At 74.5% G+C, this 52,494-nt stretch carries 54 protein-coding genes, 1 tRNA gene, 1 pseudogene and 1 riboswitch; of the genes and pseudogenes, 31 read left to right on the forward strand and 25 right to left on the reverse strand.

The window, feature by feature from the left end; all coding sequences use genetic code 11:
* Nucleotides 1-639: pseudogene (locus AB0G08_RS23220) on the reverse strand (ATP-dependent helicase); the annotation flags it as partial.
* 157 nt (nt 640-796) lie between these two features.
* On the opposite strand from AB0G08_RS23220, the gene AB0G08_RS23225 reads away from it, so the two are divergent.
* Entirely contained in the window at nt 797-1,669 is an 873-nt protein-coding gene (locus AB0G08_RS23225; protein WP_358091399.1) for a PfkB family carbohydrate kinase, read from the forward strand.
* A 70-nt stretch (nt 1,670-1,739) separates the two neighbouring features.
* Here the strand turns inward: AB0G08_RS23225 and AB0G08_RS23230 are convergent, their stop codons facing one another.
* Nucleotides 1,740-2,261: a DinB family protein gene (locus tag AB0G08_RS23230; protein WP_358091401.1), complete on the reverse strand. Its 522-nt coding sequence runs from the start codon at nt 2,259-2,261 to the stop codon at nt 1,740-1,742.
* Nucleotides 2,262-2,345: 84 nt separating this feature from the next.
* Between AB0G08_RS23230 and AB0G08_RS23235 the strand changes: the two genes are divergently transcribed.
* Nucleotides 2,346-2,552 carry a hypothetical protein gene (locus tag AB0G08_RS23235; RefSeq protein WP_358091403.1) on the forward strand — a complete coding sequence of 69 codons (207 nt, stop codon included), beginning with the start codon at nt 2,346-2,348 and terminating at the stop codon, nt 2,550-2,552.
* 9 nt (nt 2,553-2,561) lie between these two features.
* On the opposite strand, the gene AB0G08_RS23240 is transcribed toward AB0G08_RS23235, so the two are convergent.
* The 3 genes from AB0G08_RS23240 to AB0G08_RS23250 form a co-directional block, all read right to left on the reverse strand.
* Nucleotides 2,562-3,707 carry a polysaccharide pyruvyl transferase family protein gene (locus tag AB0G08_RS23240; protein ID WP_358091405.1) on the reverse strand — a complete coding sequence of 382 codons (1,146 nt, stop codon included), beginning with the start codon at nt 3,705-3,707 and terminating at the stop codon, nt 2,562-2,564.
* A gap of 69 nt (nt 3,708-3,776) precedes the next feature.
* A complete protein-coding gene (locus AB0G08_RS23245) occupies nt 3,777-4,253 on the reverse strand; it encodes a GNAT family N-acetyltransferase (RefSeq protein WP_358091407.1) in 477 nt (158 codons plus the stop codon).
* A 19-nt stretch (nt 4,254-4,272) separates the two neighbouring features.
* The gene (locus AB0G08_RS23250; protein WP_358091409.1) at nt 4,273-4,614 is read right to left on the reverse strand and encodes a hypothetical protein; all 342 of its coding nucleotides are present in this window, start codon (nt 4,612-4,614) and stop codon (nt 4,273-4,275) included.
* On the opposite strand from AB0G08_RS23250, the gene AB0G08_RS23255 reads away from it, so the two are divergent.
* Nucleotides 4,613-5,353: a 3-oxoacyl-ACP reductase family protein gene (locus AB0G08_RS23255; protein ID WP_358091411.1), complete on the forward strand. Its 741-nt coding sequence runs from the start codon at nt 4,613-4,615 to the stop codon at nt 5,351-5,353. The genes AB0G08_RS23250 and AB0G08_RS23255 overlap by 2 nt on opposite strands.
* 129 nt (nt 5,354-5,482) lie before the next feature.
* On the opposite strand, the gene AB0G08_RS23260 is transcribed toward AB0G08_RS23255, so the two are convergent.
* From AB0G08_RS23260 to AB0G08_RS23270, 3 genes are all read right to left on the reverse strand, one after another.
* Entirely contained in the window at nt 5,483-6,280 is a 798-nt protein-coding gene (locus AB0G08_RS23260) for an alpha/beta fold hydrolase (RefSeq protein WP_358091413.1), read from the reverse strand.
* Nucleotides 6,281-6,393: 113 nt separating this feature from the next.
* Nucleotides 6,394-6,861 carry a GNAT family N-acetyltransferase gene (locus AB0G08_RS23265; protein WP_358091415.1) on the reverse strand — a complete coding sequence of 156 codons (468 nt, stop codon included), beginning with the start codon at nt 6,859-6,861 and terminating at the stop codon, nt 6,394-6,396.
* 108 nt (nt 6,862-6,969) lie between these two features.
* Nucleotides 6,970-8,790, reverse strand: a complete 1,821-nt coding sequence (locus AB0G08_RS23270) for a sigma-70 family RNA polymerase sigma factor (RefSeq protein WP_358091417.1) — start codon at nt 8,788-8,790, stop codon at nt 6,970-6,972.
* Between the two features lie 139 nt (nt 8,791-8,929).
* On the opposite strand from AB0G08_RS23270, the gene AB0G08_RS23275 reads away from it, so the two are divergent.
* The 5 genes from AB0G08_RS23275 to AB0G08_RS23295 all read left to right on the forward strand — a co-directional run bounded on the left by AB0G08_RS23275 (nt 8,930) and on the right by AB0G08_RS23295 (nt 12,429).
* On the forward strand, nt 8,930-9,802 hold the full coding sequence (locus AB0G08_RS23275) for a hypothetical protein (RefSeq protein ID WP_358091419.1): 873 nt from the start codon (nt 8,930-8,932) through the stop codon (nt 9,800-9,802).
* A 172-nt stretch (nt 9,803-9,974) separates the two neighbouring features.
* Nucleotides 9,975-10,877 carry an aminoglycoside phosphotransferase family protein gene (locus AB0G08_RS23280; RefSeq protein ID WP_358091421.1) on the forward strand — a complete coding sequence of 301 codons (903 nt, stop codon included), beginning with the start codon at nt 9,975-9,977 and terminating at the stop codon, nt 10,875-10,877.
* Nucleotides 10,874-11,773, forward strand: a complete 900-nt coding sequence (locus AB0G08_RS23285; RefSeq protein ID WP_358091423.1) for an ATP-grasp domain-containing protein — start codon at nt 10,874-10,876, stop codon at nt 11,771-11,773. Before AB0G08_RS23280 ends, AB0G08_RS23285 begins: the two co-directional genes overlap by 4 nt.
* Nucleotides 11,774-11,879: 106 nt before the next feature.
* Nucleotides 11,880-12,215, forward strand: coding sequence for a hypothetical protein (locus AB0G08_RS23290; RefSeq protein ID WP_358091425.1), 336 nt, complete (start codon nt 11,880-11,882; stop codon nt 12,213-12,215).
* A gap of 76 nt (nt 12,216-12,291) precedes the next feature.
* The gene (locus tag AB0G08_RS23295) at nt 12,292-12,429 is read left to right on the forward strand and encodes a hypothetical protein (RefSeq protein ID WP_358091427.1); all 138 of its coding nucleotides are present in this window, start codon (nt 12,292-12,294) and stop codon (nt 12,427-12,429) included.
* A gap of 67 nt (nt 12,430-12,496) precedes the next feature.
* On the opposite strand, the gene AB0G08_RS23300 is transcribed toward AB0G08_RS23295, so the two are convergent.
* The 5 genes from AB0G08_RS23300 to AB0G08_RS23320 form a co-directional block, all read right to left on the reverse strand.
* A tRNA-Val gene (locus AB0G08_RS23300) sits at nt 12,497-12,568 on the reverse strand.
* Between the two features lie 79 nt (nt 12,569-12,647).
* The gene (locus tag AB0G08_RS23305; protein WP_358091429.1) at nt 12,648-13,115 is read right to left on the reverse strand and encodes a peroxiredoxin; all 468 of its coding nucleotides are present in this window, start codon (nt 13,113-13,115) and stop codon (nt 12,648-12,650) included.
* Nucleotides 13,116-13,198: 83 nt separating this feature from the next.
* Nucleotides 13,199-13,636 (reverse strand): DUF3052 domain-containing protein, encoded by a 438-nt coding sequence (locus AB0G08_RS23310; protein ID WP_121400356.1) that lies wholly within the window; start codon nt 13,634-13,636, stop codon nt 13,199-13,201.
* A gap of 112 nt (nt 13,637-13,748) precedes the next feature.
* Nucleotides 13,749-16,241 (reverse strand): thiamine pyrophosphate-dependent enzyme, encoded by a 2,493-nt coding sequence (locus AB0G08_RS23315; protein WP_358091431.1) that lies wholly within the window; start codon nt 16,239-16,241, stop codon nt 13,749-13,751.
* A gap of 51 nt (nt 16,242-16,292) precedes the next feature.
* Complete coding sequence (locus tag AB0G08_RS23320; RefSeq protein ID WP_358091433.1) at nt 16,293-16,775, reverse strand: MarR family winged helix-turn-helix transcriptional regulator; 483 nt, start codon at nt 16,773-16,775, stop codon at nt 16,293-16,295.
* 91 nt (nt 16,776-16,866) lie between these two features.
* Here AB0G08_RS23320 and AB0G08_RS23325 point away from each other — a divergent pair, with 91 nt between their 5' ends.
* The gene (locus AB0G08_RS23325) at nt 16,867-17,454 is read left to right on the forward strand and encodes an NADPH-dependent FMN reductase (protein WP_358091435.1); all 588 of its coding nucleotides are present in this window, start codon (nt 16,867-16,869) and stop codon (nt 17,452-17,454) included.
* Nucleotides 17,455-17,548: 94 nt separating this feature from the next.
* Here the strand turns inward: AB0G08_RS23325 and AB0G08_RS23330 are convergent, their stop codons facing one another.
* Together AB0G08_RS23330 and AB0G08_RS23335 are read right to left on the reverse strand one after the other, a co-directional pair.
* Complete coding sequence (locus AB0G08_RS23330; protein ID WP_358091437.1) at nt 17,549-18,988, reverse strand: sugar porter family MFS transporter; 1,440 nt, start codon at nt 18,986-18,988, stop codon at nt 17,549-17,551.
* 72 nt (nt 18,989-19,060) lie between these two features.
* A complete protein-coding gene (locus AB0G08_RS23335; protein ID WP_358091439.1) occupies nt 19,061-19,465 on the reverse strand; it encodes a YjbQ family protein in 405 nt (134 codons plus the stop codon).
* Between the two features lie 277 nt (nt 19,466-19,742).
* Between AB0G08_RS23335 and aceE the strand changes: the two genes are divergently transcribed.
* A complete protein-coding gene (aceE, locus tag AB0G08_RS23340) occupies nt 19,743-22,487 on the forward strand; it encodes a pyruvate dehydrogenase (acetyl-transferring), homodimeric type (RefSeq protein ID WP_358091441.1) in 2,745 nt (914 codons plus the stop codon).
* 138 nt (nt 22,488-22,625) lie between these two features.
* Here aceE and AB0G08_RS23345 read toward each other — a convergent pair whose 3' ends face one another.
* Entirely contained in the window at nt 22,626-23,072 is a 447-nt protein-coding gene (locus tag AB0G08_RS23345) for an SRPBCC family protein (protein ID WP_250795157.1), read from the reverse strand.
* Between the two features lie 186 nt (nt 23,073-23,258).
* Here AB0G08_RS23345 and AB0G08_RS23350 point away from each other — a divergent pair, with 186 nt between their 5' ends.
* The 3 genes from AB0G08_RS23350 to gltX are packed head-to-tail and all read left to right on the forward strand — an operon-like array spanning nt 23,259 to nt 27,322.
* The gene (locus AB0G08_RS23350; protein WP_358091443.1) at nt 23,259-24,590 is read left to right on the forward strand and encodes a GH1 family beta-glucosidase; all 1,332 of its coding nucleotides are present in this window, start codon (nt 23,259-23,261) and stop codon (nt 24,588-24,590) included.
* Nucleotides 24,587-25,864 carry an MFS transporter gene (locus AB0G08_RS23355; protein WP_358091445.1) on the forward strand — a complete coding sequence of 426 codons (1,278 nt, stop codon included), beginning with the start codon at nt 24,587-24,589 and terminating at the stop codon, nt 25,862-25,864. The genes AB0G08_RS23350 and AB0G08_RS23355 overlap by 4 nt, the downstream gene beginning before the upstream one ends.
* Nucleotides 25,865-25,912: 48 nt before the next feature.
* Entirely contained in the window at nt 25,913-27,322 is a 1,410-nt protein-coding gene (gene gltX, locus AB0G08_RS23360) for a glutamate--tRNA ligase (protein WP_358091447.1), read from the forward strand.
* Between the two features lie 102 nt (nt 27,323-27,424).
* Here gltX and AB0G08_RS23365 read toward each other — a convergent pair whose 3' ends face one another.
* A complete protein-coding gene (locus AB0G08_RS23365) occupies nt 27,425-28,093 on the reverse strand; it encodes a copper resistance protein CopC (protein WP_358091449.1) in 669 nt (222 codons plus the stop codon).
* 225 nt (nt 28,094-28,318) lie between these two features.
* Between AB0G08_RS23365 and AB0G08_RS23370 the strand changes: the two genes are divergently transcribed.
* Nucleotides 28,319-28,969 carry a hypothetical protein gene (locus AB0G08_RS23370; RefSeq protein ID WP_358091451.1) on the forward strand — a complete coding sequence of 217 codons (651 nt, stop codon included), beginning with the start codon at nt 28,319-28,321 and terminating at the stop codon, nt 28,967-28,969.
* 97 nt (nt 28,970-29,066) lie between these two features.
* Here AB0G08_RS23370 and AB0G08_RS23375 read toward each other — a convergent pair whose 3' ends face one another.
* Nucleotides 29,067-29,993 (reverse strand): NADP-dependent oxidoreductase, encoded by a 927-nt coding sequence (locus AB0G08_RS23375; RefSeq protein ID WP_358091453.1) that lies wholly within the window; start codon nt 29,991-29,993, stop codon nt 29,067-29,069.
* 36 nt (nt 29,994-30,029) lie between these two features.
* Complete coding sequence (locus AB0G08_RS23380) at nt 30,030-30,368, reverse strand: hypothetical protein (RefSeq protein ID WP_358091455.1); 339 nt, start codon at nt 30,366-30,368, stop codon at nt 30,030-30,032.
* A 194-nt stretch (nt 30,369-30,562) separates the two neighbouring features.
* Between AB0G08_RS23380 and AB0G08_RS23385 the strand changes: the two genes are divergently transcribed.
* The 6 genes from AB0G08_RS23385 (at nt 30,563) to AB0G08_RS23410 (ending at nt 37,064) form a co-directional block, all read left to right on the forward strand.
* A complete protein-coding gene (locus AB0G08_RS23385) occupies nt 30,563-31,810 on the forward strand; it encodes a helix-turn-helix domain-containing protein (protein WP_358091457.1) in 1,248 nt (415 codons plus the stop codon).
* A gap of 78 nt (nt 31,811-31,888) precedes the next feature.
* A complete protein-coding gene (locus AB0G08_RS23390) occupies nt 31,889-33,058 on the forward strand; it encodes an acyltransferase domain-containing protein (protein WP_358091459.1) in 1,170 nt (389 codons plus the stop codon).
* A gap of 58 nt (nt 33,059-33,116) precedes the next feature.
* Entirely contained in the window at nt 33,117-34,061 is a 945-nt protein-coding gene (locus AB0G08_RS23395; protein WP_358091461.1) for a beta-ketoacyl-ACP synthase III, read from the forward strand.
* Nucleotides 34,062-34,145: 84 nt separating this feature from the next.
* Nucleotides 34,146-34,385 (forward strand): acyl carrier protein, encoded by a 240-nt coding sequence (locus tag AB0G08_RS23400; protein ID WP_089013151.1) that lies wholly within the window; start codon nt 34,146-34,148, stop codon nt 34,383-34,385.
* 2 nt (nt 34,386-34,387) lie between these two features.
* Nucleotides 34,388-35,614: a beta-ketoacyl-ACP synthase II gene (gene fabF / locus AB0G08_RS23405; protein WP_358091463.1), complete on the forward strand. Its 1,227-nt coding sequence runs from the start codon at nt 34,388-34,390 to the stop codon at nt 35,612-35,614.
* A 10-nt stretch (nt 35,615-35,624) separates the two neighbouring features.
* Nucleotides 35,625-37,064, forward strand: coding sequence for a carboxyl transferase domain-containing protein (locus AB0G08_RS23410; RefSeq protein ID WP_358091465.1), 1,440 nt, complete (start codon nt 35,625-35,627; stop codon nt 37,062-37,064).
* A gap of 133 nt (nt 37,065-37,197) precedes the next feature.
* Here AB0G08_RS23410 and AB0G08_RS23415 read toward each other — a convergent pair whose 3' ends face one another.
* Nucleotides 37,198-37,416: a hypothetical protein gene (locus tag AB0G08_RS23415; RefSeq protein WP_358091467.1), complete on the reverse strand. Its 219-nt coding sequence runs from the start codon at nt 37,414-37,416 to the stop codon at nt 37,198-37,200.
* A gap of 88 nt (nt 37,417-37,504) precedes the next feature.
* Between AB0G08_RS23415 and AB0G08_RS23420 the strand changes: the two genes are divergently transcribed.
* A complete protein-coding gene (locus AB0G08_RS23420) occupies nt 37,505-38,407 on the forward strand; it encodes a MerR family transcriptional regulator (protein ID WP_358091469.1) in 903 nt (300 codons plus the stop codon).
* A 72-nt stretch (nt 38,408-38,479) separates the two neighbouring features.
* The gene (locus AB0G08_RS23425; RefSeq protein WP_358091471.1) at nt 38,480-39,130 is read left to right on the forward strand and encodes a lipoprotein; all 651 of its coding nucleotides are present in this window, start codon (nt 38,480-38,482) and stop codon (nt 39,128-39,130) included.
* 6 nt (nt 39,131-39,136) lie between these two features.
* Here AB0G08_RS23425 and AB0G08_RS23430 read toward each other — a convergent pair whose 3' ends face one another.
* Both AB0G08_RS23430 and AB0G08_RS23435 read right to left on the reverse strand, forming a co-directional pair.
* Nucleotides 39,137-40,876, reverse strand: coding sequence for a glycoside hydrolase family 3 N-terminal domain-containing protein (locus tag AB0G08_RS23430; RefSeq protein ID WP_358091473.1), 1,740 nt, complete (start codon nt 40,874-40,876; stop codon nt 39,137-39,139).
* Between the two features lie 77 nt (nt 40,877-40,953).
* A complete protein-coding gene (locus tag AB0G08_RS23435) occupies nt 40,954-41,445 on the reverse strand; it encodes a DUF3145 domain-containing protein (RefSeq protein WP_357878380.1) in 492 nt (163 codons plus the stop codon).
* Nucleotides 41,446-41,752: 307 nt separating this feature from the next.
* Between AB0G08_RS23435 and AB0G08_RS23440 the strand changes: the two genes are divergently transcribed.
* Complete coding sequence (locus AB0G08_RS23440) at nt 41,753-42,082, forward strand: hypothetical protein (protein WP_121655853.1); 330 nt, start codon at nt 41,753-41,755, stop codon at nt 42,080-42,082.
* An 85-nt stretch (nt 42,083-42,167) separates the two neighbouring features.
* On the opposite strand, the gene AB0G08_RS23445 is transcribed toward AB0G08_RS23440, so the two are convergent.
* Nucleotides 42,168-42,758 carry a carbonic anhydrase gene (locus tag AB0G08_RS23445; protein ID WP_358091475.1) on the reverse strand — a complete coding sequence of 197 codons (591 nt, stop codon included), beginning with the start codon at nt 42,756-42,758 and terminating at the stop codon, nt 42,168-42,170.
* A 146-nt stretch (nt 42,759-42,904) separates the two neighbouring features.
* Between AB0G08_RS23445 and AB0G08_RS23450 the strand changes: the two genes are divergently transcribed.
* The 4 genes from AB0G08_RS23450 (at nt 42,905) to AB0G08_RS23465 (ending at nt 48,495) form a co-directional block, all read left to right on the forward strand.
* The gene (locus AB0G08_RS23450) at nt 42,905-43,840 is read left to right on the forward strand and encodes an alpha/beta hydrolase (protein WP_358091477.1); all 936 of its coding nucleotides are present in this window, start codon (nt 42,905-42,907) and stop codon (nt 43,838-43,840) included.
* A gap of 165 nt (nt 43,841-44,005) precedes the next feature.
* Nucleotides 44,006-46,123 (forward strand): AAA family ATPase, encoded by a 2,118-nt coding sequence (locus AB0G08_RS23455; protein WP_358091479.1) that lies wholly within the window; start codon nt 44,006-44,008, stop codon nt 46,121-46,123.
* 76 nt (nt 46,124-46,199) lie between these two features.
* Complete coding sequence (locus AB0G08_RS23460; protein WP_358091481.1) at nt 46,200-47,117, forward strand: cation diffusion facilitator family transporter; 918 nt, start codon at nt 46,200-46,202, stop codon at nt 47,115-47,117.
* 153 nt (nt 47,118-47,270) lie between these two features.
* Nucleotides 47,271-47,402, forward strand: a riboswitch (cyclic di-AMP (ydaO/yuaA leader).
* 13 nt (nt 47,403-47,415) lie between these two features.
* On the forward strand, nt 47,416-48,495 hold the full coding sequence (locus AB0G08_RS23465; RefSeq protein ID WP_358091483.1) for a hypothetical protein: 1,080 nt from the start codon (nt 47,416-47,418) through the stop codon (nt 48,493-48,495).
* A gap of 82 nt (nt 48,496-48,577) precedes the next feature.
* Here the strand turns inward: AB0G08_RS23465 and AB0G08_RS23470 are convergent, their stop codons facing one another.
* A complete protein-coding gene (locus AB0G08_RS23470) occupies nt 48,578-49,045 on the reverse strand; it encodes an SRPBCC family protein (RefSeq protein WP_358091485.1) in 468 nt (155 codons plus the stop codon).
* A 178-nt stretch (nt 49,046-49,223) separates the two neighbouring features.
* On the opposite strand from AB0G08_RS23470, the gene AB0G08_RS23475 reads away from it, so the two are divergent.
* A complete protein-coding gene (locus AB0G08_RS23475) occupies nt 49,224-50,201 on the forward strand; it encodes a PfkB family carbohydrate kinase (RefSeq protein WP_358091487.1) in 978 nt (325 codons plus the stop codon).
* On the forward strand, nt 50,198-51,022 hold the full coding sequence (locus tag AB0G08_RS23480) for a 5'/3'-nucleotidase SurE (RefSeq protein ID WP_358091489.1): 825 nt from the start codon (nt 50,198-50,200) through the stop codon (nt 51,020-51,022). The genes AB0G08_RS23475 and AB0G08_RS23480 overlap by 4 nt, the downstream gene beginning before the upstream one ends.
* A gap of 50 nt (nt 51,023-51,072) precedes the next feature.
* Here the strand turns inward: AB0G08_RS23480 and AB0G08_RS23485 are convergent, their stop codons facing one another.
* A complete protein-coding gene (locus AB0G08_RS23485) occupies nt 51,073-51,435 on the reverse strand; it encodes an STAS domain-containing protein (protein WP_088998998.1) in 363 nt (120 codons plus the stop codon).
* A 329-nt stretch (nt 51,436-51,764) separates the two neighbouring features.
* Between AB0G08_RS23485 and AB0G08_RS23490 the strand changes: the two genes are divergently transcribed.
* Nucleotides 51,765-51,911, forward strand: coding sequence for a hypothetical protein (locus tag AB0G08_RS23490; RefSeq protein ID WP_358091491.1), 147 nt, complete (start codon nt 51,765-51,767; stop codon nt 51,909-51,911).
* A gap of 170 nt (nt 51,912-52,081) precedes the next feature.
* Nucleotides 52,082-52,417, forward strand: coding sequence for a hypothetical protein (locus AB0G08_RS23495; RefSeq protein ID WP_358091493.1), 336 nt, complete (start codon nt 52,082-52,084; stop codon nt 52,415-52,417).
* Nucleotides 52,418-52,494 lie beyond the last annotated feature (77 nt).

A 52,494-nucleotide genomic window follows, 5' to 3' on the forward strand; every position in this document is an offset into this window, starting at 1 on the left:
GCCGCGTCCGGCCCGGACGGGGTGCCCGGTTCCGCGCCGGGCGGCCGGGGGCAGGGCCAGCGCCAGCGCCCGGGCCCAGGCGGCGTCCGTGCCGGTCAGCAGCGGCTGCCACACCGCCCGGGCGACGGCCTCCGCCCGTTCCCCGCCCGCCCGGGAACGGGCCGTCGGGGGCGGCTCGGCGAGGCCGGGCAGGACCCGGCCCCGGGCCGCCAGGTCGGCCGCGAAGTCGGCCAGCTCGGCGAGGTGGCGCAGGGTCGCGCCCGGCACGGCGGCCACCGCGTCGAGGCCGCGCAGCAGGGGCAGGGCGGCGTCGGGGGCGTACCGGAGGACGGGGACCCGCCACCCGGCGAGGGTGACCGGCCCGCGGACCGTCCCGGCGACGTCGGGGCGGACGAGTTCCGGGGAGTCCAGCGGCGTGCCGGCCCGGGTGGGGAGGGCGAGCAGGGCCGTGCCGAGCTCGGTCGGCTCGGCCGTTCCGGCGAGCGCGGCGGCGAGCATGGCGTGGTCGGCGGCGAACGGGTGCGGCCGTTCCCGGGGCGCCCGCCCCGGGCGGCGCGGCGCGTGGGCCGGCAGCGTGCTGTCCTCGGCCCAGACGGCGAGCCCGACGCCCGACCGCCAGACCCCGTGGACGACCAGCACGCGTCCCCCTCCTCGCGACGACCCCGGCGAGGATATCGGGCCGGGCCCGGCGGCCCCGACCAGCACACCGTCGGCCGTCCGGACGGGCGCCCGGCGGGCGGCCGGGTCGGGGGCCGCGATGCCCGGCCGGGCGCTCGGCGGGGCTAGGGTCGGGCGCGTGTACGACCTCCTCGTGATCGGCGGCCTCGGTGTCGACGTGCGGGTGCGGGTGCCCGCGATCCCGCTGCCGGCCGCCGACTCCCTCGCCGTCGACCCGATCGACCTGCGGATCGGCAACACCGGTGCCGGGGTGGCGCTGGCCGGGCACGCGCTCGGGCTCCGGGTGGCGGTGGTCGACGTCGTCGGCGCCGACCCGGCCGGCGACGTGGTCCGGGCCGCGCTGGCCCGCACCGGCGTGCACGCCGTGCTGGGCGACGCGCCGGCCGGCACCCGGCGGTCGGTGAACCTGGTCGACCCGGCCGGCCGGCGGATGTCGCTCTACGACCCGCGCCCCTGGCACGGGCCGGCCCCGTTCCCGGCGGCCGAGGTGGCCGCGCTGGTCGGGCAGGCCACGCACGTGCACCTCTCGATCATGGACTGGACGCTTCCCCTGCTGCCCGCCCTGCGCGCGGGGCTGGCCGACGGTGCCGCCCTCTCCACCGACCTGCACGACTGGGACGGCGGGAACCCCTACCACCGGCCCTTCGCCGAGGTGGCCGACCTGGTCTTCGTCAGCGGCGTCCGGCTGGGCACGAGGGCCGGCGCGCTCGCCGCCGCGCTGGCGCCCCGCACGGTGCTGGTGACCCGGGGAGCGGACGGCGCCGAGCTGCACACCGGTGGGAACGCCCCGACGCCGGTGCCCGCCGCCGCGCCGCCCGGACCGGTCGTCGACACCAACGGCGCGGGGGACGCCTTCGCGGCGGGCCTGATCGCCGGCCGGCTGCGCGGCGCGTCGCTGACCGACGCGGCGGCGTACGCGGCCCGGGTCGCCGCGGCGGCCTGCACCCACGACGGCATGGAGTATCCGTCCGACCTGCTGCCGCGCCGCTGACGCCGGTGCTCGCCGGCTCGTCGCCCGGGTCGGGTCGGGTCGCCGCGCAGGTCCCGCCCGGCCGAGGCGGTCAGACCGCGCCGGTGGCGCCGTCGGTCAGCTCGCGGAGGATGTCGGCGTGCCCGGCGTGCCGGGCGGTCTCCTCGATCATGTGCACCAGGATCCAGCGCAGCGAGACCTCGCCGAGCTGGGGGTGCGGCACGACGTGGTCGAGGTCGAACCGGCCGGCGACCTCCCGCGACCGGGCGCAGGCCCGCTCGTAGGCGGCGGCGAGCCGTTCGACGGTGTCGCCGTCGGTGAGCGTGAAGCTGGCCACCGCGTCCTCCTCGGAGGTGAGGTAGACGTCGCCGGGGCCGGGGGCCAGCAGGCACGGGAACCAGTTCCGTTCCACCAGCGTCAGGTGTTTGACGAGGCCGGCGACGGTGGTGGCCGAGGGCACCAGCCGGCGGGCCGCGTCGGCGTCGGAGAGCCCGCGCAGCTTGCGCAGCAGCACGCCCCGGTGGAAGTCCAGGAACGACTCGAGCACGGCCCGCTCGTCGCCCGTACGCGCCAGCACCGGGCCGAGGGTGGTATCGATCTCCATCTCCGCCATCCACCGACCCTAGTGCCGGGGCGCCCGGGCCCGCTGCCCCGCTATCCCCTGCGCCGCTGGGCCGGGCCGGGCAGGATGGGGCGCATGGCATCAACGGCAGAAATCCCCCTGGTGGGTGGCGTCGCCGACGGCGAGACCGTCACCGTGGAGCTGGACCCGAACGGCCGGCCGCCGCTGACCCACCACCACCTCGGTGCGAAGGGGCTGGCCGAGGCGGAGATCTACGAGCTGGAGTCCGTGGCCGCCGAGGCCGCCCGGTGGTGCTACCGCTGGCGCGGACCGGCGGTCTGAGCCGGCGGGTCAGGCCGCCGGGGCCAGGCTGCGGGCGCGCAGGCTGTCCAGCACGGCGCGGGTGACCTGGGAGGTTCCCCGGGCCTCGTCGCACACCTCGGCCACCCGCCGGGCGGTGGCCTCGGCCCGCTGCTCCCGCTCGTCCCAGAGCCGGTCGACCTCGGCCAGGAGCGGGCCCTCGACCTCCCGCTCCACGCCGCGCAGCGCCGGCACCCCGAGCCGCTGGGCCAGGTCGAAGACCTTGCCGGCGTACGGCAGCGGCAGGAACGGCGTGCCCGCCATCGCGGCGAAGATCAGGAAGTGCAGCCGCATGCCCACGGCCAGGTCGAAGTGGCGCATCAGCCCGAGCACCTGCTGGGGCGAATAGGTGCCGTGCAGGATCCGGCCCCGCTCGGCGGCGACCATGTGCGACAGCACGCCGTGCGAGTGCCGGATGTCGTCGCGCTCCATCGGGACGAAGAGCACGTAGGCGTCGATCCGGTGCACCAGGAAGTCGCCGATCTGGGCGAGCAGGCGGTGGTAGCCGTCGACGTCGAGCCGCTCGGCGGCCCGGCCCGGCTCCCGTACGCTCATCCCGACCAGCCGCTTGCCGGCCGGCACGCCCTCCTCGCGGAGCAGCTCCGCCGGGAAGTCCTCGGGTTCGATCAGGAACGCCGGGTCGGCGGTCACGGTGATCGGGTTGAGCAGCCCCGCCTCCTCCAGCACCATCCGGGACTCCTGGTCCCGCACGGTCACCTGGGTGGCGCTGGCCAGGGTCTCCCGCACCATGCCCGTGTCCACGCCCTCGCTGAGCGGCCCGACCCCCACCGCGTACGTCAGCAGCGGCAGGCCCCGCTCCTGGGCGACCCGGACCACCCGCAGGTAGCGGCGGGCCTCCCGGTCGTAGAGGATGCCGCCGCCGCCGAGGATCAGCACGTCGAGCTGGGCCAGGACCAGCGCCGAGTCGGTCCGGCTGATCCCCTCCCAGGGCACCGCCTCCACGTCGGGATGGGCGATGCGGGTGTGCTCCGGGTTCCGGGAGAAGACGATGATCCGCCCGTTCGGCTCCTGCTCCCGCAGATCGGCCAGCAGACCGCTCAGGATCGCCTCGTCACCGAGGTTGCGACCGCCGTACGAGCCGAGCACACCGATGGTCAGTCCGCCACCATGCCTCATCCGTCGCTCCTCCCCAGGTGCGTCCGGGGCGGGGGTTTCCCGCTGCGCGGGGGAACACTCCTGACGGGCTCAGCCGGCCGGGGAGATCCGCTTCGTCATCTGCTGGGCGGCCACCCGGTAGCCGAGGCTGTGGTAGAGGTGGATGGCCCCGGTGTTGGAGCCGAAGACGTTCAGCCCCAGCTCGGGCACCCCGAGGGTGGCGAGTTCCGCCTCGACGAGCTGGATCATCCGCCGCCCGTAGCCCTGTCTCCGATGTCCGGGATGCACCTCGACGTTGTTGAGCCATGCGGTGTGGGCCCCGGCGGGGCCGCCGGGGAGCGCGACCCAGATCCACCCCACCTCGGCGTCGCCCACCCGGGCCGTGCGGAGCAGGGCGCCGGCGCTGTCGACGCCGTCGGGGAGCTGTTCGCGCAGCTGGGTGGTGGCCCGGTCCAGGGCCGCGGCCGGGGCCAGGCCGCGATCGACGACCATCGCCTCGGCGTACGAGCGCACGAGCGGCTCCCGCCGCCGCGCGAACTCCTCGGCCGTCATGGGCGTCAGCTCCACCACGCCTCCCCTTCGCGGGTCATTGGTCGGCGGCGCCGACCAGCCGGGACACGAACGCCACGACCACGTCGTCGGGGTCGAATCCCGCCTCGACGGACGTGCCGAGCAGGTCGAGCAGCAGCCCGTCCATGGCGTAGTGCAGCAGAGCGACCTCGAACGCGCCACCCGGTATCCCGGAGGCGGGGTGGAACGCGACGTCGTCGCGGTAGCCCCGGCGCAGCGTGTCGCCGAGGATCCGGGCCAGGTCGGGGCGGCGGGCCGCCTCCAGCCGCAGCTCGATCAGCGCCCGCGACTCCCCCGGCGACGAGGCGTCCGATCGCCGCCAGACCGGGAGCCATCCGACGATCAAGCTCGTTGGCATGACGACATTGAACGGAAGAGTTGCCCTGGTCACCGGCGGCGCCCGGGGCATCGGCGCCGCCATCGCCCTGCGCCTGGCGCAGGACGGTGCCGACGTGGCGATCACGTACGAGAACTCGGCCGACCGGGCGGCGGCGGTGGCGAAGCAGATCGAGGCGCTCGGCCGGCGGGCGCTGGCGATCCGGGCCGACAGCGCCGACCCCGCCGCCGTCCGCGACGCGGTCGACCGGGCGGCCACGGGGCTGGGCCGCCTCGACATCCTGGTCAACAACGCCGGGGTGTTCCTGGTCGGCCAGGTGACGGAACTCGGCGACGACGAGGTGGAGCGGACGCTCGCGGTGAACGTCCGTGCGCCGTTCCTCGCCGCGCAGGCCGCCGTGCGGCACCTGACCGACGGCGGCCGGATCATCAGCGTCGGCAGCAACGTCGGGGAACGGACGGTCTTCCCCGGCCTGTCTCTCTATTCGATGAGCAAGACCGCGCTGGTCGGCCTGACCCGGGGCCTCGCCCGGGAACTCGGCCCGCGCGGGATCACGGCCAACCTGGTCAACCCGGGGCCGACGGACACCGACGCCAACCCGGCGGACGGCCCGAACGCCGCCACCATCGCCGGCTTCACCGCGCTCGGCCGCTTCGCCACGCCGGCCGACATCGCCGCGACCGTCGCGCACCTCGCCGGCCCCGAGGCCGGGTACGTCACCGGCGCGGTGGTCAACGTGGACGGCGGCTTCACCAGCTGACCGACGCTCGGGCGCGACGGGAACCGGCTTTCGTCGCGCCCGGGTCCCGCCTCGGATCGGGCCGGACCGGCGGTGGACCCGGCGCCACCGGCCGGGTCACGGCTGCGCCGAGTCCGGCGCCGGGCGGCGTCAGCCGGGCGGCGACACCGGGTGGGTGAGGAACGGCAGGACGGCGGCGGGCAGCGCCGACGAGACGACGATGTCGTGGTGGGTGAGCCCCGGCAGCACGGCGAGCCGGGAGGCCGGGCGGTCGGTGCCGTCCGGGCCGGCATCCCGGTGGCCGCCGCCGAGCAGCCCGAAGAACTCCACCATGTGCGCGGTACGGACCGAGTCGGCGTCGGCGAAGACCAGCAGGGTGGGCACGGCGAGGGCGGCCACCTCCGCCGACCAGTCGTAGTCGCGGCGCAGCAGTTCGCCGGTCTTCGCCCAGAGCCGCAGCCAGTCCCCCGGTCGGGGCGCGACGCGGGTGTAGAGCTCGTGCGGCGGAGTGCCGCGCATCCGCTCGCCCGCCTCCTCGTCGGGCTCGGGCATGCCCGCCAGCACCTCCGGATACCAGCCCTGCCGCCGGCACGGCGCGGAGACGACGACCAGCCGGCGTACCAGCGCCGGGTGCTGGATCGCGGTCCGCAACGCCACGCCGCCGCCGAGCGAGTAGCCCATCACGTCGGCCCCGGTCAGGCCGAGGTGGTCGATCAGCGCCGCGACGTCGTCGGCCATCGACTCGTGGCGCAGCGGACGGTCGACGTCGGCGGTGCGTCCGTGGCCCTGAAGGTCGACCGCGACCACCCGCCGCCGCGCGGCCAGCGCCGGCAGGAGCGGCGCGAACGTCTCCACCGATCCGAAGCCGCCGTGCAGCAACAGCAGCGGGCGGCCCGCACCGCGCTCCTCGTGCCACAGGCGCAGTCCGTCGACCTCCGCGTAGCTCACCGCCCCATCCAACCCCGGCCGTACGCGGCACGTGGGCCATCGGCCGTACGCGGCACGTGGGCGTCGTCCGCGGTTCCGGCGCGACGGGCGCCCCGTCCCGCCGCCCTCGTGAGCTACAGCCGCTTGCGCATCTGGATGGCGGTCGCCTCGAAGCCCATCTGCTCGTAGAGCGCCCGCGCGGGGAGGTTGAAGCCGAAGACGCTCAGGCCGATCGAGACGACTCCCCACTCCCGGCACCGCTTCTCGACGGCCTGGATCATGGCCCGCCCGTAGCCCTTGCGCCGCAGGTCCTGCCGCACCTCGAAGTCGTAGCCGAAGGCGTGCGGACCGTCCGACTTCTGTTCGACGTGCAGCCACAGCATGCCGACCTCGTCGGCACCGTCGTAGGCCGTCCAGAGATGGTGACCCGGCGTCGTCAGGCCGTCGGGCAGGAGCTTCGCGTACTCCTCCTGCGCCTTCTGCTGTGCCTCCGGCACCGGCATCGCGCCGGACTCGGCGATGTGCCGCGCGTAGCTCAATTCCGCCCGCTGCCGGTACCGGAGGTACTGCTCGTCGGTCATCGGCTCCAGTCTCAGCGTCACCCCGACACGGTATTTCAGCCGCTCGGGCCGGGGCGCCCGGAGAGGAGAAAACGGACATTGCGCGCCGTGGGGTCACCGCTGACCGTCAGGCGTGGCGAGCCGTCCCGGCTATCCCGGCCGGACGCACGGGTCCGTGACCGGGTAGGTCGGGCTCTGCGCCGTACGGCCATCCGTCGTGGTCGCCCGCACCGACCAGGTCAGCGCCGCCGCGCGCAACTGCCCGACGGTCGCCTGCGCCGCCGATCCGTCCACCGTCAGGGCCCGTGCCGACGTCCTGCCCCCGGCGGGTGTCCAGCGAACCTCGGCGGCGACGAGCGTGGCACTGCCGGCGGCCCGCACCACGAGGCTGTACGTCTCCGAGCCGCACCGCACGTGAGCGGTGGCGGAGACCGTGAACGGCGCGGCGACCTGCGGTGCGCCGGTCGGCCGGGGCGCGGTCGGAGACCTGGTCGGTGCCGGCGACCCGGTCGGCGCCGGAGGCCTGGTCGGTGCCGGTGCGCCGCCACCGGGTACGACCTCGGGCGCCTCGGTCCGGGCGGCCCCGTCGCCGTCCGCCGGCACGACCGCGGTCCCGGACGTCGCGGCGGCGGCGCCGGCCGGCGGCGGCTCGGCAGCCCGCGGGTCACCTCCCGTGGCCGCGACGGACGGCGGCACGGAGGCGGGTGCCACCGGGCCACCGGCCGGTGAGCCGAGGGTCTCGGACATCGGTTGGCCGGAGGCGTTCCGCGCGGTCGGGCGCCCGGGTGCCAGTGCCCAGGTGCCGAGCGCGGCGAGGAGGACCAGCAGAGCCGCGGTCGCGGCCAGCCGCCGCCGGCGCCGGTCGCGGTTCGCCCGCGAGGTCGTCCGCACGGCGTGCGCCGCACCGCCCGCCACCGCCGCACCGTCGCGGACCACCGCCGCACCATCCAGATCGACGGCCGCGCCCTCCGGGACCACCGCCGCACCGTCCGGGACCACCGCCGCGCCGTCCGGGACCACCGCCCCGTCGGCCGTGGGTGCGGGTCCCTCGACCGGTCCGTCCGCCGGTCCGGCGGGCTCCGACGCGGCTGGTTCGCCGGCCGCCGGCGGCTCGTCGGTGGCGGGGGCGGCCGTGTCCGCACCCGCCGGATCGACTCCCGCGCCGGCCGCCGAGTCGGCCAGGACGTCGGCCGCGCAGGTCTCGGCCAGTCGCGGCCACACCGTGTCGGCGACGACCAGGAAGGCCGGCGCCGTGTACGCCGACAGCAGCGCGGCCGGGCTGAGCTGTTCCCGCCGGAGCAGCCCGCAGACCGCACAGCCCTCGATGTGCCGCGAGACCCGCTTGCGCAGGGTCGGGGTGAGTCGGCCCTGCCAGCCGTCGAGCAGGCCGGCGAGGGTCGGGCAGTCCCGGGCTCCGGTGCGGGCCACCAGCAGCGCCCCCAGCGCCCGTTCGAGCTGCGAGCGGGCGCGCGACAGGCGGGCGTGCGCGTGGTTCGCGGGCACCCCGAGGGCCGCGCCGATGTCGGCGGACGACAGGTCGTGGCGGATGGCCAGGTGGACCACCTCACGGTCGCCCGGGTTCAGCGCGGCGACCGCGGTGTGCACCAGGTCGCGTACCTGATCGGCGTTGACGCCCGTGCCCGGGTCAGCGATGTCGGCCACCGGCTCGCCGGCCTCCTCCAGCGGCAGGGAGCGGGACCGCTCCCGCAGCTGCCGGAGGCACTCGTTGCGCACGATCGCGTACAGCCAGGAGCGCAGCCGGTCGGGCTCGCGGAGCTGGCCGATGCGCTGGCTGGCGGTGAGGAACGCGTCGTGGACCGCGTCCGCGGCGGCCTCCGGCTCGCGCAGCATGGTCCGGGCGTACGTGTAGAGCCGATCGGCGTACCGCCGGTACATGCCCTCCAGCCCGGCCCGCTCGCCGCGGCGCACCGCCTCGACCAGTGCGGTGTCGTCCCGTGCCGCCGTGTCCATCCGTCTCCCTCGCTGCTCGTCGACGGGTCCAGTAGAACCGCGGGTTTTTTTCTTCGGGTCTTTCTGTTGGCATCCCGACCCGACCGCGCTCCTACCGGTGTCAGCAATACCGAACAGCCCCGAGAAAGGTAGAGACATCATGCGAGAGGGATCGAACCGCACCCGGTGGACGCGTCGGACGGCCGCCGTGGGGGGAGCCACGCTGAGCGCGCTCGTACTCGGCCAGCTGGCCCTCGCCGGGCCGGTGGCGGCGGTGCCCGGGCTGAGCGTCAAGACGACGACCGGCCCCAGCAACAGCAGCGCGAAGACGCAGAACACGGCCTGCCCGGCCGGCACCAAGGTCATCGGCGGCGGTGGCGCGATCACCGGCTCCGGCCTCGGGCAGGTCGGCATGGACATCATGCGTCCGCTGATCGGCGGGGACGCGTACTCGGTGACCGGCCGGGAGGACGAGAACGGCGTCGGCGGCAACTGGGCGGTCACGGCGAACGCGATCTGCGCCACGCCGCCCCCGGGCCTGGTGATGGTGTCCGGCAGTTCGGCGCCCAGCTTCGGCACGTCGAACTGGTTCGAGAAGTCCTGCCCGGTCGGGAAGCGCGCCATCGGGGTCGGTGGCGCGGTCGTCGGGGCGGCGAACAGCGAGGTCGTCCTGGAGGACCTGCGCATCCACCAGAACAGCGTCGTGGTGGCGGGTGCCGAGGACGGCACCGGCTTCGCCGGCAGCTGGTGGCTGGACGCGGTCGCGATCTGCGCCGACCCGCTGCCCGGCGAGCAGCGCGTGATCGACGACAGCGTCTACAGCTCCGCCGCCACCCAGTCGATCACGGCCACCTGCCCGGCCGGCACGCGGGTGCACGGGGTGGGCGGCGAGATCCTCGGTGGCGACGGGCAGGTGCGCCTGACCCAGATGCGGGCCACCACCTCGACCGTCGTCACCGTCGCCGCCGCCGAGGACGAGAACGGCTTCAGCGGCAACTGGAAGGTGCGCGCGTACGCCGTCTGCGCGAACTGACCCGCGGCGTCCCTGGGTCCCGCGCCGGACGTCCGGCGCGGGCCCAGGGACACGACGATCCCGACGCAGCGGGCCGCCGGTCATCCGGCGGCCCGTCAGCGGGCGCAGGCAAGGTGCGGCGCCCGACTAATCGGTTGGCACCGCGCCGCCGCACCGCACTACCGTGCCGGTCGTGCCCATCCACGTTGACGAGGTCCGCGCCACCGTCGGTCAGGTGCGCCGCCTGGTGGCGGCCCAGTGCCCGCCGTGGGCCGACCTTCCCGTGACACCCCTGGCCGACGAGTTGGAGGGCACCGACCACGTGCTGTTCCGGATCGGCACCGACCTCGTCGCCCGGATGCCCAAGATCGCCTGGGCGGTCGACCAGGCCGATTCCGATGCTCGCTGGCTGCCCCTGCTGGCGCCCCACCTGCCGGTGCGGATCCCCGTTCCGCTGCACGTCGGCGAGCCGGGAGAGGGCTACCCGTGGCGATGGACGGTGGTGCCGTGGGTCCCGGGCGGGACACCGCCCCGGCTCGGCTGCGACGACGTGCCCCTGGCCCGCGACGTGGCGGCCTTCGTCCACGCCCTGCACCGGGTGGATCCCGCCGGAGGCCCGGTCAAGCCACCGGGTTCGCGCGGGTCCGCCCTGCGCCACGTCGACGCGGCCGTCCGCCGTGTGCTGCCGCGCCTCGCCGAGCATGACGACGGCTTCGACGTGGCCGCGGCCGAGGCCGCCTGGGACACCTGCCTCGCCGCTCCCGACTGGGACCGGGACCCCGTGTGGATCCACGGCGACCTCCAGCCGGGCAACCTGATCACCGACGCCGGCCGGCTGGCCGCGGTCGTCGACTTCGGGGCACTCGGCGTCGGCGACCCGGCACCGGACGTGGCACCGGCGCTGTGGACCTTCACCGGCGCGGCCCGGGACGCGTACCGGGAGTCGATCGGGTACGACGACGCCACCTGGCACCGCGCCTGCGGCTGGGCCCTCGCACCGTCGCTGACCGGCATCGACTACTACCGGCACACCTTGCCCCGGATGGCCGAGCACGGCCGCCGGATGGTCCGCGCAGTGATCGCCGAACTGGCGTGAGCGCCACCGCCGGCCGGGTGCCTCCGCGCTCGGCGGACCCGCCGGTCGCAGCGCGGCACGCGACGAACCCTGATGTTCAGGTCGGGGCAGGGTCATCGGCCGTGACCCTGGTCCTGCCGCCGCGCCTCACCGCCTCGGCGGAAAGCCTGCGCGACGCCGCTCAGCGACGCGGACTACGCACCATCCAGCTCCGCACCTTCGAGGTACCCGCCGGGATGCACGCCGATCACCTCCTTGCGGGCCCGAGCTTCGCCGACGTCGTCGCACCGCTGCTCGGGATCGCCCTCCTGGAGGCCGCGCCCAGCTGGCTGGCTCGGCTGCCCCGTGACCTCACCCGCCGGGAGATCGACCTGGTCGCCATCGGCGAGGCCTACGAACTCCGTCGACCAGTGTTCATCAAGTCACCCAACGACAAGAACATCCCGGCGATGATCTACACCGACGGCTCCCGCCTTCCCGGCCCGGATGCCGTCGACCGGCGGACTCCGGTGCTCGTCAGCGACATCGTCGACTTCACCGCCGAGTACCGGCTGCACCTGCTCGACGGGGTCGTCCACGCGGGCAGCCAGTACGCTGAGCACGGCCGGTCACGCCTCGGCCCCGCGTCGGCCGACGCGCTGGCCTTCGGCACCGACCTGCTCGCCGGATACGGGCACACGCTGCCCTCCGCCATCGTCGTGGACGTGGGACTGATTGACGGCCGCTGGGCCGTCATCGAGGCGAATGCCGCGTGGGCCAGCGGCGCCTACGCAGCAGACCCGGATCTGGTCCTCGACGTCGTCCTCCGCGCGGCCGGCCCGACGGCCTCTGTCAGCGCGCGCGACCGACGGTTCATCCGGCGGCCGCAGCGACCCGAACCGGCCCCTCGGCCCGCTGCGGACAGCGGTACCCGATGACCGCGCCGTCGGCTGCCGTCCAACCGGAGGAGCCTGACCCCTTCGTCACGAAGGGATACAGCATAAACGAGTGTGGTTGGCACTGCGCCCACGGCATCCTCGTGCGATGAGCGAGCGGCAATCCCGAGAAGAACGGGCGGCAGCGTTACGCGCCTTACTGCAGAAGGTTCAGGTCGCGGAGTGCTGGCAGCCGCTCGACCCGTCGTCCTACATTGACGTGGCGGTACGCCGGTGGACCAGCTCGGGCCGGCGCATCAAGCCTTCCAAACGCACGCCCGAGAACCAGATTCGAGATCTGCTACGGGGGTTCCGGGAGGCGCAGAGCGAAGAAGACCTCATCTACGGGGAGCCGGGGTGGCTGGAACACCTGGCGGAACGCTTCGGCGCTGCACTGCTCGCAGCCGACCAAGCCGACGAGACTGCTGCGCCGCCCTCTCGGTGACCACCTCGCCATCCCGTCTGCGGTGGCCCCGGGTTCCCCGCTCTCCGCGCCAGCCGCCGGGCGTCAGGCGTGAGGCGTGAGGCCGTCCCGCCGCACGTTCGTGCAGGCCATCGCCCGACATGCCGACGTGAAAATCACCCTGAAGGCCTACTCACACGCGAACCCTGAGGCCATGCGGCAGGCGCTCGGCAAGCTCGACGGGCGGCTTTCATGACCCGGTTGCTGTCACCGTTGCTGTCATCGGCCCGATCTCTGATCTTCGGACCGATGGCGGTGATGGGTGGGCGCGGCAGGTTTCGAACCTGCGACCCCTCGCTTGTAAGGCGAGTGCTCTCCCGCTGAGCTACGCGCCCGGAACGCCCGTACGGCGGGCCGGAGGGTGGCAAGCTTACCCTGCCCTCCACCGGCCCGGTCGTACGGCGTGCCCGGTTGTCAGGCCGCGGTGGCGTCGGCGAGGGCCTTGCGCCAGCCCTGCTGGTCGCGCGCCTCACCCGGCATGTTCATCTCGGCGAAGCGGACCACGCCCGCCTTGTCGATCACGAAGGTGCCCCGGTTGGCGATGCCGGCGACGTCGTTGAAGACGCCGTACGACTGGGCGACCGCGCCGTGCGGCCAGAAGTCGGCCAGCAGCGGGAACTGGTAGCCCTCCTTGTCGGCCCAGATCTTGTGGGCGTAGACCGAGTCGACGCTGACGGTCAGCACCTGGACGTCGTCGTTGACGTAGTCGTTGAGGTTGTCCCGCACCTCGCACAGCTCACCCTGGCAGATCCCGGTGAAGGCGAGCGGGTAGAAGACCAGCAGCACGGTGCGCTTGCCACGGAAGTCCGAGAGCCGGACCTCCTGGTTGTTCTGGTCCTTGAGCACGAAGTCCGGCGCCTCGGCGCCAACCTCGATCGGCATGCGAGCTCCTCAGGATGGGGTCGGATGGGCAACAGCCTGCCACACCCGGCAGCGGGCGCCGCCGGGTGATCGCCTACGACGGCCTACTTCTTGCCCTTGGCCCCGCGGCGCAGGACGAGGCGGGCGCCGCTCCAGTCCCGGCCGGCGTTGACGGTGGAGGTCTGCTGGAGGCCGGCGGTGGGCGCGGACTCGGCGACCTCGCTCGGCTCGACGTGCCCCTCGCGCCCCGCCTTGGGCGTGAGCAGCCACACGACACCGTTGTCGGCCAGCGGACCGAGGGCGTCGACGAGGAGCTCGAAGAGATCACCGTCGCCGTCCCGGTACCAGACCAGCACCGCGTCGACCACCTCGTCGGTGTCCTCGTCGACCAGCTCTCCACAGCGGTCGGTCAGGGCGTCCCGGAGATCCTGGTCGACGTCGTCGTCGTACCCCATCTCCATGACGACCATCCCCGGTTCGATCCCGAACCGGTCCGCCAGGCTGCGTACCCCGTCGGCGGCCTGACCAGCGGTCGCGCTCACTGTCGCGTGCCTCCTCATCTCATCCCTGCCCGCGGCGTCGCGTCGACGCCGTCAGGCAAAGTCCACACAGTTGTGGCTCCCCGCGCAAGTGGCGCACCGGGTGGAACGGAATTTACCGTGCCAGAAGCGTGCGGGCACCCTGGGTAATTGCTTCCTCGGAGACCAGAACGTGACGGGCCGCCGGGCCTAATGGTACAAACGAGTCAACTCCGGCCACTCGCCGCGCCGCTCCGACATATCCGGCATCCACGAGGGCCGCGATGACCCCCTCGCCGACCCCGCCGGAGCGGCGGGTCTCGTCCACGACCAGCACCCGGCCGGTCGCCGCCGCCTCGCGGATGACGTCGGCCACCGGCAGCGGGGACAGCCAGCGCAGGTCCACCACCCGGGTGCCGATCCCCTCGTCGGCGAGGGTCGCCGCCGCGCGCAGCGACATCGGCACCCCGTTACCGAAGGTGATGATCGTGACGTCCTCGGCGGAGCCGACGCCGTAGACGCGGGCCCGCCCGATCGGCACGTGCCCGCCGGTCCACGCGCCGGGCTCCGCGTAGTGGGCCAGCCACTCGCCGTCGCCGTCGGCGTACAGGTCGCGGGTGTGGTAGAGCGCGATCGGCTCCAGGAAGACGCAGACACTGCCGTCCACCGCCGCGCTGGCCAGGCAGGTGCGCAGCATCGGCGCGGCGTCGTCCGGCCGCGCCGGGACCGCGATCACCAGGCCCGGCACGTCCCGGAGTACGGCCACCGAGTTGTCGTTGTGGAAGTGCCCGCCGAAGCCCTCCTGGTACGCCAGGCCGGCCACCCGCACCACCATCGGGTTGCGGAAGGCACCCTGCGAGAAGAACTGCATCGTGGCGGCCTCGCCACGCACCTGGTCCTCGGCGTTGTGCAGGTACGCCAGGTACTGGATCTCGGGCACGGGCAGCATCCCGGCCAGCCCGGCGCCGAGCCCCAGCCCGAGGATCGAGGTCTCGTCGAGCAGCGTGTCGAAGACCCGGGCCGCGCCGAAGCGGTCCCGCAGCCCCTTGGTCACTCCGTAGACGCCGCCCTTGACGCCGACGTCCTCGCCGAACACGGCCATCTGGGGGTGGTCGAGCATCCCGTCGGCGAGCGCGGCGTTGATGCTCTGCGCCAGCGTCAGCGGGCCGGTCAGCTCGGGCGGCCGGCCACCGAACGCCTCCGTCCGGGCGGCGGCGCCGGGGCCCGCCGCGCGGGCCGCCGCGTCGGCCACCGCCCGGGAGACCCGCACCGGCCGGCGGGGGGCCAGCGGGGCCACCACCTCCGCGGGCGCGCTCAGCTTCGGCTCGTCCAGCACCTCCTCGGCGATCCGGCGCACCTGCCAGCCGATCTCGTCGTAGCGGGCCAGCAGCTCCTCGCCGGTGGCGACCCCGGCCCCGACCAGCAGCCGCGCGGTGCCGGCGAGCGGGTCACGGTCCAGGTCGGCGGCGATCTCCCCGGCGCTGCGGTAGGCGGTCTCGGCGTCCGCGCCGGCGTGCCCCATCAGCCGTACGGTCGACAGGTGGAGCACGGCGGGGCGCCGGTGCCGGCGCACCCAGGCCGCCGCCTCGGTCGCGACCTCGTACGCCCGCACCAGGTCGTCGCCGTCCGCCGCGAAGTAGCGGACCCCCGGCTTGGACCGCAGCGTGGTCTCCACCCACCCCCTCGGGGAGCGGACGCTGATGCCGAGCCCGTTGTCCTCGCAGACGAAGAGCACCGGGATGCGCAGGCCGGTGTGGTCGTACCAGCCGGCGGTGTTGAACGCGGCGGTGGCGCTGGCGTGGTTGACCGAGGCGTCGCCGAACGAGCAGACCACGATGGCGTCCGGCGGCCAGGACGCCTGCGCGGCGCCCCCACCGCTGCCGACCCGCACCCCGTCGCGCCGGCCGGAGGTCTCCAGCCGGCGGAGCCGCTCCACCGCCAGCCCCATCCCGACGGCGCGGGGCAGGTGCGAGGCGATGGTGGAGGTGGTCGGGACGACGGCCAGGTCGGCCCGGCCGAAGACCTTGTGCCGCCCGCCGGCGACCGGCTCGAGGCTGGAGGCCACCATGCCGCGCAGCACGTCGCGGGCCGCCTCGGCGTACGCCGGAGCGAGCGGCCGGGCCGCGACGGACCCGGCGCCGCCGGTGGGCTCGTCCGGGTCGGCGGCGTCCGGCCGGGAATCGTCGCCGGTCCCGGCCGGGTCGGCCTCGACGGGCCCGTCGGCCGCGGCCGGCTGCTCGGCCTCGGGGCGCTCGGCCTCGGGGCGCTCAGGCGGCGCCGGCCGGTCGGCCTGGGCGGCGCGGACGCAGTAGAAGGCGCCCGAGCGGTAGTGCAGCAGCGCCGGGTCGGTCGCACGCAGCGCGGCGGCGACCGCGGCGTTCCCCTCGTGGCCGGCGGAACCGATCGTGTAGAAGCCCTCGCCGAAGCTGCGCAGCCACCGGCCGGCCAGGTCGAGCTGGCGGCTGGTGGCCTGGGCGTCGAAGAGGTCCAGCGCCCGCGCGCCGGTCAACGTCGTGTCGTCGGTGACCGGCCGTGCCGGGTCACGCCGCTGCGGCGGGGTGGCCAGCGCGGCCAGCGTCTCCCGGAACCGGTCGTCGAGATCTTGCGGGGTGGTCACGTCGGACAGCATTACCGACAAGCGGCCTGCGCGCCCACTCGGACACGTTCGACGCGGCGTGGGTCAGTCGTCGCCGCACTGTTCGGGGCAGCCGCCGTCGGAGACCTTCCAGACCAGCTCGCGCAGGGTCGCCAGCTCCCGCACGGTGAGCCCGGCGAGCAGCCGGGAGTCCGACATGACCCGGTGCACCCGGGCCCGCACCTGCCGCCCCGGCCCGGTCACCACCAGCGTCTTCTGCCGCCGGTCGGCGGGGTCGGTGCGCCGCTCGACCAGCCCGGCCCGCTCCAGCTTGTCGACCAGGGCGGTCACGTTGGAGCGGTCGCAGCCCAGCCCCTCGGCGAGGTCGCGGGCCGGCAGCGGCCGGTCCGGGTCCAGCTCGTGCAGCGCCCGGGCGGTCGCGGGGGTCAGCCCCAGCTCGGCGATCTCCACGTCCTGGTGGTGGCGCAGCGCGGCGGCGAGGTGCGTGATGCGGCGCACCACGTCGCCGGCCAGCGCCGCGCGGTCGGCGGGATCCGGCGGGGTGGAGGGGACGGTGTGCTGCGCCATGCCTCACATCCTACTTGCGGTCAATAGTTGAACACCTCTACCGTTTAGCAGCTCACGCAAATCGCGTCGAGCGTGGAACGGAGGAACCACCATGTCCGACTTCTCGGTCCTCGCCATCTCCGGCAGCCTGCGCGACGCGTCGTACAACACCGCGCTGATCCGGGCCGCGCAGCGCCTCGCCCCCGAGCGGCTGAGCATCGAGCGGTACGAGGGCCTCGGCGCCATCCCGCCCTTCAACGAGGACGTCGAGGCCGAGCCGCCGGCGTCCGCGGTCGACCTGCGGCAGCGGATCGCGGCGGCCGACGCGCTGCTCATCGCCACTCCGGAGTACAACTACGGGGTGCCCGGGGTGCTGAAGAACGCCCTCGACTGGGCGTCGCGGCCGAGCTTCCCGGTCACCTCCTGGGTGTCACCGCTGGCGCACAAGCCGGTGGCCATCATGGGCGCGGCGCCGACCGGGATGGGCACCGTCCGGGCCCAGCTCCAGCTCCGGCAGCTGTTCCTGTGGACCGACTCCGCCGTGCTCAGCAAGCCGGAGATCATCGTGACCAACGCGCACGAGAAGATCGCGCCGGACGGCACCGTCAGGGACGAGACCACGCAGGTGCTGCTGCGCGGCCTGCTCGACGCCCTCACCACCAGGATCCGCGTGGCCCGGCTCGCCCTCGCCACCGCCTGACCCCGAGCGGCCGGCTCGATCGTGGGGTCGGCGGCGCGACGCTCCGCCGGGGCGCCAGCGCGACCGACGCCGCCACCCCACGATCGTCGAAGGCTCACATCGTCTCCAACTCGCGGCCCTTGGTCTCCGGAACGGCGCGCGCCACGAAGACGAGGGCCAGCACCGCGAAGGCGGTGTAGACGCCGTACGCGAGCGTGAGCCCGACCTCGGCGATGGCGGGGAAGCTGACGGTCACCAACCAGTTCGCGGTCCACTGGACGGTTCCGGCGACGGCGATGGCGGCGGCGCGGATCCGGTTGTTGAACATCTCGCCGAGCAGCACCCAGAGCACCGGACCCCAGCTCGCGGCGAAGGACACGACGTAGAGGTTGGCGGTGACGAGGGCGATCACGCCCACGGTCGGCGGCAGGCTGACGTTCTCCCCCGACCCCGTGGCGCGGCTGAAGCACCAGGCGAGGACGGCGAGGGTGAGCACCATGCCCCCGGCGCCGACGGTCAGCAACGGCTTGCGGCCGACCCGGTCGACGAGCGCGATCGCGACGAGCGTGGCGACGATGTTCGTGCCGCTGGTGATCACGCTCGTGATCAGCGCGTCCCGTTCCTCGAAGCCGACGGCCCGCCACAGCGTGGTGGAGTAGTAGAAGACCACGTTGATGCCGACCAGCTGCTGCAACGCCCCTAGGACCATGCCGACCCAGACGATCGGCAGCAGGCCCAGCCGCCGCCCGGCGGGGTCGCCGCGTAGCTGCGACAGCCGCGTTCCCCGCCCACCTCCGGCGAGCGACCGGTCGATCTCCCCCACCCGCACCCCGTCGCCGACGTACTTGCTGAGCACCGCGCGTGCCTCGTCGTAGCGCTTGCGGCGCACGAGGTAGCGGGGCGACTCCGGGATCCGCAGCGCGACCACCCCGTAGACCACCGCGGGAACCGCGGCCGAGGCGAACATCCAGCGCCACGCCGCACCGCCCCACGGCTCCTGCGCACCGGCGCCGCCGGCCAGGGTGGCCAGGGCGTAGTCGACCACCAGCGCGACGAAGATGCCGGAGACGATGGCGAGCTGCTGCAGGGAACCGAGCCGGCCGCGCTGCTCGGCCGGCGCCACCTCGGCGATGTAGGCCGGAGCGATCACGCTCGCCGCGCCGACGGCCAGACCGCCGACGACCCGCCACGCGGTCAGGCTGACCGGTCCCACGGCGAGGGCCGCGCCGACGCTGCTGACCGCGAAGAGGACCGCGGCGATCCGCATGACCCCCACCCGGCCGATCCGGTCGGCCAGCGGCCCGGCGAACCAGGCGCCCAGGGCGCCACCGATCAGGGCCGAGGAGACCGCGGCCCCGAGCACCAGCGGGGAGAGGCGGAACTCGGCCTCGATGGCGTCCACCGCGCCGTTGATCACGGCCGTGTCGTAGCCGAACAAAAAGCCGCCGATCGCCGCGGCCCCGGCCACCACGACGGCCGAACGGCGCTCCTCCGGGCGCGCGCCCGCTGGCGCCGCGCCCGGCTCGGCCTTCGACCCGCCATCGCCGGCGTCCATGCCGTTCATGCTGCACGAGCAGGCGGTTCCACCCGGCCCCAACGCGAATGTCGCGCGCCCGGACGGGGGCGGTCAGCCGGGCAGGAACGAGAAGCGGACGCTGCGGGTGGGGTTGTCGCCGTTGGGGTCGACCAGGCAGATCGACTGCCAGGTGCCCAACGCCAGCCGGCCGCCGACGACCGGCAGCGTCGCGTACGGGGGGACGAACGCCGGCAGCACGTGGTCGCGCCCGTGGCCGGGCGAGCCGTGCCGGTGCCGCCACCGGTCGTCGGTGGGCAGCAGGTCGTCGAGCGCGGCGAGCAGGTCGTCGTCGGACCCCGAGCCCGTCTCGATGATCGCCAGCCCGGCCGTGGCGTGCGGCACGAAGACGTGCAGCAGACCGTCGCCCTGCCCGGAGACGAACCGCTCGGCCTCCGCGGTGATGTCCCGGACGGTCGGCCGGGCCCCGGTCTGGACCGTGATCACCTCACTGCGCATACGACGCATTCTGCCCGAGCGGGGCACCAACCGCCGCCGGAGTCCTCCCCACCGCCGGCCGGCGCCCGCCCGGCGGCCCGCCGACCAGCCAGAGCCGGGACGGCAGGGGCCCGGGACTCCCGGCCGCCCGGCTCGCACCGGGCGGCCGGTTGCGCAAAGTTACCGGCGGGTACCTGTGTCGCGCGTCGCGTCTCCGGGCGGTGGGCGTGACGGCGGGTGCCACCAGGAGGCAGGATGGCGCTAGAGACCTATCCCACACAGAACCGAGGGAACGCCTGTGGCTACGGAACGCAAGCGCCCGGTGATCACCGCTGGTCTGCCGAGCCAGCTTCCGGACATCGACCCTGAAGAGACCGGCGAATGGGTCGAGTCGCTCGACGGTGTCATCGACGAGCGCGGGACCAAGCGCGCCCGCTACGTCATGCTGCGCCTGCTGGAGCGGGCCCGCGAGCGCCAGGTCGGGGTGCCGTCGCTGACCACCACCGACTACATCAACACCATCCCGCCGGAGCGCGAGCCGTGGTTCCCGGGTGACGAGCACGTGGAACGGCGGATCCGGGCGTACGTCCGGTGGAACGCGGCCATGCTGGTGCACCGGGCGCAGCGCCCCGAGATCGGCGTCGGCGGGCACATCTCCACCTTCGCCAGCTCGGCCTCGCTCTACGAGGTGGGCTTCAACCACTTCTTCCGCGGCAAGGACCACCCGGGCGGCGGCGACCACATCTTCTACCAGGGCCACGCCTCCCCCGGCATGTACGCGCGGGCGTTCCTGGAGGGGCGGCTGACCGAGCACCAGCTCGACGGGTTCCGCCAGGAGCTGTCGCACCCGGGCGGCGGCCTGCCGTCGTACCCGCATCCCCGGCTCATGCCGGACTTCTGGGAGTTCCCCACGGTCTCCATGGGCCTGGGCGGGCTGAACGCGATCTACCAGGCGCGGTTCAACCGCTACCTGCACCACCGGGGCATCAAGGACACCTCGGACCAGCACGTGTGGGCGTACCTGGGCGACGGCGAGATGGACGAGCCGGAGACGCTCGGCGCGATCGGTGTGGCCGCCCGCGAGGAGCTGGACAACCTCACCTTCGTGATCAACTGCAACCTCCAGCGGCTCGACGGGCCGGTGCGCGGCAACGGCAAGGTCATGCAGGAGCTGGAGGCGTTCTTCCGGGGCGCCGGCTGGAACGTCATCAAGGTGGTCTGGGGCCGGGAGTGGGACCCGCTGCTCGCCGCCGACACCGACGGCGCGCTGGTCAACCTGATGAACACCACGCCCGACGGTGACTACCAGACCTACAAGGCGGAGTCCGGGGCGTACGTCCGGGAGCACTTCTTCGGCCGCGACCAGCGGACCCGCAAGATGGTCGAGCACCTCAGCGACGACGAGATCTGGAACCTCAAGCGGGGCGGGCACGACTACCGCAAGCTCTACGCGGCCTACAAGGCGGCCATGGAGCACACCGGCCAGCCGACCGTGATCCTGGCCAAGACGATCAAGGGCTGGACGCTGGGCTCGCACTTCGAGGGCCGCAACGCCACCCACCAGATGAAGAAGCTGACGCTGGAGGACCTGAAGACCTTCCGCGACCGGCTCTACCTGGACATCCCGGACAAGGCGCTGGAGGACAACCCCTACCTGCCGCCGTACTACACGCCGGGCGAGAAGTCCGACGAGATCGCCTACCTCAAGGAGCGGCGCCAGCAGCTCGGCGGCTATCTGCCGTCGCGGCGGTCCGGTCAGAAGCGGCTGGCGATCCCGGGCCCGGAGCGCTTCGCCGACGTCAAGCGGGGCTCGGGCAAGCAGAAGGTGGCCACCACGATGGCCTTCGTCCGCCTGCTCAAGGACGTGATGAAGGACAAGGAGTTCGGCAAGCGCTGGGTGCCGATCATCCCGGACGAGGCCCGCACCTTCGGCATGGACTCGCTCTTCCCGACGCAGAAGATCTACTCGCCGCACGGCCAGCGGTACACCTCCGTCGACCGGGAGCTGTTCCTGTCGTACAAGGAGGCCGTCGGCGGGCAGATCCTGCACGAGGGGATCAACGAGGCCGGTTCGGTCGCCTCGTTCACAGCGGCGGGCTCGGCGTACGCCACCCACGACGAGCCGATGATCCCGATGTACATCTTCTACTCGATGTTCGGGTTCCAGCGCACCGCCGACGGCCTCTGGGCCGCCGCGGACCAGATGGCCCGGGGCTTCCTGCTCGGCGCCACCGCCGGCCGGACCACGCTCAACGGCGAGGGGCTCCAGCACGAGGACGGCCACTCGCTGCTGATCGCCGCCACCAACCCGGCGGTGGTCGCGTACGACCCGGCGTTCGCGTTCGAGATCGCGCACATCGTGGAGAACGGCCTGCACCGGATGTACGGCGAGGCGCAGGAGAACGTCTTCTACTACCTGACGATCTACAACGAGCCGATCCTCCAGCCGGCGGAGCCGGAGGGGGTGGACGTCGAGGGCGTGCTCAAGGGCATCTACCGCTACTCCCCCGCCCCGTCGGTGGGCGACGACGCGCCGAAGGCCAACGTGCTCGCCTCGGGCACCGGCATGCAGTGGGCGCTCAAGGCGCAGCAGCTGCTGGCCCAGGACTGGGGCGTGGCCGCCGACGTCTGGTCGGTGACCTCCTGGACCGAGCTGCGCCGGGACGCGGTGCAGTGCGAGGAGCACAACCTGCTCAACCCGGGCGCGGAGCAGCGGGTGCCCTACATCCAGCAGAAGCTGGCCGACGCCGAGGGCCCGAAGGTCGCGGTCAGCGACTGGATGCGCGCGGTGCCGGACCTGATCGCCCGCTGGGTGCCGGGTGACTACACGTCCCTCGGCACGGACGGGTTCGGCATGTCCGACACCCGGCACGCCCTGCGCCGGCACTTCCACGTCGACGCCGAGTCGGTGGTGGTCGCGACGCTGCGGCAGCTGGCCCTCCGCGGCACGGTACCGGCGAGCGTGCCGGCCGAGGCGGCCAAGAAGTACGCCATCGAGGACGTCAACGCGGCCCCGGTCGGCGAGACCGGCGGCGACAGCTAGGACGTACGCACGAAGGGCCCGGCGCACCCCGCGCCGGGCCCTTCGTCGTCGCCGGACGAGCGAACCGGCGGTGGTCCGGAGTCCCTGGCGGGGACACCGGGCCACCGCCGTCGCGGGTGGCGCCAGGACGTGCCCGGCTCAGCCGACGGCGGCCAGATCGGTCAGCCGGGCGAGCGAGTCCTCCAGGTCGGCGCCGACCCTGCGCAGGCCGAGGCGCAGCAGGGCGGCCTTGACCGGACCGGCCGGCCAGCGCACGACGATGAGTCGCACGATCGTCCCGCCCTCCTCCTCGTCCGCGGTGAGCTGGACGTAGATCTCGGTGCGCGCCTCCGCCCGGGCACCGGCGCCCTTGGCGCGTTCGCGCCAGCCGATCAGGGTCGGCTCCTGGTAGGCGATCACCTCGGCCTCATGCGCCGCGCCACGTCCGGCCTGGACCAGTTGTCGACGCCCGAAGCCCTCTCCCGAGAGCACCTCGGCCGCACGGACCCCCGCCAGCCAGGCCGGCAACTGCTCGGCCCGCTGCACGACGTCCCAGACCGCTTCCACTGGCGCCATCACGTGCGCACTGCGTTCCACGAGGATCATTTCCGTCTTTCCTCCAGTGAGGACATCCCACGATATCGGCACTCTATGCGCAAATTCGGACGTACCAGGACGGGTTTGGAAAAGACACGCCGAAATCCATTGCGCTGCGGCGACGCACGGCCTATGGCGCATCGACCGGCCGCGCCCTAGAGTCGCGAGCACGATTCACGTACGACGGGAGGGCGCATGTCGACCGCAGCGATGCCCGAGTTCCCCGCCGGATTCCGCTGGGGAGTGTCCACCTCCGCCTACCAGATCGAGGGCGGCGTCGACGAGGACGGGCGGGGAGCGTCCATCTGGGACACCTTCGCCCACTCCCCCGGTCGGATCGCCGACGGCAGCACCGGCGACGTGGCCTGCGACCACTACCACCGGCACGCCGAGGACGTCGCGCTGCTGGCCGGGCTGGGCGTCTCGGCGTACCGCTTCTCGATCGCCTGGCCCCGGGTGCGGCCCACCGGCGACGGCCCGGTCGACGCGCGCGGGCTGGACTTCTACGACCGGCTCGTCGACGACCTGCTCGCCCACGGCGTCGACCCGGTCGCCACGCTCTTCCACTGGGACCTGCCCCAGTGGGTCGAGGACGCGGGCGGCTGGCTCGCCCGGGACACCGCCCACCGCTTCGCCGAGTACGCCGACGCGACCGCCGCCCGGCTCGGCGACCGGGTGAAGCTCTGGATCACCCTGAACGAGCCGTTCATCCACATGAGCCTCGGCCACGGCACGGGCGAGCACGCCCCCGGCCGGACGCTGCTCTTCGACGCCTTCCCGGTGGCCCACCACCAGCTCCTCGGCCACGGTCTCGCCGTCGCCGCGCTGCGGGCGCGCACCACGAGCCCGATCGCCATCGCCAACAGCTACTCGCCCGTGCGGGCGGCCGGCGACGGCGCCGCCGACCGGGCGGCCGTCGCGGCGTACGAGGCGCTGCACAACCGGCTCTTCACCGACCCGCTGTTCGGCCGGGGCTACCCCGCCGAGCTGGGCTTCGACACGGGCGTGGTGCGCCCCGGGGACCTCGACGTGATCGCCGCGCCGATCGACGTGCTGGGGGTCAACTACTACAACCCGACCGGCGTACGCGCCCCGCAGGAGGGCTCGCCGCTGCCGTTCGAGCTGGTGCCGCTAAAGGGATACCCGCGCACCGCCTTCGACTGGCCGGTCGCCCCGGACGGGCTGCACGAGCTGCTCGCCTGGCTGCGCCGCACGTACGGCGACGACCTGCCGCCGATCCAGGTCACCGAGAGCGGCTGCGCGTACGACGACGCGCCCGACGCCGACGGCCGGGTGCACGACCCGGAGCGGATCGCCTACCTCGACGGGCACCTGCGCGCCGTCCACGCGGCGATGGCCGAGGGCGTCGACGTGACCGGCTACTTCGTCTGGTCGCTGCTGGACAACTGGGAGTGGGCGGAGGGCTTCACCAAGCGCTTCGGCCTCGTGCACGTCGACTTCGACACCCGGCTCCGCACGCCCAAGTCCTCGTACGCCTGGTTCCGTGACCTGATCGCCCGGCCGTGACCACCGTCGATCCGACGCCCGCGTCGCCGCCGGCGGCGCTCGCCGAGCCGACCGTGCCGGTCCGGCGCGGCTGGATCGCGCTGATCTTCGCCGCCAACCTCGGGGTCTGGATGGCGTTCTTCACGCCGATCCAGGTGCTGCTGCCGCAGCAGCTGGGGCAGATCGCGCCGGCCGACAAGGAGGCCGCGCTCGCCGTGGTCACCGGCCTCGGCGCGCTCGCCGCGGTGCTCGCCAACCCCCTCGCCGGGGCGCTGTCGGACCGGACCTGCCTGCGGCTGGCCGGACGGGAGTTCGGCCGGCGGCACGTCTGGACCGCCGGCGGCGCGCTGCTCGGCGCGGCGGCCCTGGCGCTGCTGGCGCAGCAACGCACCGTCGCCGGGGTCGCGCTCGGCTGGGTCGCCGCGCAGGTCTGCTTCAACGCGATGCTGGCCAGCCTGACCGCCGCCGTGCCGGACCGGGTGCCGGTCGCCCAGCGCGGCGGCGTCTCCGGCTGGGTCGGCATCCCCCAGGCGCTGGGGCTGGTGCTCGGCGTGGTGCTGGTCACCGCCGTGGTGAGCGGTACCGCCGCCGGCTACCTGGCGATGGCGGCGGCGGTGCTGCTGCTCGCCCTGCCGTTCGCGCTGCTCACCGCCGACGACCCGCTGCCCCGCACGCACCGCCCGGCACTGCGGTGGCGCGCCCTGCTCGCGTCGATGTGGATCTCGCCGCGCCGCCACCCCGACTTCGGCTGGGCCTGGATCACCCGGTTCCTGGTGCAGCTCGGCAACGCGCTCGGCACGCTCTACCTGCTCTACTTCCTCACCGACGAGGTGCGCCACGTCGACCCCGAGGGCGGCCTGCTGGTGCTGATCCTGCTCTACACGGCCGGCCTGGCGGCCACCGCCGTGGTGGCCGGGCGGCTGTCGGACCGCTCCGGCCGGCGCAAGGTCTTCGTCATCGCCGCCGGCGGGATCATGGCGGTCGCCGCGCTGCTGCTGGCCGTCGCGCCGGTCTGGCCGGTGGCGGTGGTCGCCGCGCTGCTGCTCGGCGCCGGTTACGGCGTCTACCTGTCCGTGGACGCCGCGCTCATCACCCAGGTGCTGCCGGCCGCCGCCGACCGGGGCAAGGACCTCGGCGTGATCAACATCGCCAACTCCGCCCCGCAGGTGCTCGGCCCGGCGATCTCGGCCCCGCTCGTGGTGCACCTCGGCGGCTATCCGGCGCTCTACGCGGTCACCGCGGCGGTCACCGTGCTGGGCAGCGTGCTGGTGCTGAAGATCCGCTCGGTGCCCTGAGCCGCACCCCTGGCGGAATCCGGTCGCGGGCCGCCGTAGGCTGGAGACGTGACGGTACGTGTACGCTTTGCCCCCTCCCCGACCGGTATGTTCCACGTCGGCGGCGCCCGCTCGGCGCTGCAGAACTGGATCTACGCCAAGCAGCAGGGCGGGGTGTTCGTGCTCCGCATCGAGGACACCGACGCGGCCCGCAACAAGCCGGAGTGGACCGAGGGCATCCTCTCCGCGCTGGACTGGATCGGCATCGAGCGCGGCAGCTACGAGGGCCCGCACTTCCAGTCGGAGTACGCGGGCGAGCACCGGGCCGCCGCCGCGCGGCTGCACGAGGCCGGCCGCGCGTACTACTGCGACTGCACCCGCGAGGCCGTGCAGGCCCGCACCGGCTCGCAGTACCAGGGCTACGACGGCTTCTGCCGGGACCGGGGCCTGCAGGCCGGCGAGGGGCGCGCCCTGCGCTTCCGCACGCCGGACGAGGGCGAGACCGTGGTGGTCGACCTGATCCGCGGCGAGCCCACCTTCGAGAACAAGCTGATCGAGGACTTCGTCATCGCCCGGGGCGACGGCTCGCCGGTCTTCCTGCTCGCCAACGTGGTCGACGACATGACCATGGGGATCACCCACGTGATCCGGGCGGAGGAGCACCTGCCCAACACCCCCAAGCAGCAGCTGCTCTGGGACGCCCTCGGGGTCACGCCGCCGATCTGGGCGCACGTGCCGGTGGTGGTCAACGAGAAGCGGCAGAAGCTCTCCAAGCGCCGGGACAAGGTGGCCCTGGAGGCGTTCCGGGACGAGGGCTACCTGGCCGAGGCGATGCGCAACTACCTGATGCTGCTCGGCTGGGCGCCGTCGGGCGACCGGGAGATCGTCCCGTGGTCGGTGATCGAGGAGGAGTACCGGCTGGAGGAGGTCAACCCCTCCCCGGCGTTCTTCGACGAGAAGAAGCTCCGGGCGTTCAACGGCGAGTACATCCGGGCGCTCGGAGTCGAGGAGTTCGTCGAGGCCTGCCAGCCGTGGCTGACGGGCACCGGCACGATCGCGCCGCCGCCGTGGCAGCCGGAGGAGTTCGATGCGGATGCCTTCGCGGCCGTGGCCCCGCTGGCGCAGACCCGGATCGCGCTGCTCAGCGAGATCGTGCCGAACGTCGACTTCCTCTTCCTCGACGCGCCGCTGATCGACGAGGCCGCCTGGGCAAAGGCGATGAAGGAGGGCGCGGCGGAGCTGCTGGACGCCGCCACGGCGGCGTTCGAGGCGCTGGAGTCGTGGGACGCGGAGACGCTGAAGTCGACGCTGGAGGCGGTCGGCGCCGAGCGCGGGCTCAAGCTCGGCAAGGCCCAGGCCCCGGTGCGCGTCGCGGTCACCGGCCGCACCGTCGGGCTGCCGCTGTTCGAGTCGCTGGAGGTGCTCGGCCGCGAGCGCACCCTGAGCCGGCTGCGCGCCGCCCGGGTCCGCCTGGTCTGAACCGTCGCGCGGCCGACGCGCGCACCGCGCCGGCACGGCGTACCCCGTCAGCGCCCGGACCGGTCGGTCCGGGCGCTGACCCGTCGAGGGCGCGGGTGCCGGTCAGCGACGGGCGGAGCGGCGGCGCAGCAGCAGGCCGGCGGCGAGGGCCGCGAGGAGGAGCACGCCGCCGAGCGCCGACAGCCAGCCGCGCCCGGCCGCGTCGTCGCTCTCCTTCGCCGCCGGCACCGCGGCCTCCGGCGTGCCCGTGCCCGCCGGACCGGGGGCGGCGGAGGCCGGCCCGGCACCGGTCGACGGCGACCCGGCCGGGGACGGCCCGGCGACGCTCGGCGACGGCACGGCCGAGGGCGGGACGGTCGGGCCGGCCGGCGGCTCGGCGGGGGTGCCGGTGGTCAGGGTGAACCGGACCTCACCGGAGACCGGGTGCCCGTCGCTGGACGCCAGCCGGTAGCCGACGACGTAGAGCCCCGCCCGGCCCGGCGTGAACGGGACGCTCACCCGGGAACCGGAGAAGGTCGGCGCGCCGCCCAGCGCGGCCACGTTGTCCGGCCCGGTAACTGTGATCTTCGTCGTACTCGGGTCCGCCTTCGCCAGGAAACGCAGCTCGATCCGGGCCGGCGCCTCCGCCACCCGGGCGCCGTTGCGCGGATCGCTGCCGGTCAGCGAGTTGTGGGCGGCCGCCGGCGCGGGCGGCAGCACCAACGACACACCGAGCGCCACGCCGAACACCACCGGCCAGGTACGCGCCGCACGTGAGAACCTGCCCCCCATGAACCCCTCCGTAAAGGTACGATCCGCCCGCTGATCCACGGCCACCGTCCATTGGTCGGGCCGGGATCACAGATAGTTCCAATTACTGTTCCACGAGCTGCAACCGATCGACGTTCTGCGCAGTCTTGAGGGTGGCACCCCCGATACGGGGTTGGGTCACCCCCGTCAGCCGACCAACGCGTGACCTGCAGCAAGCCACCCATCGAACGGGGCGAGGAGGCGGCGATGGTCCGAACGATGCGGCGGCTGGTCGCGGTGTTGGCGGGCGGGCTCGCGGCGGCGGTCCTGTCGCTCGGTCCGTCCGGGACGGCGACGGCGGCGCCGAAGCCCGCACCGGCCGGAGTGGAGATCACCGGGGAGGGGCTGGCGGAGCCGCTGCGGCTGCGCGCCGAGGCCCACCCGGCGCACGTGGTGGCGATCATCGACCAGGTCAACTTCCTCGGCCGCACCGGGCAGGCCAAGGGCCCGAAGGCGGCCGACCTCGGTCCGAAGTACACCGTCGTGGTGTTCGCCGGCGACGTCGCGAAGCAGACGTACGACCTCTACCCGAAGGCGGTCGGCGGGCCGCGCGTCTTCCGCCCGGCCAAGCAGCCGGACGCCCGCAAGACCGCCGCGGGCTGGTTCCTCGGCCGACTCAGCATGTCGGAGACCCTCCGCACGGCGGGCGTCCCGCTGGAGCGGCAGTTCGACACCGTCAGTGGCGGCGTCGGCGGCGGCGAACGGGTCATCCCGGAGGACGCCCTCAACCCGGCCAAGGACATCGACGAGGCGCTCGGCGAGTTGCAGCGGCTGCTGCTGCTCAACGTCGCGGTGGTGCTGGTCATCACGTCGGGACTCGCCGGGATCGCGCTGCTGGTCCGCCGCCGCACCCGCTGACCCCACCGCACCGGCCGGCCCCGCGCCCGGGGCCGGCCGCCGTGACCCGGTCGCGGGCCAATGTCCCCGGTCGACGCGCCCGGCTCCCAGCCGGGGGTCAGACCTCCAGGACGACCTTGCCGCGCACGTGCCCCGCCTCCACCAGGCGCTGCGCGTCGGCCGCCTGCGTGAGCGGGAACGTCCGTGCCACGTGGACGGTCAGCCGGCCGGCGTCGACCAGCCCGGCAAGCGCGCCCAGGTCCACGGTCGACGGCTTGACGAACAGGTAGCTGCCGCCCAGCCGGGTGACGTGCTCCGGATCGGCCGTCGAGATCAGCCGCGCGGGCCGGGCGATCAGCTCGGCCGAGACGTCGAGCGCGTCGCCGCCGAACAGGTCGAGCACCACGTCCACCCCGTCGGGCGCGACCGCGCGGACCCGGTCGGCCAGCCCGTCGCCGTACGCGACCGGCTCGGCGCCCAGTGACCGGACGAAGTCGTGGTTGGCCGCGCCGGCCGTGCCGATCACGCGGTCGGCGCCGAGTGCGCGGGCGACCTGCACCGCCAGATGGCCCACCCCGCCGGACGCCCCGTGCACCAGCACCGTGTCACCGGCGCCGGTGCGCGCCGACTGGAGCGCCTGGTACGCCGTGAGACCCGCCAGGGGCAGGCCGCCCGCCTCGGCCCAGGACGCCTGGACCGGCTTGCCCGCCAGCGCCCGCTCGGGCGCCGGGACGAGTTCGGCGTACGTGCCGTACTGGATGTGGTCGCGTCGGACGTAGCCGACGACCTCGTCGCCGACGGCGAACCCGGTCACCGCCGGCCCGACCGCCTCGACCACCCCGGCCGCGTCCCAACCGGGGACGAGCGGGAAGTGACCGGGGATCGCACCGGCCAGGTGCCCCTCGCGCACCTTCCAGTCGACCGGGTTCACCCCGGCCGCCCGGACCCGCACGAGCACCGTGTCGGGGCCGACCGGCGGGTCGGGCAGGTCCCGGACGGTCAGCAGGTCGGCGGGGCCGTACGCGTCGATCGCGATCGCCTTCACACCGACCACGCTAGCGGCCGGGCGGCGCCCCCGTGGTCAGCACCAGCGACGTGGCGGCCGCTCGCGGCGGGTGCCGCGCTGCCGGGGGCGGACCGGGCCGTGCCGGTGCGCGCCGGCCCAGCCGGGCAGGTCGCTGCGGCAGCCGTGGGCCACCGCGGGCTCGGGCTCACCGCTCGGAGCCGGCTCGGCCACGCGCTGCCGGGGCACCGTGACGTCCTCGTCGGGGCGCTCGCACGCGCGGGCCGGGTGCTCCGGCGAGTGCGCCGGGAACCCGCCGGGCAGCCGGCGGTGCTTGGCTGCCGCCTGCTGCTCGTGGTGGCCCGGCCGGCAGGGCTCGCCCTGGGCGCAGCCGTGCTCGGCCTCCCCGTGCGCCATCGGAGTCTCCTCACGCTCTCGCCCCGCCCGCCGGGGTCGCTCCGACGGGCCCTGTCACCGTACTGGCCGGCACCGACGCCCCGTACAGCCGCACCCGCCTCCCCCACCGGCGGCACGCAACCGGGAGGGCGCCCGGTCGCGCAGGCGGGCCGCCCGGCGCGGAGGCGCAGGTCGGGGCATGTCAGGCTGGGGCGGTGAGCGAGCCGGGCGGGACGGAACTGTCGGCCACGCTGCGCCGGATCGAGCGGGCGGCGGGGGCGCTGGCCAGCGCCAGCGTGGCCCGGATGGACGAGACCCAGCCCTGGTTCCGCGGCCTGCCGCCCGACCACCGCTCCTGGGTGATGCTGGTGGCCCAGGCCGGCGCCCGGTCGCTGGTGCAGTGGCTGCGTGACGGCGGCGGCACGGCGGACAGCACCCAGGAGGTCTCGGACGAGGTCTTCGCCACCGCGCCGCAGGCGCTCGCCCGCTCGATCAGCCTCCAGCAGACCGTCGCGCTGGTGAAGGTGATGATCGACGTCGTCGAGGAGCAGGTCTCGCACCTGGCGGCGGAGGGCGAGGAGCAGCAGCTGCGCGAGGCGGTGCTGCGTTTCTCCCGGGAGATCGCCTTCGCCGCCGCCCGCGTGTACGCCCGGGCCGCCGAGTCGCGCGGTTCGTGGGACGCCCGGTTGCAGGCGTTGCTGGTGGACGCGCTGCTGCGCGGCGACTCGCCGGACGTGCTGGCGAGCCGGGCGGCGGCGCTCGGCTGGGCGGACGCCCCGCCGGTGGCGGTGGCGGTCGGCCGCTCCCCCGGTGGGGAGGTCTCGGCGGTGCTGCACACGGTGCACCGGCAGGCCCGGCGCATCGGCACGGAGGTGATCGGCGGGGTGCACGGCGACCGGCTGGTCATCGTGCTCGGCGGCGCCGCCGACCCGGTCGCGGCCACCGGCAAGCTGCTCGGCGCGTTCGGGGACGGGCCGGTGGTGGTCGGTCCGGCCGTGCCGAGCCTGGACGAGGCGACCGAGTCGGCGCGCGCCGCGCTGGCCGGCTTCCGGGCCGCCCCGGCCTGGCCGACCGCGCCCCGGCCGGTGCCGGCCGACGAGCTGCTGCCGGAGCGGGCGCTGGCCGGGGACGCGGAGGCGCGCCGACGGCTGCGCCACGACGTCTACGCCGCGCTGGTGCGGGCCGGCGGGGAACTGCTGGAGACCCTCGACGCCTTCTTCGCGGCCGGCGGCACGCTGGAGAGCGCCGCGCGGTCCCTCTTCGTGCATCCGAACACGGTGCGCTACCGGCTGCGGCGGATCTCCGACGTCACCGGCTTCTCGCCGCTCGCGGCGCGGGACGCGTTCGCGCTCCAGGTGGCCCTCACCGTCGGCCGGCTCGACCCGGTGGCACCAACCACGACAATGAACCCAGGCGGCGGTAAAACGCCACACACAGGTGATGATCGCCGCCGATTTCTGTAGGATCCCTCCAAAGGTTCTAGTGCGGTTTGGTCGGGGGCGGCACAGCGCTACCCGCGCGTATCCGGGAGAGTCATAGACGTGCTCGCCGTACTCTCGCCCGGCCAGGGTTCCCAGAAACCCGGCTTCCTGACTCCCTGGCTGGACCTCACCGGCGCCGAGGCGCGTCTGCGCTGGTGGTCGGCACTGGCCGGGGTCGACCTGGTGCACCTCGGCACCGTGGCCGACGCGGACGAGATCAGGGACACCGCCCGGACCCAGCCGCTGCTGGTCGCCGCCGCGCTGCTGGCCGCCGAGCACCTGCCGATGTACGACGTCACGCTCACCGTCGGGCACAGCGTGGGCGAGCTGGGCGCGGCGGCGCTCGCCGGGGTGCTCCCGGCGGAGGCGGCGATCACCCTGGCCGGCGTACGCGGCCGGGAGATGGCCGCGGCCTGCGCGCTGGAGCCGACCGGCATGGCGGCCGTGCTGGGCGGGGACCCGGACGAGGTGCTCGCCTCGATCGTCGCGCACGGGCTGCACCCGGCCAACCGCAACGGCGCCGGCCAGTTCGTCGCCGCCGGGGCCGTCGAGGGGCTGGAGAAGCTCGCCGCCGAGCCGCCGGCCAAGGCCCGGGTGATCCGCCTGAAGGTGGCCGGCGCCTTCCACACGCCGTACATGGCCCCCGCCGAGGCGGCGCTGGCGGCCGTGGCCGCCGGGATCACCCCGAGCGACCCGGCCCGGATCCTGCTGTCCAACCTCGACGGGGCCGCGGTCAACCACGGGCGCGACATGGTGCAGCGCCTGGTCCGCCAGGTCACCGCGCCGGTGCGGTGGGACCTCTGCATGCGCACCCTGGCCGACCTCGGGGTGACCGGCGTGATCGAGCTGCCCCCGGCCGGGACCCTCGCGGGGCTGGTGAAGCGGGAGCTCAAGGGGGCCGGGGCCCCCGAGGTGGTCACCCTCAACACCCCGGACGACCTGCCCGCCGCCCGGGACCTGATCGCCCGGCACGGGATGGCGCCGAGCCACGAGCCGACCATGCACTTCCGCGTGGTGGTGGCCCCGTCGGCCGGCACCTTCGAGCCGGCGCGGGAGCTCGCCGAGGGCGACCCGCTCCGCGAGGGCCAGGTCGTCGGCCACGTGGCCACCCGGCAGGGCCCGGTCGAGGTGACCGCGCACGGCAGCGGCGTGCTCACCGAGTGGCTCGCCCACCACGACGACCCGGTCGCGCCGGGGCAACCGCTCGTCCGTATCGGAGGTCACCCGTGAGCGCGAGGAACGAGCCGGGTCTGCGAGTCCCGCAGTCGCGAACGAAAGGACAGCTCCGATGACCGGCAGCCGGCTCGTCGCGCTGGGGCACTACCAGCCCGCCCGCGTGGTCACCAACGACGACATCGCCCAGCTGGTCGAGACCAGCGACGAGTGGATCCGGGACCGGGTCGGCATCGTCACCCGGCGGATCGCCGACGGCGAGACGGTCGCCGACATGGCCGCCGCCGCCGCCGGCAAGGCGCTGGCCAACTCCGGGCTCACCGCCGCCGACATCGACCTGGTCGTGGTGGCGACGTGCAGCTCCGCCGACCGCAGCCCGAACGTGGCCTGCCGGGTCGCCGCCAAGCTCGGCATCACCGCGCCCGGGGCGTTCGACCTCAACACGGCCTGCTCCGGCTTCGCGTACGCGCTGGGCACCGTGGACCACGCCATCCGGGCCGGCGCCTCGCGCAACGCCCTGGTCATCGGCGCGGAGAAGCTGTCCGACATCGTCGACTGGACGGACCGCTCCACCTGCATCATCTTCGCCGACGGCGCCGGCGCCGCCGTGGTGTCGGCCGTCGGCGACGGCGAGCCCGCCGGTGTCGGCCCGGTGGTCTGGGGCTCGGTGCCCGAGAGGGGCGACGCGGTACGCATCGAGGGCTGGCGCCCGTCCATCCAGCAGGAGGGTCAGTCGGTCTTCCGCTGGGCCACCACGGAGCTGGCGCCGCTGGCGCGGCAGGCGTGCGAGCGCGCCGGGGTGGACCCGTCGGAGCTGGCGGCCTTCGTGCCGCACCAGGCCAACGCCCGGATCATCGACGGCATCGTCAAGCGGCTCGGCATCCCGAACGCGGTCGTCGCCAAGGACATCGTCGAGTCCGGCAACACGTCGGCGGCGAGCGTGCCACTGGCCCTGTCCAAGCTGGTCGAGCGGCGGGAGGTGCCGTCCGGCGCCCCGGTGCTGCTCTTCGGCTTCGGCGGCGGCCTGACCTACGCCGGTCAGGTCGTCCGCTGCCCCTGAGAAGCCCCTCCGGCCGCTGCGCCGGGGAGTGACGGCCGGCGTCGTCGGCCGTCGAATGATCCACGATGAAAGGAACCAACCGCAATGACCCGTGACGAGATCACCGCCGGCCTCGCCGAGATCCTCGAAGAGGTTGCCGGGGTGAACCCGGACGACGTGGCCGAGGGGAAGTCCTTCACCGACGACCTGGACGTCGACTCGCTCTCCATGGTGGAGGTCGTGGTGGCGGCCGAGGAGAAGTTCGGCGTCAAGATCCCGGACAACGAGGTGCAGAACCTGAAGACCGTCGGGGACGCCGTCACCTACATCGAGGCGCAGTCCTGATCATGGCTCACACCGACGTCGTCGTCACCGGGCTCGGCGCGACCACCCCGCTGGGCGGGGACGTCGCGTCGACCTGGGACGCCATGCTCGCCGGCCGCTCCGGGGTGGGTCCGCTCACCCAGGAGTGGGCCGAGCAGTTGCCGGTCCGGATCGCCGCCCAGCTCGCGGTCGAGCCGACCGGCCTGATCGACCGGGTCAAGCTCCGCCGGCTCGACCGTTCCGAGGCGATCGCGATCATCGCGGCGCAGCAGGCCTGGGCGGACGCTGGCCTGGCCGACTCCGGGCTGGACCCGGAGCGGCTGGGCGTCAGCGTCGGCTCCGGCATCGGCGGCGCGCTGACGCTGCTCGCCCAGGACGACATCCTGGAGGCGTCCGGCCCGCGGCGGGTCTCCCCGCACACCATCCCGATGCTGATGCCGAACGGCCCCGCCGCCTGGGTGGGGCTGGAGCTGGGCGCGAAGGCGGGGGTCCACTCGGTGGCCAGCGCCTGCGCGACCGGCGCCGAGGCGATCGCGCTCGGCATGGACATGATCCGCGCCGGCCGGGCCGACGTGGTGGTGGCCGGCGGCACCGAGGCGGTCATCCACCAGCTGCCGATCGCCGGGTTCAGTTCGATGCGGGCGATGTCGACCCGCAACGACGAGCCGGAGCGGGCCTCCCGGCCGTGGGACAAGGGCCGCGACGGCTTCGTGCTCGGTGAGGGCGCGGGCATCGTGGTGCTGGAGCGGGCGGAGCACGCCGCCGCCCGGGGCGCCCGGGTCTACGCCCGGCTGGCCGGCGCCGGGCTCACCTCGGACGGCTACGACATCGTCCAGCCGCACCCCGAGGGCGAGGGCGCCATCCGGGCGATCGCGAAGGCGATCGCGGACGCGGGCGTCGCGAAGACGGACATCGTGCACGTCAACGCGCACGCCACGTCGACCCCGGTCGGTGACGTCGCGGAGATCACCGCGCTGCGGGCGGCGCTGGGCGACCACCCCGTGCTGACCTCGACCAAGTCGATGTCCGGTCACCTGCTGGGCGCGGCGGGCGCGCTGGAGTCGATCGCCACCGTCCTGGCGATCCGCGACGGGGTCGTCCCGCCGACGATCAACCTGGACGACCCCGACGACGGGCTGAGCCTGGACGTGGCCGCCAACGAGGCGCGCCGCATGGACATCCCCGCCGCGCTGAACAACTCGTTCGGCTTCGGCGGACACAACGTGGCTCTCGTCTTCACGCGGGCCTGAGACCACAGCCATGGAGGCTCACGTGACCACCACCGCCGTCGGCGTGGACGAATCTTCCGTCGTGGACCACCGGGATCCGGAAGTCCGGCTCCGGGCGTTGTTCGACGCGGGTTCGTTGCGGTTGTCGGTGCCGCGGGACACCTCGGGTGTGCTGTGGGCGCGGGGTGAGGTCGACGGCTCGCCGGTGGTCGCGTACGCCACGGACGCGACGCGGATGGGCGGGGCGATGGGCACCGACGGGTGCCGCCACGTCGTGGACGCGATCGACACCGCGGTGCGGGAGCGGGTGCCGGTGGTGGGGTTGTGGCACTCGGGCGGGGCGCGGTTGGCCGAGGGCGTGGTCGCCCTGGACGCGGTGGGCCAGGTGTTCGCGGCGATGGTGCGGGCCTCGGGGCGGGTGCCGCAGATCTCCACGGTGCTCGGTCCGGCGGCCGGTGGCGCCGCGTACGGGCCGGCACTGACCGACATCGTGGTGATGAGCGGCGCGGGCCGGATCTTCGTGACCGGCCCGGAGGTGGTCCGCAGCGTCACCGGCGAGCAGGTCGACATGGCCCGCCTCGGCGGGCCCGAGCCGCACGGCCGCCGCTCCGGGGTGGTCCACGTGACCTGCGCCGACGACGAGGCGGCGCTGACCGAGACCCGCAAGCTCGCCGCGTTGCTGGGCCGGCAGGGGCGCCTGTCGCCCGACGACGTGGCCGCCCAGGACGAGGGTGGACACGACCTGACGGCGAAGATGCCGGTGGAGACGAACCGGGCCTACGACGTCAGGCCGGTGGTCAAGGCCCTGCTGGACGACCCCGGGGTGGAGCTGCACGCCAAGTGGGCGCCGAACGTGGTGACCACCCTGGGTCGCTTCGCGGGACGCACCGTCGGGGTCGTCGCGAACAATCCGCTGCGCCTGGGCGGCTGCCTGGACGCCTCCAGCGCCGAGAAGGCCGCCCGGTTCGTGCGGATGTGCGACTCCCTCGGCGTACCGCTGATCGTCCTGGTCGACGTCCCCGGCTACCTGCCCGGCCTCGGCCAGGAGTGGGACGGCGTCGTCCGGCGCGGCGCGAAGCTCCTGCACGCCTTCGCCGAGGCCGTCGTGCCCCGGGTCACCCTGGTCACCCGCAAGGCCTACGGCGGGGCGTACATCGCGATGAACTCCCGCTCGCTGGGCGCCACGGCCGTGTTCGCCTGGCCGAACGCCGAGGTCGCGGTCATGGGCGCCAGCGCCGCCGTCAACATCCTGCACCGCAGGAAGCTGGCCGCCGTCCCCGCCGAGGAGCGCGAGACGCTGCGCGCGCACCTCGTCGAGGAGCAGACCCGCATCGCCGGCGGCGTCAACCGGGCCCTCGAGATCGGCGTCGTGGACGACGTCATCACCCCGGCCGAGACCCGCCGCCGCATCGCCGAGGCCCTCGCCGCCGCCCCCGCGGCACGGGGCGCGCACGGCAACATCCCCCTCTAGACCGGCCGGTTCGTCGGAGGTGCGGCCGGCACGGGAGAGCCGGCCGCAGGCGCCGGCGGGGCCGGCCGCCCGGAGGACCGACGTACGCCGGAAGGGCCCGCACTCACCACGAGCGCGGGCCCTTCCGCGTCGCTCAGCCCCGGTTGCGGGGGTGCCGGCGGGCGGTCCGCTCGTTGCCCCGGCGGTAGTTGCCGGTCCACCGGGCCATCACGAGCTGCGGGTCGCCGCCGACCTCGGCGAGGAACTCCGCCGCCCGGCCGCCGCGCAGGATGCCCGCCGCCCGGCCGTGGTGGGTGATGACCACGGTGCCGTCCGACCGTTCGACGTACGCGAAACCCTCAGCCGTTCCCATGTGCGCCGAGGGTGCCAGGCGGGGCGGACGAAGGCGACCCGGTTTCCTGCTTGACTCTCCAGCGGCTGGAGGCAGGAGGCTCTTCGACGTGGACGACCGCACCGACCTGTTCACCATCGGGCAACTCGCCCGCCGGACCGGCCTGTCCGTCCGGACGATCCGCTTCTGGTCCGATCTCGACCTGCTCCCGCCCACCGCCCGGTCCACCGGCGGTTACCGGCTCTACGACGCGGCGGCCGTGGCCCGGCTGGACCTCGTCCGCAGCCTGCGGGAGCTGGGGATCGGCCTGGACGACGTCCGCCGGGTCCTCCAGCGACGGACCAGCGTCCGGGAGGTGGCACAGGCGCACAGCCGCGCCCTGGACGCGGAGATCCGCACGCTGCGGCTGCGTCGGGCGGTGCTGCGGTCGGTCGCTCGACGTGGCAGCACGACCGAGGAGTTGAGACTGATGAACGACCTGGCCCGCCTCTCCGCTCAGGAGCGGCAACGGATCGTCGACGACTTCGTCGCCGAGGTCTTCGGCGGCGTGGAGCCCGGCCCCGACGGCGACGGGCTGGCCCGGGCGATGCGGACGCTCCCCGCCGACCTGCCCGACGAGCCCACCGACGAGGAGGTGGACGCCTGGGTCGAGCTGGCCGGGCTGGTCGCCGACCCGGACTTCCGCCGGCGGGTGCGCGCGATGGCGGTGGCGGGCGCGGCGGGCACCGCGCCGTCGCCCCCGGTGGCGATGCACTCGATCGAGCCGGCGCGCGCCGCGCTCGCCGCCGGCGTCGCGCCGGACTCGGAGCGGGCGCGGGCGGTGCTCGACGAGCTGGTGGACCCGGGGCGGTCCCGCGACGAGCGGCTCGCGCTCGCCGACGGGATGGCCGCCTTCACGGACCGGCAGGTGGAGCGGTACTGGCAGCTGATCGGGGTGCTCAACCAGCGGCCTCCCTTCCCGCCCGCGGTGCCCGCCGTGGAGTGGCTGATCGCCGCCCTGCGCGCCAGCTGACCCGATCGGGTTGACGGTGCCCGGCCGTGCCGCTTTGATGGGCCGGCTCATCGTCGACGGGGAACGGACACCATGCGACGTCGTACCCGCGCCGCCGTGCTCGCGGCGCTCACCATCGGACTGACCGGCAGCTGCGCCGACGGGACGAAGTCGCCGTCGGCCGGCGGCTCCCCGTCGGCCTCGCCGGGCGTCACCGCCTCGCCGGTGACGCCCGGCCCGCCCTGGCACGACGAGGTGGTGGCCGCGCCCGCCGGCACCACGGTGGGCGGGAAGGGCACGCCCTGCGAGCTGCCGGTCACCTTCTCGCTGCCGGCGGAGTGGAAGGTCGAGGCGGTCAAGAGCTCGGCGAAGTTCGGCGAACCCCGCGTCGGCAAGGCCCTCATGCTGTGCGAGCTCGACGCCCGGCCGACCGGCGCGCTCGGGTTCCTCCGGGTGTGGCGGGTCGACGGGGTCGCCGGCGGCGCCCAGGAGCACCTGAAGCACTTCCTCGACGCCTACTCGCCCGACGCCGCCGACGCGGAGTACCGACGGGTGAAGGCCGGCACCCTCGACGCCGTCGAGGCGAGCTACCTCGAGGAGGACGGCGGCACGGTCCGCGACCGGGCCATCGCGGTCTCCTCCCTGTACGGGCCGATCGTGCTGAGCCTGGACACCTCGGAGCCCGCGGAGCTGCTGCCGGCGTACCAGTTGGTGAAGCAGTCCGCCCGGATCAACCGCGACTGACGCGGCTCACGCGCGGCAGGTCGTGGCGGGCAGGCCGCTCACCGGCACCGGGGACCGGCCGTCCGGGCGGGCCTTGCCGGCCAGCACCCCGGCGAGGGCGGTCATCGACGCCCGGCTGGACGAGTAGGTCGCCAGCAGGGTCGGCGACTTGGCCTTCGCCAGCACGTACGGGGTGTCCATGGCGACCGTGACGGCGGCGTCGGCGCGCAGGTCGCCGGCGCCGTCGCCGTACCCGACGAGGTGCACCACGGTGCCGCCACCGGCCACCACCTCGACCCCGGCGGCCTTGAGCGCCTCGGTCAGCGCCGCCCGGGTGTGGTCCCGCCCGCCGGAGGCGGTCACGGTCACCGGGCCCCGCACGCCGCCGCCGCAGGCGCCCCGCAGCACCGTCACCGCCGCCGCGGCCAGGTCCTCGGCCGCCTTGCGGTGCGCCGGACCGTTCAGCGTGGACAGCTCCGGCGTGGGCCGGTCGGCCAGCTTGAACTTCATCGTCAGCACCCGGGTCGCGGCCTCGACGAGGCGGGCCCGGGGCAGCGAGCCGTCGCGGAGCGCGGCGAGCAGCCCGTCGTACGCCTGAGCGACGTTCGGCGGCATCAGGATCAGGTCGTTGCCCGCCTTCAGGGCGCGCACCGCGGCCTCGCCCGGCGACCAGCGCTTGGCCGGCGGCATGTTCATCCCGTCGGTGATCACCACGCCCTGGAAGCCGAGCTGGCCGCGGAGCACGCCGGTGAGCAGCTTGTGCGAGAAGGTCGCCGCGGTGCCCGGGTCCACCGACCGCGCGTCGAGGTGGGCGGACATCACGGCCATCGCGCCCGCGCCGATGGCGGCGGAGAAGGGCGGCCACGCCCCGCTCTCCAGCGTCTTGCGGGGCTGGCCGAGCACCGGCAGCCCTTCGTGCGAGTCGGCGGCGCTGTGCCCGTGCCCCGGGAAGTGCTTGACGGTGGCCGCGACGCCGGCGGCCTGCAACCCGCGGACCGCGCCCGCGACCTGCCCCGCCGCCACCTTCGGGTCCGCCCCGTACGACCGGGAGCCGATCACGGTGCTGCGGGTGGCGAGCACGTCGGCGACCGGGGCGAAGTCGAGGTTGATCCCCATCGCGGCGAGCTCGGTGCCGGCCGCCCGCCAGGCGGCCTCGGTCAGCTCCGGCCTCCCGGCGGCGCCGGCGGCGAGGGCGCTGGGCAGCAGCGTCACGCCGTCGGTGATCCGGGTGACCACGCCGTGCTCCTGGTCGGTGCCGACCAGGAAGGGCGCCGGCCCGGCGGGCAGCCGACCGGCGGCCGCGCGCAGGCCGTCGGTCAGCGCGCGGACCTGCTTCGGGTCGTCGACGTTTGTCGTCTCCTGGTTGCCCTTGGTCGGGTCGTCGGCGCTGAAGCCGACCAGGATCAGCCCGCCGAGCCGGTACTTCTCGACCATCTGGGCGGGGGTGTCCACCCCGGCCAACGCCTGGTTGCCGGCCGCCGAGCCGGGCGAGACCCGGGTGGCCGCGTCGCCGTAGGCGTACGGCATCAGCACCTGGCCGACCAGGTCCCCGTCGGCGAGCGAGCCGACGAGGGCGGCGGCGCGGGCGGCGGGGTCGGCGCCGGGGACGCTCGTGGCGGGTGCCGGGGTGGCCGTGGGGGCGGCGGCGCTCGTCGGCGCCGGGTCGGGGCGGCGGTCCGCCGGACCGGAGCACCCGGAGACGAGCAGCGCGGTCAGGGCGGCGAGCGCGACGCCGGCACGTCGCGGGATAGTCGACACGCGGCCCATCCCACCAGTTCGCCCCTTATCGGGGCAACTTGACCTTCACCCCGAAGGATGAGCCGGCCCCGGTCGGGGCCCGGGTGTCAGCCGACGCGGGTGAGCAGGGTCACCGGCGCGCCGTCGCCGGCGTACCGGTAGGGCTCCAGCTCCGCGTCCCACGCCGTGCCGAGCGCCTTGTCGAGGGCGTGCGCGAGGGCCTCCGGCGCCCGCGCGCCCGCCATGATGCTGCGCAGCCGGTCCTCGCCGAGCTGGATGTCGCCGGCCGCCCCGACGGTCGCCCGGAACAGGCCCCGCCCGGGCACGTACATGAAGCGCTCGCCGTCGGAGCCCGGGCTGGGCTCCTCGGTGACCTCGAAACGGATCATGGGCCACTGCCGGAGGGCAGCAGCCAGCTCGGCGCCCGTCCCCGGGCGACCGGTCCACCCGCACTCGGCCCGGCGGGCGCCGGGGTCGACGGGCTGAGCCGTCCACTGCAGGTTGACCGGCGCGGCGAGGACGCGCGCGATCGCCCACTCGACGTGTGAGCACACGGCGAGCGGGGTCGAGTGGACGTATACGACGCCACGCGTTGGCACGGTGACCTCCCGGAGAGCGAGGTGCGTCTTCCCCTACGACCTCGACCACCCGGGTGGTTGCTGGAACACATGATGACTGGTGTGACGGATGGTGCGCCAGGGAATCGGAAAATTCGCGGGTCGGAATAGTCGGACGGGTGCCCCGGTTGACCCCTCACGACGCGATGACCTGCCAGGGATCGTGGTCGTGTACAGTTCCATCGGCGGCCTGTGCCGCGCACATCTTCCGCGGGTCCACCCACCAGGGTGTCACCCGCACAGCCCCCGGACGTTCCGTCCTCCCGTACGTCTTGCAAGGAGTACCTCCGTGGCGAGCAACACCTCTAAGACCGCGCGCGCGTCAGTCCGGGCCGGCCAGGCTGGCCAGGGTGGCGCCCTCAGCGTGCTGGGCGAGTTCAAGTACCTCATCCCGCTCAACGGCGGCAAGCACGCCTACGTGCGGAACCTGACCAACGGCAAGACCGCGCACCTGCGCACCGACTCCGAGGCGTTCGTCGAGGAGATCCGGGTGCTGGCCGCCGCCGGTCACGCCGCGAAGATCCGGGCCGAGATCAACAACCTCAACGCCACCCACCCGGGTGACGGCTGGGACGCCACCGAGAAGCGCCTCGTCGAGGCCGGCGTCTTCGAGGGCTGAGCCCTCCCCCACGCGACACCGCAACCGCCCGTCGGGATCATCCCGGCGGGCGGTTCCGCGTCCGCGGACCCGGGCGAGGGGCTTCCTACGTCTCGAGCAGGGCCACCTCGCCGGTCGCCAGGTCGTAGAGGGCGCCGACCACGGCCAGCCGGCCGGCGGCGACCGGGGCGGCGAGCCGGTCGTCGGCGCGCAGGGCGGCCACCGTACGCAGCACGTGCCGCCGGACCGCCATCGGACGCACCCGGGGGTCGTCGACGCCCACCTCGGTCACCGCCGGGGCGATCTGGTCGACCAGGTGGGCCAGCGCGCCGCCCGGCGACCGCCCGCCGCGCAACGCGTCCACGGCGGAGGCCACCGCGCCGCACCGCTCGTGCCCGAGCACCATGACCAGCCGCACGCCCAGCTCACCGACCACGTACTCGATGGAGCCGAGCACCGCCCGGTCGAGCACGTGCCCGCCGGTGCGGATCACGCAGATCGAGCCGAAGGTCTGGTCGAAGATCGCCTCCAGCGGCACCCGCGAGTCGATGCAGCCGAGCAGCACCGCGTACGGCTGCTGGTCGCCCGAGGCCGCGGCCGCGGCGGCGGTGACGTCGTGGCCGTGGATCGGCTGGCCGCTGACGAAGCGGCGGTTGCCGGCGAGCAGCTCGGCCAGCGCGGCGCGGGGCGACCCCATGCCCCTCAGCTTGGCGGGCCCACCGGACGCCCGGAGCGGGTTGCGAATCTTCTCACCGACCCGGTTGCCGTGGTCTCATGACGGGTAGCCGGTGTTACCACCGGGTATTCCCGGTGTTGCGGTTCCGTGCGGCCTGGGAGGTGACGATGTCGGAGCACGTCGAGGTGAGTCTTCCCGACGACGTACGCCTGCACGTCGAGGCGACCGGACCGGCCGACGCCGAGGTCACCGTCGTGCTGCTGCACGGCTGGACGCTGGACGGGCGGGCCTGGCACCGGCAGCTCGCCGACCTGCGGGAACGGTTCGGCGACGCGGTGCGGGTGGTGACCTACGACGCCCGCGGGCACGGCCGGTCGAGCTGCATGGCGCTGCCCACCGCCACGGTGGCCCAGCTCGGCGACGACCTCGCCGCGGTGCTGGACCAGGTGGTCCCGGCCGGCCGCGTCGTGCTGGTCGGCCACTCGATGGGCGGCATGACGATCATGGAGTACGCGCACCGGCACCCCGGGCACTTCGCCGCCCGGACGGCCGGGCTGGTCTTCGTCTCCACCACCGCCGAGGGCCACACGCACACCGCGTACGGCCTCTCGCCCCGGATCGCCCGGTTGATCCGCCTCGCCGAGACCACCGGGGCCGGCGTGCTGGCGCGGTGCGGGTCCTGGCGACCGCCCCGGGCGCTGCTGCGCGCCCTGCGTCCCAGCATCCGCTGGATGCTCTTCGGCGACCGCTGCGACCCCCACGACATCCGGCTGGTCACCTCGGCGGTGGCCCGCGCCTCGCTGCGCTCGATCGGCGGGTTCCGCGCCTCCATCGGGACGCAGCACCGGCTGGACACCCTCACCGCGCTCGCGCACCTGCCGGCGGCGGCTCTGGTCGGCGACCGGGACCGGCTCACCCCGCCGCCCTGCGCCGAGTCGATCGCCGCCGCGCTGCCGGCGACCGAGCTGACCGTCTGCCCGGGTGCCGGGCACATGCTGATGATGGAACGCCCCGACGAGGTCAACACGGCGCTGGGCGGCGTGCTGCGGCGCGTGCTCGCCGCCCCCGCTGCCGACGCCACCGCCGCCGCCCGGGCGGACTGAGCCGGGCGTCCGGGAGCGCGCCGCGGCCCCCTGCGGGCGTGACGCGGGTTCCTTTCCCGCACCGGTCGCGCCGCTGGTTGCGCGCGGGCCGTACCCTCTTGCGGTTGGCCTGGCGCGGTTCGCACGGTTCGCGCCGCCCGCCGCCGACGTCAGGAGGAGCGAGCGGTGACCGACCAGACCACCCTGGAACAGGAGATCGCCGTCGAGCAGCGGCATCTCGACCGGGTGTACGCCCGACTGGCCGAGCTGCGCCGGTCGGCGGTCAGCGCCGAGAAGGAGGGCTACCGGCTCGCCCGGGTGGGCAACTTCGGGGCGCTGGTCGAACGGGACGCGATGGTGTTCCACGCCGCGCGGCGACGGCACATGCTGGACGCCGAGCACGAGGGCCTGGTCTTCGGCCGGCTGGACCTGCTCGACCGGCAGGTGCTGCACGTCGGGCGGCTCGGCATCCGGGACGACGACGCCTCCACCCTGGTGGTGGACTGGCGGGCCCCGGCCGCCGCCGCCTTCTACCAGGCCACCCCGGCGCAGCCGCTGGGCGTGGTGCGCCGGCGCACGATCCAGTCCTCCGCCGAGCGGGTCACCCGGATCGAGGACGACCTGCTCGATCCCGTCGCCGCGCCCGCCGACATGGCGGTGGTCGGCGACGGCGCGCTGCTGGCCACGCTGTCGAAGGCCACCGGCCGGGGCATGCGGGACATCGTCGCCACCATCCAGCGGGAGCAGGACGAGGCGATCCGCTCCCCCGGCTCGGGCGTGACGATCGTGTCCGGCGGTCCGGGCACCGGGAAGACGGCCGTCGCCCTGCACCGGGCCGCGTACCTGCTCTACTCCGACCGCAGCCGGTTCGCCGGCGGCGGCATCCTGGTGGTAGGCCCGTCCGCGGTCTTCGTCGAGTACATCGCCTCGGTGCTGCCCTCGCTCGGCGAGGACACCGCCACCCTGCACTCGCTGGGCACCCTCTTCGCGGGCATGACCGCCACCCGCACCGATCCGCCGGCCGTGGCGGCGGTCAAGGGCTCGCTGCGGATGCGGCGGGTGCTGGAGCGGGCGGCCCGGGACGCGGTGCCGGGCGGCCCGACCGAGCTGCGCCTGCTCTACCGGGGCGAGCTGCTCCGGCTGGAGCGCCGCGAGCTGGACGGCATCCGGGACCGGGCGATGCCCCGGGGCGCCCGGCGCAACGAGGTGCGCCGGGCCGGCTTCGACGGGATCTTCGCGGCGCTCTGGGCGCAGGCCCGCCGGTTGGGCATCGGCCGGTTGCCCGAGCAGCGCGCGTTCGAGGACGAGATCGCCGAGCGGCCGGAGTTCCGGGAGTTCCTCAAGGCTTGGTGGCCGCGGCTGCACCCCCGGCACGTGCTCAGCTGGCTGGCCCGCCCGGACCGGCTGCACCGCTACGCCGAGGGGATCCTCTCCCGCGCCGAGATCCGGCTGCTGACCGACGCGTACCGGAGCCTCGACACCGCCGGGCTGACGATCGCCGACATCGCGCTGCTCGACGAGTTGGACGCGTTGCTCGGCAAGCCGATGCGGCCGGCCCGGGCGAAGCGGGACCCGTTCCAGCTGGCCGGCGGGGTCCGCGAGCTGAGCACCTTCGCCGACCGGCAGCGCGCCGCCCGCGAGGCGGCCCGGGAGCGCCCGGAGGACTACCGCGAGTACGCGCACGTGGTGGTCGACGAGTCGCAGGACGTCTCGCCGATGCAGTGGCGGATGATCGGCCGGCGCGGCCGGCTGGCCTCGTGGACGGTGGTGGGCGACCCGGCCCAGACGGCGTGGACGGGGGACCCCGAGGAGCTGACCCGGGCCCGGGACCAGGCGTTGGGCCGGCGCAAGCGGCACCACTTCACCCTCACCACGAACTACCGCAACTCGGCGGAGATCTTCGCGGTGGCGGCGGCCGAGATCCGCCGGCTGCACCCGGACCTCCCGCTGCCCAGGGCGGTGCGCTCCACCGGCGTCGACCCGGTCGAGCTGGCGGTGCCCCCGGCGCAGTTGGAGAGCGCCGTCGTGGCGGCGGCCCGCGCGCTGCTCGCCGAGGTCGAGGGCACGGTCGGCGTGATCACGCCGGTGCCCCGCCGCGACGAGGTGGCCGGCTGGCTGGGCGGGCTGGACGCGCCGCGCCTGCAGGTGGTGACCAGCCTGGAGGCCAAGGGCATGGAGTACGACGGGGTCGTCCTCGTCGCCCCGAGCGAGATCCGGGCCGACCCGGGTTCGGGGGTGCGGACGCTCTACGTCGCGCTGTCCCGGGCCACCCAGCGCCTGACCACCGTCGACCCGACCGGCTGAGGCCGCGTTACTTGCACACATAGCGATGTGAGCATAGATTGGACGCGAATCCGGACGCCTGACGGAGGGTGGGCGCGTGGGCGCAGGTCATGACCACCATCACGGGTCGGTGGCGAATGCCGCACACCGCCACCGGGGCCGGCTCTGGGCGGCGTTCGGGCTGCTCGCCGGCCTGATGGCGGTGGAGGCGGTGGCCGCCTTCCGCACGGGCTCCCTGGCCCTGCTGAGCGACGCCGGGCACATGTTCACCGACGTGCTCGGCATCGGCATGGCGCTCGCGGCGATCGCCGCCACCCGGCGGGCGGGCGCCGACCCGCAGCGCACCTTCGGCCTCTACCGGCTGGAGGTGCTGGCCGCGCTGGCCAACGCCGTGCTGCTCTCCGGTGTCGCGGTCTACGTCGTGGTCGAGGCGGTGCGCCGCTTCGGCGACCCGCCCGAGGTGCTGGCGGGCCCGATGCTGGTGGTCGCCGTGTTCGGCCTGCTCGCCAACGTCGGCGCCTTCGCGCTGCTGCGCTCCGGCGCGAAGGAGAGCATCAACGTCCACGGCGCCTACCTGGAGGTGCTCGGCGACCTGCTGGGGTCACTCGGCGTGATCGGGGCGGCGCTGCTGATCGCCACCACCGGCTGGTGGTGGGCCGACCCAGTGGTGGCGGTCGCGATCGGGCTGTTCATCCTGCCCCGCACCTGGCGGCTCGGGCGGGCCGCGCTGCGCATCCTCGTACAGGCCGCGCCGGAGCACCTCCAGGTCACCGCGGTACACGACCGGCTGGCCGCCGTGCCGGGCGTCGCCGAGGTGCACGACCTGCACGTCTGGACGCTGACCTCCGGGATGGAGGTGGCCTCGGCGCACCTGACGATGGCGCCCGGCGCGGAGGTGGGCGCGGTGCTGGGCGCCGCCCGGGCCGCGCTGCACGACGACTTCCAGATCGAACACGCCACGTTGCAGATCGAGCCGGGAGCGTCGCCCGGGGCCTGTGGGGCGGTGGAGTGGTAATGAGGACAACCTTAAATCTGGGAGAGTATTGTGGGCTTATGCCGGATTTGACTGTTAGTGGACGCACACCGTCCGTCACCTGCGCTGCACCAGTCACACCGGCACCGGTAGGCTCGGCTTCGGCCTCCGCCAGGCGGCACCCACCGGTGCCGGCGGTGGCCGCCGCCTAATCGCCCGGCGGGGCGAACCGGGGAACCATGTTCGTGGGGTGCATCCGCGTCAGCGGTAGGGATCTTCCGTCCCGAACCCGTCAGCTAACCCGGTCGGCGGCTGACGGAAGGACACGTGTATGCCAGTGATGGCACCTGTACGACGACGTGCCGCCCGAACGGCGGCCCTGATCGCCACGATGCTCGCCCTCGGCGCCGCGGTGGCCCCGGTCACCGCCGCCCCGGCGGCGGCCACCACCCGCGCCGGCCTGCTCGCCGCGGCTCCCGGCCAGGACGAGGAGGGTGGCACCCCCGCCCTGCGGGACCAACTGGAAGCGGCCAGCAAGGGCTACCTCGACGCCAAGCGCGCCCTGGAGACGTCGACCAAGCGGCAGCAGCAACTCACCGCGCAGCTCAAGACCACCGAGGTCGAGCTGACCGCGCGCACCGCCAACGTCGGCGAGATCGCGGGGGCCGCCTACCGCACCGGCCGGCTCAGCGTGGCGTCCGCCCTGCTCAACAGCGGCTCGCCGGACGGCTTCATGGACCGCGCCGCCGCCCTCGACGCGGTCGCCGCCAAGGAGGACCGGGCCCTGCGCGAACTCCAGGAGACCCGGGACGAGGCCACCCGCACCAAGCTCGCCCTGGACGGCGAGATCCGAGAGCAGCGCAAGCAGGTCACCGTGATGGCCAAGCGCAAGGAGCAGGCCGAACGGGCGCTGACGGTCGCCAACCGGAAGCAGCAACAACAGCGGTCCGCGGGTGGGGGCGCCTCGCCGGGCGGCACCTCGACCAAGACGGCGAAGGCGGCGCCGCGCAACCCCGACGGCTCCTGGCCGCGTGAGTCGTGCAGCGTCAACGACCCGACCCCCGCCAACGGCTGCATCACCCCGCGCACCCTGCACGCGCTCAACCAGGCCAAGGCGGCGGGCTTCACCCGCTACGTCTCCTGCTACCGCCCCGGCGGCTCCGGCGAGCACCCGAAGGGCCGGGCCTGCGACTTCGCGGCCCAGAAGGGCGGCTTCGGCGGCGACGCCACCGGCGGCGACCGGACGTACGGCAACAACCTGGCGGCGTACTACGTGCGCAACGCCGACCGGCTCGCCGTGCTCTACGTGATCTGGTACAGGCAGATCTGGCTGCCGAGCAGCGGGTGGAAGTCGTACAGCGGGGCCAACGGCGACCCGTCCAGCGACCACACCAACCACGTGCACCTGTCGGTCTACTGACGCCCGCGCCCCGGTGTCCCGCCCGTCGGCGGGACACCGGGGGGCGTGGACGCCCGTCGCCTCCGGTCGCCCCGGCCGGCGGTCAGTCGGCCGGCAGCCCGGGCGGGCGCGTGTCGAGGGCCGCGGCGAGACGGGCGGCCAGCCCGAGATGGGCCGCCCGGGCCTGGCGGAACGCGTAGCCGAAGAGCGGCGCGGGCGCGGCGAGGGTGATCTCCACGTCGATGCGGACCACGTCGTCGGGCTCCACCCGCAGCCGGGTGTGGTTGCGCACCGTGGTGGCGGGCCACTGCCGCGCCACGGTGACGATCTCGTCGGGATCGTGGACGAGGACGTCGGCCCGGTAGGTGATCGGCAGGCGCACCGGCCCGGCGGCCAGGCGATCGGTGATGTCGTAGCTGGCGCGCGCGCCGGGGCGGGTCGGCACCCGACGGACCCGGACGATGAGCGGGTGCAGGTCCTCCTGCCGGCGGGGATCGGCGAGCAGCGCCGCAGCCTCCGCGAGGGAGCAGCGCGCCTGGACGGTGTAGCTGAAGGAATCCCGCCTGAGCACGCCGTCTCCCCGCCGTCGATGGTCGCCCGATCGTCGCGCATGCCGGGCACGCTGGCAACGCCGCGCCGATCCCGCCCGGAGTCCGGACGCCCGGGCGCCGGTCCCACTACGGTCAGCTGGTGGAGGGTCACGCCGCGTGTCGATCGGTGGAGGGTGGGCGCATGAACGGGTACGACGGATGAGCGGACACGTGATGGTCTTCGCGCCCACGCCCCGGCTGACGGTGACCGTCGACCAGCCCAGCGACGCGCCGGAGCTGCACCTGCACCCCGGCGGGCAGGGCGTCTGGCAGGCCCGGATGGTGATGTCGCTCGGGGTCGACGTGGTGCTCTGCACCGCCCTCGGCGGCGAGATCGGCCAGGTGCTGGAGCCGCTGCTGGTCAGCGAGGGGGTCAACCTGAAGGTGGTGCTCCGCGACTCCGGCAGCGGCGGGTACGTGCACGATCGGCGGGAGGGCTCCCGGGAGGAGATCGTCGACGTGCCCGGCCAGCCGCTCAGCCGGCACGAGCTGGACGAGCTCTACAACCTGGCGCTCGGCGAGGGGCTGCGCGCCACGGTCAGCGTGCTGAGCGGGCCGAACGAGCCGTCGCTGGTCCCGGCCGACCTCTACCGGCGGTTCGCCGCCGACCTCGGGGCCAACGGCAGCCGGGTGGTGGTCGACCTCTGCGGCGAGCACCTCGACGCCGTGCTCCAGAGCGGCGTCTTCTTCCTCAAGGTCAGCCACGAGGAGCTGATCGCCGACGGCCGCGCCGACGGCGAGGACGAGGAGCAGCTCACCCGGGCCCTGTACGACCTGCACGCCGGCGGCGCCGAGAACGTGGTGGTGAGCCGGGCCGACAAGCCGGCCCTCGCCCTGGTCGACGGCGAGGTCTTCGAGGTGGAGATGCCCCGGCTGGAGGCGGCCGACCCGCGCGGCGCGGGCGACTCGATGACGGCCGGGGTGGCGGCCGTGGTGGCGCGCGGCGGTGACGTGCGCACCGCGATCCGTACCGGCGCGGCGGCCGGCGCGCTGAACGTGACCCGGCACGGCCTGGGCACCGGCCGGCTCGACTCGATCACCGGGCTGGTCGACCGGGTGCGCCTCGTACCGGCCGGCAGCCGGCCACAGGAGCGGACCAGCCCCGACGAGCTGGCCGACCGGGCGGCCGAGCGATGACGCTGCGGGTGCTGGTCACCAACGACGACGGGATCGCCGCGCCCGGCATCCAGGCGCTGGCGCGGGCGGCGGCGGACCGGGGCCTGGACGTGGTGGTCGCCGCGCCGCTGGAGGAGGCGAGCGGCACCAGCGCCGCGATGACCGCCGTGGAACGCGACGGCCACGTGGTGGTCCACGAGCACCCGCTGGCGGAGCTGCCGGGGGTGCCGGCGTTCGCGGTCGGCGGCTCCCCCGGCTTCATCGCGCTGATCGCGGTGCACGGCGCCTTCGGGCCCCCGCCGACGGTGGTGCTCTCCGGCATCAACCGGGGCGCGAACGCGGGACGCGCGGTGCTGCACTCGGGGACGGTGGGCGCCGCGTTCACCGCCGCCGCGAACGGCTGCCGGGCGATGGCCGTCTCGCTCGACGTGCTCTCGGCCGGGGAGGCCACGGCCGCCAGCGGAGGCGCCGCGGTGGCCGCCGCCGCCCGGGTACGCGACGCCGAGCGGCACTGGTCGACGGCCGCCCGGGTCGCCCTGGACCTGCTGCCCCGGCTCACCGCCGGGCCGGTGGAGAGCGTGCTCAACGTCAACGCGCCGGACCTGCCGCACAACCGGCTGCGCGGGGTGCGCCGGGGCACGCTGGCCAGCTTCGGCCAGGTGCAGATGACGGTGGCGGAGGCCGGGCACGGCTTCGTCCGCACGTCGCTGGAGGAGCCGGGGCAGGCCGTGCAGCCCGGCACCGACCTGGCCCTGCTCGCCGACGGGTACGCCTCGGTGACGGCGATCCGCGCGGTCACCGAGGTGGCGGACGTCGACCTGTCGGGCCTCGGCGACGACTGAGGGACCCACCCTCCCGCGTCGCGGCGGGTCGGTGGGGTGCCGTCGGCGGGTCAGGCGCCGGGGAGGACCTCGGGCGTGGGCGCGCCGGCGTAGTAGGGCTCGGGGGCGCCGAAGAGGCCGAGCAGGCCGGTCACCCAGAGCTGCCGGTGCACGAACCGGCTCGGCTCGGTGACGACGAGCTTGACGCCGCTCACCTCGGCGGTCTGGAAGCCGGCGACCATCGCGCTGATGCCGACCGAATCGATGAAGGTGACGAGCCGCATGTTCAGCTCGATCCGGCCGGGGCGCCCCTTGGTCAGGACCTCGGCGATCGCCTCGCGCACCTCGTATGCGGTGTCGACGTCGATCTCACCCCGCGGGGCGATCTCGATGACACCACCGGGCAGGACCGACTTCACGATCGACAGGCTCACGCGAGCACCTCCACTCGCCCGTCCGACGGGCGCCTCATCAGTACGCGGGCCGCGACCGAGAGTATTCCTCCGACGGCCTCGGTCGCCACCCCTCGGGATGAGCAATTCGCGGACGAGGGCACGGCAAGTCGCCCTTATCCGAACTATTGACGTTTTGTCCGACCAACGATCAGCTGTCGCTGACGCGTCGCGCCCCAGGGTAGCCGGCCGCTGCCGGCACCGCCCAGCAGCGGACCCCCCGGGCGTGGCCTGTCCCGCTTCGGCCCCCGGCCTTGCCCGTACTGCCTAGCATCGGCTCGGAGACACGACTGCGACCGGGAGGACGATCAATGCTCAGGAGACTTGCCGCGCTGGCCGGCGTCAGCGCGCTGTTGGCCCTCGTACTGGCCTGCGGGTTCGGCGGCGGCGGGGGCGATGACGACGACGATGACGACGACTTCGCGCGGGGCGTGAGCGCGACGGTCGCCGTCCGCTGACGCCCCCGCACCGCCCGCCGACGTCACCCCGGTCGCGGCACCCGCCGCCGCACCGGGTTTGCGGAACCGCCCCACGGGGCACAGGCGGAAACGAGCGAACCGTCACACGCCGGTGCGACGCCGAAGTCCGAAGTGGCCGCCGGCTTCGGCACCCGAGGAGGTAACCCACCATGTTCGCAAGCAACCTGCTGGACCGCCGCAGCAAGCCCGAGCGCGTCACGGACCAGGCGTGGCAGCACCTGGTCTCGGCGGTCAGCTCCGCCGGTGACAGCGTCCGGGACACCGCCCGTTCGGCCCGCCGAGGCGGTTCCGGTCTCGCCGACGAGGCCGGCGACCTGGTGGGCTCCGCGGCGGACGAGGCCCGCCGCCGCGCCACCCTCGCCTTCGACGCGCTGGCCGGCCGCCGGCCCGCGCTGCCCTGGACGCTGCTGATCGGCGCCGCGCTGGTCGGCGCGGCGATCGGCTGGGCCGCCGGCACCCCCGCGCGGGCCGCCGGCAGCCGGTGAGCACCAGCACGAGGTCCCGCAGCTCGGCGGCGACCACCACCAGCCCGCCGTAGACCGGGCGGCCCTTCTCCCCGCCG

Source organism: Micromonospora sp. NPDC023644 (genome assembly GCF_040640115.1).
Lineage (GTDB): Bacteria > Actinomycetota > Actinomycetes > Mycobacteriales > Micromonosporaceae > Micromonospora.

Excerpts from the sequence above, each read along its gene's own strand:
- AB0G08_RS23445 (WP_358091475.1), bottom strand. The coding sequence starts at position 42,758 with ATGGGGTCGCCCCGCGCCGCGCTGGCCGAGCTGCTCGCCGGCAACCGC.
- AB0G08_RS23315 (WP_358091431.1), bottom strand. The coding sequence starts at position 16,241 with ATGCTGTCCGACGTGACCACCCCGCAAGATCTCGACGACCGGTTCCGG.
- AB0G08_RS23230 (WP_358091401.1), bottom strand. The coding sequence starts at position 2,261 with ATGGCGGAGATGGAGATCGATACCACCCTCGGCCCGGTGCTGGCGCGT.
- AB0G08_RS23365 (WP_358091449.1), bottom strand. The coding sequence starts at position 28,093 with ATGGGGGGCAGGTTCTCACGTGCGGCGCGTACCTGGCCGGTGGTGTTC.
- AB0G08_RS23345 (WP_250795157.1), bottom strand. The coding sequence starts at position 23,072 with ATGATCCTCGTGGAACGCAGTGCGCACGTGATGGCGCCAGTGGAAGCG.
- AB0G08_RS23410 (WP_358091465.1), top strand. The coding sequence starts at position 35,625 with ATGGAGGCTCACGTGACCACCACCGCCGTCGGCGTGGACGAATCTTCC.
- AB0G08_RS23250 (WP_358091409.1), bottom strand. The coding sequence starts at position 4,614 with ATGCCAACGAGCTTGATCGTCGGATGGCTCCCGGTCTGGCGGCGATCG.
- AB0G08_RS23480 (WP_358091489.1), top strand. The coding sequence starts at position 50,198 with ATGACGCTGCGGGTGCTGGTCACCAACGACGACGGGATCGCCGCGCCC.
- AB0G08_RS23490 (WP_358091491.1), top strand. The coding sequence starts at position 51,765 with ATGCTCAGGAGACTTGCCGCGCTGGCCGGCGTCAGCGCGCTGTTGGCC.
- AB0G08_RS23320 (WP_358091433.1), bottom strand. The coding sequence starts at position 16,775 with ATGGCGCAGCACACCGTCCCCTCCACCCCGCCGGATCCCGCCGACCGC.
- AB0G08_RS23425 (WP_358091471.1), top strand. The coding sequence starts at position 38,480 with ATGCGACGTCGTACCCGCGCCGCCGTGCTCGCGGCGCTCACCATCGGA.
- AB0G08_RS23270 (WP_358091417.1), bottom strand. The coding sequence starts at position 8,790 with ATGGACACGGCGGCACGGGACGACACCGCACTGGTCGAGGCGGTGCGC.
- AB0G08_RS23290 (WP_358091425.1), top strand. The coding sequence starts at position 11,880 with ATGAGCGAGCGGCAATCCCGAGAAGAACGGGCGGCAGCGTTACGCGCC.
- AB0G08_RS23495 (WP_358091493.1), top strand. The coding sequence starts at position 52,082 with ATGTTCGCAAGCAACCTGCTGGACCGCCGCAGCAAGCCCGAGCGCGTC.
- AB0G08_RS23370 (WP_358091451.1), top strand. The coding sequence starts at position 28,319 with ATGGTCCGAACGATGCGGCGGCTGGTCGCGGTGTTGGCGGGCGGGCTC.
- AB0G08_RS23275 (WP_358091419.1), top strand. The coding sequence starts at position 8,930 with ATGCGAGAGGGATCGAACCGCACCCGGTGGACGCGTCGGACGGCCGCC.
- AB0G08_RS23400 (WP_089013151.1), top strand. The coding sequence starts at position 34,146 with ATGACCCGTGACGAGATCACCGCCGGCCTCGCCGAGATCCTCGAAGAG.
- AB0G08_RS23240 (WP_358091405.1), bottom strand. The coding sequence starts at position 3,707 with ATGAGGCATGGTGGCGGACTGACCATCGGTGTGCTCGGCTCGTACGGC.
- AB0G08_RS23305 (WP_358091429.1), bottom strand. The coding sequence starts at position 13,115 with ATGCCGATCGAGGTTGGCGCCGAGGCGCCGGACTTCGTGCTCAAGGAC.
- AB0G08_RS23395 (WP_358091461.1), top strand. The coding sequence starts at position 33,117 with ATGACCGGCAGCCGGCTCGTCGCGCTGGGGCACTACCAGCCCGCCCGC.
- AB0G08_RS23325 (WP_358091435.1), top strand. The coding sequence starts at position 16,867 with ATGTCCGACTTCTCGGTCCTCGCCATCTCCGGCAGCCTGCGCGACGCG.
- AB0G08_RS23350 (WP_358091443.1), top strand. The coding sequence starts at position 23,259 with ATGTCGACCGCAGCGATGCCCGAGTTCCCCGCCGGATTCCGCTGGGGA.
- AB0G08_RS23335 (WP_358091439.1), bottom strand. The coding sequence starts at position 19,465 with ATGCGCAGTGAGGTGATCACGGTCCAGACCGGGGCCCGGCCGACCGTC.
- AB0G08_RS23380 (WP_358091455.1), bottom strand. The coding sequence starts at position 30,368 with ATGGCGCACGGGGAGGCCGAGCACGGCTGCGCCCAGGGCGAGCCCTGC.
- AB0G08_RS23415 (WP_358091467.1), bottom strand. The coding sequence starts at position 37,416 with ATGGGAACGGCTGAGGGTTTCGCGTACGTCGAACGGTCGGACGGCACC.
- fabF (WP_358091463.1), top strand. The coding sequence starts at position 34,388 with ATGGCTCACACCGACGTCGTCGTCACCGGGCTCGGCGCGACCACCCCG.
- AB0G08_RS23330 (WP_358091437.1), bottom strand. The coding sequence starts at position 18,988 with ATGGACGCCGGCGATGGCGGGTCGAAGGCCGAGCCGGGCGCGGCGCCA.
- AB0G08_RS23475 (WP_358091487.1), top strand. The coding sequence starts at position 49,224 with ATGAGCGGACACGTGATGGTCTTCGCGCCCACGCCCCGGCTGACGGTG.
- AB0G08_RS23450 (WP_358091477.1), top strand. The coding sequence starts at position 42,905 with ATGTCGGAGCACGTCGAGGTGAGTCTTCCCGACGACGTACGCCTGCAC.
- AB0G08_RS23430 (WP_358091473.1), bottom strand. The coding sequence starts at position 40,876 with ATGGGCCGCGTGTCGACTATCCCGCGACGTGCCGGCGTCGCGCTCGCC.
- AB0G08_RS23255 (WP_358091411.1), top strand. The coding sequence starts at position 4,613 with ATGACGACATTGAACGGAAGAGTTGCCCTGGTCACCGGCGGCGCCCGG.
- AB0G08_RS23235 (WP_358091403.1), top strand. The coding sequence starts at position 2,346 with ATGGCATCAACGGCAGAAATCCCCCTGGTGGGTGGCGTCGCCGACGGC.
- AB0G08_RS23465 (WP_358091483.1), top strand. The coding sequence starts at position 47,416 with ATGGCACCTGTACGACGACGTGCCGCCCGAACGGCGGCCCTGATCGCC.